Origin of the sequence: Neorhizobium alkalisoli (genome assembly GCF_002968635.1) — a bacterium.
Taxonomy (GTDB): domain Bacteria; phylum Pseudomonadota; class Alphaproteobacteria; order Rhizobiales; family Rhizobiaceae; genus Neorhizobium; species Neorhizobium alkalisoli.
Genome location: NZ_PVBN01000003.1, coordinates 516,348 through 563,349 on the forward strand (window position 1 = coordinate 516,348; position 47,002 = coordinate 563,349).

46 protein-coding genes and 3 pseudogenes (1 of these 49 running past the window's edge) are annotated in these 47,002 nt (G+C 59.1%); 29 read left to right on the forward strand and 20 right to left on the reverse strand.

Going from position 1 to position 47,002, the window contains the following annotated elements; translation table 11 throughout:
* Positions 1 to 68, reverse strand: the start of a protein-coding gene (locus C5L13_RS09780) for a substrate-binding domain-containing protein (protein WP_105383070.1). The gene continues 913 nt to the left of window position 1, outside the view; 68 of the gene's 981 nt are visible here — the first part of the coding sequence; the start codon lies at positions 66 to 68; its stop codon lies off the left edge, out of view.
* A gap of 217 nt (positions 69 to 285) precedes the next feature.
* Here C5L13_RS09780 and C5L13_RS09785 point away from each other — a divergent pair, with 217 nt between their 5' ends.
* The 7 genes from C5L13_RS09785 to C5L13_RS09815 all read left to right on the forward strand — a co-directional run bounded on the left by C5L13_RS09785 (position 286) and on the right by C5L13_RS09815 (position 7,786).
* On the forward strand, positions 286 to 591 hold the full coding sequence (locus C5L13_RS09785) for a hypothetical protein (protein ID WP_105383154.1): 306 nt from the start codon (positions 286 to 288) through the stop codon (positions 589 to 591).
* A 498-nt stretch (positions 592 to 1,089) separates the two neighbouring features.
* Complete coding sequence (locus C5L13_RS09790) at positions 1,090 to 1,431, forward strand: hypothetical protein (protein WP_105383071.1); 342 nt, start codon at positions 1,090 to 1,092, stop codon at positions 1,429 to 1,431.
* 184 nt (positions 1,432 to 1,615) lie between these two features.
* Positions 1,616 to 2,602 (forward strand): Bug family tripartite tricarboxylate transporter substrate binding protein, encoded by a 987-nt coding sequence (locus C5L13_RS09795; RefSeq protein ID WP_105383072.1) that lies wholly within the window; start codon positions 1,616 to 1,618, stop codon positions 2,600 to 2,602.
* Between the two features lie 295 nt (positions 2,603 to 2,897).
* The gene (locus C5L13_RS09800) at positions 2,898 to 4,037 is read left to right on the forward strand and encodes a transporter substrate-binding domain-containing protein (protein WP_245571188.1); all 1,140 of its coding nucleotides are present in this window, start codon (positions 2,898 to 2,900) and stop codon (positions 4,035 to 4,037) included.
* A gap of 259 nt (positions 4,038 to 4,296) precedes the next feature.
* A complete protein-coding gene (locus C5L13_RS09805; RefSeq protein ID WP_105383156.1) occupies positions 4,297 to 4,602 on the forward strand; it encodes a hypothetical protein in 306 nt (101 codons plus the stop codon).
* Positions 4,603 to 4,884: 282 nt separating this feature from the next.
* Positions 4,885 to 5,289 carry a YkgJ family cysteine cluster protein gene (locus C5L13_RS09810; RefSeq protein WP_105383073.1) on the forward strand — a complete coding sequence of 135 codons (405 nt, stop codon included), beginning with the start codon at positions 4,885 to 4,887 and terminating at the stop codon, positions 5,287 to 5,289.
* A 658-nt stretch (positions 5,290 to 5,947) separates the two neighbouring features.
* Positions 5,948 to 7,786, forward strand: a complete 1,839-nt coding sequence (locus C5L13_RS09815) for a PBP1A family penicillin-binding protein (RefSeq protein WP_245571202.1) — start codon at positions 5,948 to 5,950, stop codon at positions 7,784 to 7,786.
* A gap of 182 nt (positions 7,787 to 7,968) precedes the next feature.
* On the opposite strand, the gene C5L13_RS09820 is transcribed toward C5L13_RS09815, so the two are convergent.
* Positions 7,969 to 8,991 carry a LysR family transcriptional regulator gene (locus C5L13_RS09820; RefSeq protein ID WP_105383075.1) on the reverse strand — a complete coding sequence of 341 codons (1,023 nt, stop codon included), beginning with the start codon at positions 8,989 to 8,991 and terminating at the stop codon, positions 7,969 to 7,971.
* 110 nt (positions 8,992 to 9,101) lie between these two features.
* Between C5L13_RS09820 and C5L13_RS09825 the strand changes: the two genes are divergently transcribed.
* The 4 genes from C5L13_RS09825 (at position 9,102) to C5L13_RS09840 (ending at position 12,991) form a co-directional block, all read left to right on the forward strand.
* On the forward strand, positions 9,102 to 10,085 hold the full coding sequence (locus C5L13_RS09825) for an MBL fold metallo-hydrolase (RefSeq protein ID WP_105383076.1): 984 nt from the start codon (positions 9,102 to 9,104) through the stop codon (positions 10,083 to 10,085).
* A 30-nt stretch (positions 10,086 to 10,115) separates the two neighbouring features.
* Positions 10,116 to 11,219, forward strand: coding sequence for an aldo/keto reductase (locus C5L13_RS09830; RefSeq protein WP_105383077.1), 1,104 nt, complete (start codon positions 10,116 to 10,118; stop codon positions 11,217 to 11,219).
* Between the two features lie 28 nt (positions 11,220 to 11,247).
* Entirely contained in the window at positions 11,248 to 11,832 is a 585-nt protein-coding gene (locus tag C5L13_RS09835) for a dioxygenase family protein (protein ID WP_105383078.1), read from the forward strand.
* Between the two features lie 193 nt (positions 11,833 to 12,025).
* Entirely contained in the window at positions 12,026 to 12,991 is a 966-nt protein-coding gene (locus C5L13_RS09840; RefSeq protein ID WP_105383079.1) for a magnesium and cobalt transport protein CorA, read from the forward strand.
* A gap of 65 nt (positions 12,992 to 13,056) precedes the next feature.
* On the opposite strand, the gene C5L13_RS09845 is transcribed toward C5L13_RS09840, so the two are convergent.
* The 3 genes from C5L13_RS09845 to pstS all read right to left on the reverse strand — a co-directional run bounded on the left by C5L13_RS09845 (position 13,057) and on the right by pstS (position 17,115).
* A complete protein-coding gene (locus tag C5L13_RS09845) occupies positions 13,057 to 14,079 on the reverse strand; it encodes a DUF808 domain-containing protein (RefSeq protein WP_105383080.1) in 1,023 nt (340 codons plus the stop codon).
* 116 nt (positions 14,080 to 14,195) lie between these two features.
* On the reverse strand, positions 14,196 to 15,929 hold the full coding sequence (locus C5L13_RS09850) for a Na/Pi cotransporter family protein (protein WP_105383081.1): 1,734 nt from the start codon (positions 15,927 to 15,929) through the stop codon (positions 14,196 to 14,198).
* Between the two features lie 100 nt (positions 15,930 to 16,029).
* Complete coding sequence (gene pstS, locus C5L13_RS09855) at positions 16,030 to 17,115, reverse strand: phosphate ABC transporter substrate-binding protein PstS (RefSeq protein ID WP_105383082.1); 1,086 nt, start codon at positions 17,113 to 17,115, stop codon at positions 16,030 to 16,032.
* A gap of 270 nt (positions 17,116 to 17,385) precedes the next feature.
* Between pstS and C5L13_RS09860 the strand changes: the two genes are divergently transcribed.
* The 7 genes from C5L13_RS09860 (at position 17,386) to C5L13_RS09890 (ending at position 23,697) form a co-directional block, all read left to right on the forward strand.
* Positions 17,386 to 18,027 (forward strand): TetR family transcriptional regulator, encoded by a 642-nt coding sequence (locus C5L13_RS09860; RefSeq protein ID WP_105383083.1) that lies wholly within the window; start codon positions 17,386 to 17,388, stop codon positions 18,025 to 18,027.
* A gap of 123 nt (positions 18,028 to 18,150) precedes the next feature.
* A complete protein-coding gene (locus tag C5L13_RS09865; RefSeq protein WP_105383084.1) occupies positions 18,151 to 18,993 on the forward strand; it encodes a metallophosphoesterase family protein in 843 nt (280 codons plus the stop codon).
* Positions 18,994 to 19,012: 19 nt separating this feature from the next.
* The gene (locus tag C5L13_RS09870; protein ID WP_105383085.1) at positions 19,013 to 20,308 is read left to right on the forward strand and encodes an ABC transporter substrate-binding protein; all 1,296 of its coding nucleotides are present in this window, start codon (positions 19,013 to 19,015) and stop codon (positions 20,306 to 20,308) included.
* Positions 20,309 to 20,381: 73 nt separating this feature from the next.
* Positions 20,382 to 21,332: a carbohydrate ABC transporter permease gene (locus tag C5L13_RS09875; RefSeq protein ID WP_105383086.1), complete on the forward strand. Its 951-nt coding sequence runs from the start codon at positions 20,382 to 20,384 to the stop codon at positions 21,330 to 21,332.
* The gene (locus tag C5L13_RS09880; protein WP_205836822.1) at positions 21,322 to 22,185 is read left to right on the forward strand and encodes a carbohydrate ABC transporter permease; all 864 of its coding nucleotides are present in this window, start codon (positions 21,322 to 21,324) and stop codon (positions 22,183 to 22,185) included. Before C5L13_RS09875 ends, C5L13_RS09880 begins: the two co-directional genes overlap by 11 nt.
* Before the next feature lies 1 nt (position 22,186).
* Positions 22,187 to 22,927: a tyrosine-protein phosphatase gene (locus C5L13_RS09885; RefSeq protein ID WP_105383087.1), complete on the forward strand. Its 741-nt coding sequence runs from the start codon at positions 22,187 to 22,189 to the stop codon at positions 22,925 to 22,927.
* Positions 22,928 to 23,031: 104 nt separating this feature from the next.
* Entirely contained in the window at positions 23,032 to 23,697 is a 666-nt protein-coding gene (locus tag C5L13_RS09890; protein WP_105383088.1) for a GSU2403 family nucleotidyltransferase fold protein, read from the forward strand.
* On the opposite strand, the gene C5L13_RS09895 is transcribed toward C5L13_RS09890, so the two are convergent.
* Positions 23,688 to 25,073 carry a S8 family serine peptidase gene (locus tag C5L13_RS09895; RefSeq protein WP_105383089.1) on the reverse strand — a complete coding sequence of 462 codons (1,386 nt, stop codon included), beginning with the start codon at positions 25,071 to 25,073 and terminating at the stop codon, positions 23,688 to 23,690. The two genes, C5L13_RS09890 and C5L13_RS09895, sit on opposite strands and share 10 nt — an antisense overlap.
* 110 nt (positions 25,074 to 25,183) lie before the next feature.
* On the opposite strand from C5L13_RS09895, the gene C5L13_RS09900 reads away from it, so the two are divergent.
* The 3 genes from C5L13_RS09900 to C5L13_RS09910 all read left to right on the forward strand — a co-directional run bounded on the left by C5L13_RS09900 (position 25,184) and on the right by C5L13_RS09910 (position 27,281).
* Positions 25,184 to 25,726 carry an RNA polymerase sigma factor gene (locus C5L13_RS09900; RefSeq protein WP_105383090.1) on the forward strand — a complete coding sequence of 181 codons (543 nt, stop codon included), beginning with the start codon at positions 25,184 to 25,186 and terminating at the stop codon, positions 25,724 to 25,726.
* On the forward strand, positions 25,723 to 26,493 hold the full coding sequence (locus C5L13_RS09905; protein ID WP_105383091.1) for an anti-sigma factor family protein: 771 nt from the start codon (positions 25,723 to 25,725) through the stop codon (positions 26,491 to 26,493). Before C5L13_RS09900 ends, C5L13_RS09905 begins: the two co-directional genes overlap by 4 nt.
* A gap of 71 nt (positions 26,494 to 26,564) precedes the next feature.
* Complete coding sequence (locus tag C5L13_RS09910; protein WP_105383092.1) at positions 26,565 to 27,281, forward strand: DUF6065 family protein; 717 nt, start codon at positions 26,565 to 26,567, stop codon at positions 27,279 to 27,281.
* Between the two features lie 305 nt (positions 27,282 to 27,586).
* On the opposite strand, the gene C5L13_RS29135 is transcribed toward C5L13_RS09910, so the two are convergent.
* Positions 27,587 to 27,973, reverse strand: coding sequence for a hypothetical protein (locus C5L13_RS29135; RefSeq protein WP_205836823.1), 387 nt, complete (start codon positions 27,971 to 27,973; stop codon positions 27,587 to 27,589).
* 150 nt (positions 27,974 to 28,123) lie between these two features.
* Here C5L13_RS29135 and C5L13_RS09920 point away from each other — a divergent pair, with 150 nt between their 5' ends.
* Positions 28,124 to 28,342, forward strand: a complete 219-nt coding sequence (locus tag C5L13_RS09920) for a hypothetical protein (RefSeq protein ID WP_158693428.1) — start codon at positions 28,124 to 28,126, stop codon at positions 28,340 to 28,342.
* Positions 28,343 to 28,443: 101 nt separating this feature from the next.
* A complete protein-coding gene (locus tag C5L13_RS09925) occupies positions 28,444 to 28,734 on the forward strand; it encodes a Rap1a/Tai family immunity protein (RefSeq protein WP_158693429.1) in 291 nt (96 codons plus the stop codon).
* A 469-nt stretch (positions 28,735 to 29,203) separates the two neighbouring features.
* Here the strand turns inward: C5L13_RS09925 and C5L13_RS09930 are convergent, their stop codons facing one another.
* The 5 genes from C5L13_RS09930 to C5L13_RS09960 form a co-directional block, all read right to left on the reverse strand.
* Positions 29,204 to 29,566 carry a hypothetical protein gene (locus C5L13_RS09930; RefSeq protein ID WP_105383160.1) on the reverse strand — a complete coding sequence of 121 codons (363 nt, stop codon included), beginning with the start codon at positions 29,564 to 29,566 and terminating at the stop codon, positions 29,204 to 29,206.
* An 841-nt stretch (positions 29,567 to 30,407) separates the two neighbouring features.
* Positions 30,408 to 30,626 carry a DUF982 domain-containing protein gene (locus C5L13_RS09945; protein ID WP_105383095.1) on the reverse strand — a complete coding sequence of 73 codons (219 nt, stop codon included), beginning with the start codon at positions 30,624 to 30,626 and terminating at the stop codon, positions 30,408 to 30,410.
* 208 nt (positions 30,627 to 30,834) lie between these two features.
* Complete coding sequence (locus C5L13_RS09950) at positions 30,835 to 31,149, reverse strand: hypothetical protein (RefSeq protein ID WP_105383096.1); 315 nt, start codon at positions 31,147 to 31,149, stop codon at positions 30,835 to 30,837.
* A gap of 81 nt (positions 31,150 to 31,230) precedes the next feature.
* Positions 31,231 to 31,905, reverse strand: coding sequence for an RraA family protein (locus C5L13_RS09955; protein WP_105383097.1), 675 nt, complete (start codon positions 31,903 to 31,905; stop codon positions 31,231 to 31,233).
* A gap of 27 nt (positions 31,906 to 31,932) precedes the next feature.
* Positions 31,933 to 32,946 (reverse strand): hydroxyacid dehydrogenase, encoded by a 1,014-nt coding sequence (locus tag C5L13_RS09960; protein WP_245571190.1) that lies wholly within the window; start codon positions 32,944 to 32,946, stop codon positions 31,933 to 31,935.
* Positions 32,947 to 33,080: 134 nt separating this feature from the next.
* On the opposite strand from C5L13_RS09960, the gene C5L13_RS09965 reads away from it, so the two are divergent.
* The 5 genes from C5L13_RS09965 to C5L13_RS09985 all read left to right on the forward strand — a co-directional run bounded on the left by C5L13_RS09965 (position 33,081) and on the right by C5L13_RS09985 (position 38,034).
* On the forward strand, positions 33,081 to 33,779 hold the full coding sequence (locus tag C5L13_RS09965; protein WP_105383098.1) for an IclR family transcriptional regulator: 699 nt from the start codon (positions 33,081 to 33,083) through the stop codon (positions 33,777 to 33,779).
* Between the two features lie 41 nt (positions 33,780 to 33,820).
* Positions 33,821 to 34,780 carry a tripartite tricarboxylate transporter substrate binding protein gene (locus tag C5L13_RS09970; RefSeq protein WP_105383099.1) on the forward strand — a complete coding sequence of 320 codons (960 nt, stop codon included), beginning with the start codon at positions 33,821 to 33,823 and terminating at the stop codon, positions 34,778 to 34,780.
* Positions 34,780 to 35,238, forward strand: coding sequence for a tripartite tricarboxylate transporter TctB family protein (locus C5L13_RS09975; protein ID WP_105383100.1), 459 nt, complete (start codon positions 34,780 to 34,782; stop codon positions 35,236 to 35,238). Before C5L13_RS09970 ends, C5L13_RS09975 begins: the two co-directional genes overlap by 1 nt.
* A 21-nt stretch (positions 35,239 to 35,259) precedes the next feature.
* Positions 35,260 to 36,768 (forward strand): tripartite tricarboxylate transporter permease, encoded by a 1,509-nt coding sequence (locus C5L13_RS09980; RefSeq protein WP_105383101.1) that lies wholly within the window; start codon positions 35,260 to 35,262, stop codon positions 36,766 to 36,768.
* A 72-nt stretch (positions 36,769 to 36,840) separates the two neighbouring features.
* Entirely contained in the window at positions 36,841 to 38,034 is a 1,194-nt protein-coding gene (locus C5L13_RS09985; protein WP_105383102.1) for an alpha-hydroxy acid oxidase, read from the forward strand.
* 437 nt (positions 38,035 to 38,471) lie between these two features.
* Here the strand turns inward: C5L13_RS09985 and C5L13_RS29595 are convergent.
* The 7 genes and pseudogenes from C5L13_RS29595 to C5L13_RS10020 all read right to left on the reverse strand — a co-directional run bounded on the left by C5L13_RS29595 (position 38,472) and on the right by C5L13_RS10020 (position 45,193).
* Positions 38,472 to 39,633: pseudogene (locus tag C5L13_RS29595) on the reverse strand (CaiB/BaiF CoA transferase family protein).
* Positions 39,531 to 40,454, reverse strand: coding sequence for a branched-chain amino acid ABC transporter permease (locus C5L13_RS09995; RefSeq protein WP_245571206.1), 924 nt, complete (start codon positions 40,452 to 40,454; stop codon positions 39,531 to 39,533). The pseudogene C5L13_RS29595 and the gene C5L13_RS09995 overlap by 103 nt, the downstream one beginning before the upstream one ends.
* A 59-nt stretch (positions 40,455 to 40,513) precedes the next feature.
* Positions 40,514 to 41,401 (reverse strand): annotated as a pseudogene (locus tag C5L13_RS10000) (branched-chain amino acid ABC transporter permease).
* Between the two features lie 3 nt (positions 41,402 to 41,404).
* On the reverse strand, positions 41,405 to 42,151 hold the full coding sequence (locus C5L13_RS10005; protein ID WP_170117233.1) for an ABC transporter ATP-binding protein: 747 nt from the start codon (positions 42,149 to 42,151) through the stop codon (positions 41,405 to 41,407).
* Positions 42,144 to 42,896: an ABC transporter ATP-binding protein gene (locus C5L13_RS10010; protein WP_105383162.1), complete on the reverse strand. Its 753-nt coding sequence runs from the start codon at positions 42,894 to 42,896 to the stop codon at positions 42,144 to 42,146. The genes C5L13_RS10005 and C5L13_RS10010 overlap by 8 nt, the downstream gene beginning before the upstream one ends.
* Before the next feature lie 92 nt (positions 42,897 to 42,988).
* A pseudogene (locus C5L13_RS10015) lies at positions 42,989 to 44,196 on the reverse strand (ABC transporter substrate-binding protein).
* A 52-nt stretch (positions 44,197 to 44,248) separates the two neighbouring features.
* A complete protein-coding gene (locus C5L13_RS10020; RefSeq protein ID WP_105383105.1) occupies positions 44,249 to 45,193 on the reverse strand; it encodes an alpha/beta fold hydrolase in 945 nt (314 codons plus the stop codon).
* Positions 45,194 to 45,325: 132 nt separating this feature from the next.
* Here C5L13_RS10020 and C5L13_RS10025 point away from each other — a divergent pair, with 132 nt between their 5' ends.
* Positions 45,326 to 45,805 carry a MarR family winged helix-turn-helix transcriptional regulator gene (locus C5L13_RS10025; protein ID WP_245571192.1) on the forward strand — a complete coding sequence of 160 codons (480 nt, stop codon included), beginning with the start codon at positions 45,326 to 45,328 and terminating at the stop codon, positions 45,803 to 45,805.
* A gap of 17 nt (positions 45,806 to 45,822) precedes the next feature.
* On the opposite strand, the gene C5L13_RS29545 is transcribed toward C5L13_RS10025, so the two are convergent.
* Entirely contained in the window at positions 45,823 to 46,101 is a 279-nt protein-coding gene (locus C5L13_RS29545; RefSeq protein ID WP_158693430.1) for a beta/alpha barrel domain-containing protein, read from the reverse strand.
* Between the last annotated feature and the right edge of the window lie 901 nt (positions 46,102 to 47,002).

The window sequence follows — 47,002 nt, forward strand, 5'->3', positions numbered from 1 at the left end:
TTGAGCGCTCGGCTTGCGGTCGCCAGCGAGCATCCGGCTCTCATCGCCACCTGCTGCAATGTAGTCATCAGAGAATGTCCTCTTCCGCCTGCCCGACCTCAGCGCCTGCCGGCAGCAGATTTCCTCTCGACATGTAAGAGTTTTATGTCAGCGATGAAGGACTTACTCGGGTCAACCATCGCGATCAGCAGCCCATCGATAGAGGATGGCTCTGCAAAGTTTGGGTTGACCACTTCGGATGGCGAGGCGACAGTTGCAACCTGCAGCGAGGCAGGAGGAAAAATGATGGTCGAGACGGACCGCTGGCGCCACATGGCAAGCGCACCTAAAGACGGTAGTCGGATCTTAGTCACGATCCGTTCGTCCGAACAGGGGCCGGCAGAAGTTGACCTTGCGTATTGGTCGAATGGCGATCAGTTCGGTGGGGAAGGCTGGCGCGCCTCTGATTCCTCGCCCGGACACATTATCGAATACGCTGAGCCGGAACTGAAGTGTTGGATGCCGATGCCCTCAGCCAGCCTCAATCGCCTGTCTATGCCCACACCCTGGGAAGGCAGCGACACCCAGCAGTTCGACGGGTCAGGGATCTAAGACTTCGCGCCGAACAAAAAACGGCTCCGGCCTCCTACAGACGAGAACCAGAGACCCGGCTGGAGCAGAACGAGATCGCCATCCGGGGCAAGCGCGATCGAACGTCTCTGGCAATCAGCACAACAAAAAAGGCCGGGGCGAAATCGCACCGACCTTCCTCATCATCGCCTACTTACCTGTGCCAGTACATCCGTGGTCAAAAGCCAGATGGCGAAGCGGCTTGCGAGCGGCGAATTCATTCCAGCGCTCATCAGCAATGCCGATGGCTGAGTTCTATAGGTCGAATGTGTTCACAACAAGTTGGCGGCGTCGACCGCCCCTATTTGGGGCTGCCTTGACTTCTGAGGTCGTTATCGACCGTCCCATGTGACTACAGCTCTTGGACAGACCGAAGCGAATTAGCAGGAACTTATTCACGGATAACGTTTGGATAATCCGACATTGACTATGGATTGAAGTCTCCTGCGACTTTTCCGGCCGGAATGCGTTTGCTCGGCTATGAATGTCAACAGCTCAGAATACCAGCCGCTTGAGGCGAAGCCTCTCTCCTATCGGCGCATGTACATGTTTGCGGAGCATGCTGCGGCGAACGCCTGCTGGCCGAGGGATGTACGTCGGGCCGCCTCCCGCGTCGTCAGGCTCCTGGGGCCTGTCATCGATCAACCCATAGCTCCGGCCGCCCGTCTTGCGGAATCAAGAAGGCAGTTCGAGAAGCTGGTAACCGTCTTGAGCCGCCATGGCAGAAGCCTGGAAGCCGTTGCAGGCAGACCTGATCTTCCCGTGCGCGGCGGCGCGAAAAGCTCAATCATCATCAAGCCCCGGCGGATCGCCGCGACATGAGAATAATGCGCCAAATACGGGTCCGAGCCGAATCTGTATCCGATTGTCAAAGTAACCAGCATTCGTGCCTCAGCAGTTGGCACCTGCCCTGCCGAGGTCAGATTTGTATTTGACCCGTGCAGCAATCTGCTTAGTTTGAACCGACTGCCGAACCAGGCAGCTTGGACTAATAGGAGGCATTTCCATGCATAGTTTGTTCACAAGGCGGGCGGCCCTTGGCGTCGCAGGGGCGGTATTGTCCCTCATCTCGCTCGGTGCCTCGGCCGTAGCCCAATCCTTCCCTGATCGGACAATCACCCTGGTCGTGCCTTTTGCGGCTGGCGGCTCCACCGACGTCGTCGCACGGGTCATCGCCCAGAAGATGGGGGAAAACCTGAAGCAGCAGGTTGTTGTCGAAAACGTTGCGGGCGCCGGCGGCAATCTCGGTGCAGACCGCGTCGCACGTGCGGAACCGGACGGGTACACGATTCTGATGGGAACAGTGGCAACCCACGCGCTCAATCCCTTGATCTTAAAGAGGAAGCCCTACGATGCAGAGAAGGATTTCTCGCCGGTTTCGCTGCTTGTCGTCGTGCCCAATGTCCTGGTGGTCAATCCGGAACTTCCGGTCAACAATGTCGCCGAGCTGATTGCGCTCCTGAAAAAGGAGCCAGACAAATATTCCTACGCCTCTTCGGGCAACGGCACCCCCCTCCACCTTTCCGGCGAACTGTTTAACAGCATGGCTGGCGTGAAGATGCAGCATGTTCCGTATAAAGGCGCCGGTCCCGCACTGAACGACCTGATCGGCAATCAAATACCGATCATGTTCGACAACCTGCCCTCATCTTCAGGCCACATCAAGTCCGGAACGCTGCGCGCGCTTGGAGTTACCACGGCAAAACGGGCACCGTCGTTTCCGGATGTGCCGACCGTTGCTGAGACGATTCCCGGATATGAGACCTACACCTGGAACGCGCTCTTCGCCCCGGCCCAGACGCCGAATGATGTGGTTGCCAGGCTCAATGAAGCCGCCAACAAAGCCCTGCAGGATCCTGCAGTGATCGCCCGGATGAACGACTTCAGCGCCACGATTGTAGGTTCCACTCCCGAGGAACTTGGCAAGCACGTAAGTGCGGAACTTGCCAAGTGGGGGCCGATCGTCAAGAACGCCAACATTCAGATGGATTGAGCACTTTACTCAAAACACCGGTGCGCCGCTCACCTGGCGCATCTGGAGGCTGAAGAACCCAAAGTGGCTGACCATGGCAGAAGCCGTGCTGCGGCCTTGAAAGTGACTATGAAGGACGGCATCGTTTAGAGAGACGCCATAACCGGGGTATAGTGTGGCTGAGCATCTTCGACATCGGAGACCAAGCGAACCACCAAAATCCGACGGCGACGGAGGGCATCAACCGACTCATTCGCTTGGCGGATCTCATTCCCTCCTCACCCGGAGCAGGAAGCTCACAGCGGTGTGCAAGATCTTGATCAACTCCATCCACCTCTGGCTGATCGGCCCGACGATCATGCGTTTGGTTCGGGCTAGACTTTCCCACCATCTCGTCGTTCTGACCCTGCCGATTGTCATCGTCGGTGCGGCCTACGGTCAAGATATTACGCCCCGCGCACGCGTGAAGGTTGGACTCCTTCAAAGTCCCCCATTCGTGATGCAGCAACAGGGAAAATACTCTGGGATGGCGGTAGATCTTTGGGAGGCGCTGGCCGCAGAGTTACGCGCGGAGTATACCTACGAGGAATTCAACGATGTTCGCCAGCTTATTGACGCCTTGTCCACATCGCGCATCGACGTAGCTGTAACTAATCTGACCATCACGGAGAGCCGCGCTGAGAAGATCGACTTCACTCATCCCTGGTTCGATTCGGGACTGCGGGTGATGGTAAACGATCATGACACAGCCGGATTCTGGAGCCTTCTGACGGGTTTGAAGGACTCAGGCCACCTGCGCGCCTACGGCTGGCTGGCCTTTATCCTGCTGCTAGGCACACTCGTCGTCACCATATTCAACCGCCGTTTCGACAGCAATTATCCCAGGAGATGGCGCGATGGCCTTGCAGAGGGCTTCTACTCCGTGATGTCCATCGCGGCATCCGGCAGAGCGCCCGTGAACAAGAACTATTTCGGCTGGTTGGGACGCATCGGCCAAGGGTTCTGGCTGGTGGTCGGAATTGCGGTGGTCGCGTATGTGACGTCTTCGGTCACAAGCGTAATGACGACCCTCTCCTTGGCCAATCAGATCAGCGGGGTCGCCGATCTACCAGGGCGACCTGTGGGGATATTGCAGGGAAGCAGCGCGGAAGACGTTGTGAGGGAGCTTCAAATCTCTCCCGTGCCTTTTCCGAGTATGGATTCGATGATCGATGCGTTGAGGAATGGAGAAGTCGATGCCGTGGTGGGCGACACCCCTGTTCTTGAATATTACACGCATACCCACGCTGGCTCTCGACTGATTGTCGTTGGAGCGATCTTTCACACCGAGAAATACGGTTTCGGCCTGCCATTAAGCAGCCCGTTGACGCGCCCTCTGTCCGTGGCCGTTATAGGCGCTCACGAAGACGGTGTCATCGAGGAGATCAGGGCACGCCACTTCGGCGACAATCCCTGACGAGGATATCTGACCCTGGCGAACTCAGACTTCTTCGGTCGAGTATGCGGACAGTCTCAAAATAGCGTTCGACACTGCGGGGGGCTGATCGACGGACCGCCAGGCTCCTTGATGGTAAGTGGTCGCCAGGGCGCAGTCATAAGCTGAGAATCCACAACCTTGACGTTCCGTCCCCAATTTAGGGAGCAGCTCGCACTCCTTCTTGACAGGCAACAGCCTCGGAGGATGATGCTCATCGGCACAATCGATGGAGGGCGCGATGCGCAACTTTCTTGTCGCCAAACTATGCCTGACACTGATCCTGATGACTTTTGCCTCCCAGCCCGCATTCGCCCAATCGGTGAATGTCGATATCCGCATAGGGACAAGTCTCAACAATGGCAGGTCGATCACCTGCTCCCAAGGCGAGAGGCTGCTCCGCCTTAGGGGCTTCCGTGATATCAGGCGCGTCGATTGCCGGGGGCGCTTCTACCTCTACCGCGCCAATCTCGGCATCAGGCGATTTGAGGTCGCATTGAACTCGCGCGATGGCCGGGTCGTGGATATGCGACGGATCAGAAGATAGCAGCTTCCCACGGACCGCTGGCTGCGGCCTTGCCTGATCGCCATCGAGGTAAAGAGGCTATGCGATCAGACATGTCGAGCGGTCGTATGCCAGTAGGCGTTACGAGGCGGCTCGGCGTCGACGGGCTGCCCTAACTGATGATGATCGGTACCGAGCTGGGCAGCTGGGCGTATGGCCGACGAGGGGGAAACCGAGTTGGTATTTTTAGCCTCTGCTCATCGCGCTTGCTGCGTGCCTTGGTAAGAGTGGGAGCTTCGGCGGGAAAGCGTGATACGGTTAGGCATGGATTTGAGCTTTCTCGCGGTCAACAGCCGCACCTGCGGAACTTGCACACTTTGTTGCCGGTTGCCCGATATCGATTATTTTGAAAAACCAGCGGATGAGTGGTGCAAGCACTGTTTAGCCGGCCAAGGCTGTTCGATTTACCCAGCTCGCCCAGAAGTGTGCCGGGAATTCGTCTGCCTTTGGCTGGCAAGTGAAGCGCTTGGCGATGAGTGGGAGCCGTCAAGATCGAACATGATGGTATACCGGCAGGGCGGGCAAATCACAGTCCTTGCCGATCCCGATTTTTCCGATCAATGGCGCCATGAGCCATACATGTCTCAACTTCAGGCGTGGGCAGCGGAGGCCGCGCCGTCAGGAGGATACGTGGTCGTATTTTGGCGCGATCAGGTGATCAAGATCTGACGGCCTTTCCGCCTCTTCGCCAGTCGAACTCCGTCGCCTGGCTCTTCCCTTTCCTCCGATCGATCGCCATCGAGAGTTTTCGAACGATCTGCGGGGCTAGTTGAGAGGAAGTATGCCGACGAAATTGAAAATCGCGCCTTTTCCGGGATCAGCAAAGCGCTATGTTTTGTCGAGGTACTGAACCGGACGACTGCCCATTTCTGAAGAGAACTCCAACGGACCTGATCATCACGACGCTCGTGGCTCTGCCCGCTCGAGCGCGGAGCCCCACTTAGGGGAACCGGCCCATCCGGCTGCCCGCAACGAAGAACCGACGTCAGGTCGCAGCCAAGGCTTTTCGCAAAGTCAGAGAGCGCTTTCGGCTCTGATCACCGCGTTTGGGCAGGACGTTGCAAGTGCTGCCGCAAGTGCATCGTCTTCGGCCCGCACCTTCATGAGTACGATCAGGGCGAAATACCTTCGCAAAGCTCCAGGCGCTCGCGATCAACAGAAAACAGAACTTCCGCCTGACCACGGGCGCGGGGGGCTCTGGGCGACAGCGGCAGCATTTTTCCATGGGGTGAGCCGGCGTGCGGGGTCGATCCGGTTGCCCGCACTGCGCTCTATCCGAGGCGTGCTTGGCCTGACCGGATTTACCGGCTTGGTGGCGGTTTCAGCCATGTTCATATGGGCTTTGAAAGACGTGCCATGGCGGGAAATCGCTGCCGGCTCTTTGAAGCCGGTTGTCGTTCTGGAATCAGCAAATGGCGCGCCGCTCGTACGCCAGGGGCCCTATCAGGGCCCCTATGCCGGCTATGACCAATTTCCCCCTCACCTCCTCGAGGCCGTACTTTCCATCGAAGACCGACGCTTCATGGATCATGTGGGGATCGACCTTCAAGGCATTACCAGAGCGCTCCTCCGAAATATCCAGGCGGGATCGGTGGTGCAGGGCGGCAGTACGATCACACAACAACTCATCAAGCTGCAGTACCTCGATAGCGACCGCACATTAAAGCGAAAGATCCAGGAACTGGTCATCGCATTTTGGTTGGAATGGAAGCTCGGCAAGCAGGAAATTTTCACCCGATACCTCAACAGCGCCTATCTGGGTGCCGGCGCGACCGGGATGCCAGCGGCAGCCCGGATTTATTTCAACAAGGAGATCGGCGAACTGAACTTGCCTGAAGCGGCCATGTTGGCTGGGCTGTTGCGAGCTCCCAGCCAATGGAACCCGATCAGCAATGCAGATGGGGCTCGGCAACGTACGACAGTGGTGCTCGACGCCATGGTTGCAAACGGCAAGATCACGGCCTCGGAAGCGGAAGCGGCAAAGGGAAGCTTCGCGAAACTTCAACCAACGACGCCCACGCCTCGCTCGGGAAGCTGGTTTGCCGACTGGATCTCCCCGCAGGCGAGCGAAGTCGCCGGTTCCTCGCCTGGATCCACCACGGTCCGCACCACTTTGGTCCCTCGACTGCAAAAGATCGCCGAAAGGGTGGTGAGCGAGGCTCTTGATCGGCAGGGGAAAGCGTCGGGAGCGTCGCAGGCAGCGTTGGTGGCGATGACGCCAGAGGGAGCAGTTGTCGCGATGGTCGGTGGGCGTGACTATAAGGCGAGCCAGTTCAATCGAGCGGTCACCGCAATGCGCCAGCCCGGCTCCACCTTCAAGCTCTTCGTATTCTATGCGGCACTGAAGAGAGGGCTGACATTGTCAGATCGGGTTCTGGATGCACCGGTCGATATCAATGGCTGGTCGCCGGAAAACTCCGGCGGAGATTATCGCGGCTGGGTCACGCTCGCCGAGGCTTTCGCCCGATCGCTGAACGCCGCGACGGTGGCACTCGCCCAGGAAATAGGGTTGGACAATGTGATTGCCGCCGCGCGTGAACTCGGGATCGACGCGGCGCTTGCAAATACCCCATCTTTGGCGCTCGGTACCTCCGAGGTAAACCTCCTCGATCTCACCGCGGCCTATGCATCTGTCCATCTCGGCAAGGCGCCGGTCGAGCCCTGGGGCATCATCGATTTCCAGGCGGCAGGGCAACCGAATGTATTTCGTGTTGGCCCGCAATCGAGGCCCGCCACCGACCTTTCTCTCTATCAGTCAGACCTGCTTGGCCTGCTGCAGCTCGTTGTGGAGCGCGGTACTGGGCGTGGCGCCGATCCCGGCACTTTTGCAGCGGGAAAAACCGGCACCAGCCAGAACAACCGCGATGCCTGGTTCGTCGGCTTCACCGAGCCACTCGTAGCGGGCGTCTGGGTTGGCAACGATGACGATGCGCCGATGAACGGAGTTACGGGCGGCGCACTGCCCGCGCGAATCTGGCGGGATTTCATGAAAGAGGCGCTTGCCGAGCCGACGCCCAATGTTACGGCTTCGGGGGAAGAGATCACGGGCCAAAGTTCAGCCCAATCTTGTAACATCACCGCCTGTTCTCGCAGCTACCGTTCATTCCGCCCCTCGGACTGCACCTATCAGCCCTATTCCGGCGAGCGGCGGCTTTGCGAGAAATGATTTCTTCGTTCGATCTTGAGCTCGTTTGCAGTTGATCGTGAGAAATCGCCCGTCGGCTAATCGACAATTCTGCCTACTCCCGCGAGAACTCCAGCTCCGCCAAAAACTCGCCTCGATCAAAGAGACATTTTTTTCAGCCAGTTAAGCCGGTGGTCAGCTGATCACTGGCCGGATCAAGTTGTTCATTGGCTACCAGCATCCTTCGAACTCGGCGCACCAGCGGGATGAATTGGGTGGGTGGATGCGTGCCATTTGTAGCTCTTCACATGATCCAGAAACGCTCGCATGGCGGCGCTTGGAAGGCGGCGATTGGGATAATAGAGAAACCAGCTGGGCAATATCGGGCTCCAATCGGGAAGCACCTCAACCAATCGACCCGCATTGATAAAAGGCCGCGCATACTCCTCAAAGACATGCGCGATCCCCCTTCCCGCCAAAGCCGCTTGGAGCTCGTTGTGCGCCGAACTGAGTGTCAGCCGCCCCTCCGGGTTGATATCCAACTCATCACGTCCGTTGCGGAACTTCCATGAAACCAGTGTCCCACCTGGAAATCTGCGGCGTATGCAGTCGTGATGGACCAGATCATGGGGCGTCATCGGCCACCCATGCCGTGTTAGATAGTTCGGTGAAGCCACGATCGCATATCGGAGCGGCAGCCCCAGGGGAGCCGCGATCATGTCTTTTGCCAACTGCTTCCCGAAGCGGACACCGGCGTCGAAACCCTGCTCAACGATATCGATCACCGCAGCGTCACTAACGAGTTCAATTTTGACCGCCGGATAGGCTTCCATGAAGTCGAACGCGAGCGGACAGAGGAGATGATCAACGGCGGGAGCTGGCGCATTTATGCGCAAGGTCCCCGAGGGATTTTCTCTCAGCTCATCAATCTCCGCTATAGCGAGCTGGATATCGCTCAGAGCTGGACTAAGACGATCGAGGAGACGCTGACCCGCCTCCGTCGGCGACACGCTCCGCGTCGTTCGATTGAGGAGTCGGATACCGAGAGCCTCTTCCAGAGCGTTAATCGTTTGGCTCAACGCCGATGATGAGACGCCCCGCTCGAGCGCCGCGGCGCGAAAGCCGCCACAGCGGACGATCGAGGCGAACACATCGAAACTATCCAGACGAGGTGGATTCATTGCGAAGCTGACCTTATCAAGCTGAGCACGTTTGCATGGCTTATCAGAGCGAAGACGCCGTGTCATGCTCAATCCAGTCAATCGTCGAACTCTGATCGCCATGCTGTTTGGCCGCCTTCACGACCCCTCGGCTGGGCGTGGCGACTTGGCGGCTCATCATCACGAAGGGAATACCAATGAATGTGTTCACTCTGAAGAGACGCGCCGTCATGCTCTCCGCCGTCGTCGGCGCATCGAGCATGTTCGTGGCGGCCGGTGGCGGTATCGCGAATGCCCAGGCGACGCTGACATCCGGAAACGCGGGCCACTACCGCTTCCGTATCGGCGAGATCAGTGCAACCGTTCTGAGCGATGGCGTTATCGGCGGCCCGCCCAAGGTTTATGCGAGCGACGCGCCTGAGGCGGAGCTTCAGGAAGTACTGCGGCAGGCATTCCTGCCGACTGATCACATGAAGCTCAACCTGAATACCCTTCTGATCGAAACCGGCGGCCGGAGGATTCTCATCGAGGCCGGTGCGGGCGGCACGATGGGTCCGAACGGCGGCCGTATCTTCCACAATCTGGCGGCGATTGGGCTCGGCCCCGAAGACATCGATGCCGTGGTGATCTCACACACTCATCCCGACCATGTTGGAAACCTGCGAACCGCAGACGGAAGCAAGGCTTTTCCCCGCGCCACCGTTTTCCTGCCAAAGGCGGATTGGGACTTCTTCGTCCGCAACGATCCGGATCTTTCCTATATGCCCGTGCCGGAGGATTTTCGCGTGCGTTTCGGCGCAGCAATCAAGCGCAGCCTTGAACCCGTCACCAAGGATGTCGAGCTGTACCAAGCCGGCGCCGAGATCGTGCCGGGCCTCACGACGATCGTCGCATCCGGCCACACGCCCGGCATGGCGACCTTCCTCGTTCATTCCGGAAATGATCAGTTGTTGCTGACAGCGGACCTTGCCTACCATCCGGTCGTCAATGTCGACAATCCCTGGCGTCCCGGACCGGATCGCGACAAGGAGACCGCACTCGCCTCTCGCCACCGTATCTTCGACAGGGCGGCTGCCGATCGTATTCCGGTGCTTGGGTTCCATTATCCGTTTCCGGGCCTCGGGCGGATGCTCAAGACCGATGGCGGCTACGCTTGGGTTCCTGCCGGCTGGCAGTTCTGAAATCGACAACAGCGACACAGGAGACATCTCATGGACCAGTCGAGGATAAACCGACGCGGTTTTCTCGGAACGGTGGGGGCGGCCGCAACGGGGCTGGCTTTAGCCGTCCCCACCACCGTACAGGCCCAGGATAGGAATACAGCTTCGCCCACGTCGGGATCGAACCCGGACGTGCTGACCCGCACGTTGCCGCGTACCGGTGAAAGGCTGACGGCCCTTGGTCTAGGCACGTTTTTGACCTTCGACAGGAAGCCGGGTGACCGTCGTGATGATCTTCGGCAAGTCTTCGAGAGGTATATCGCTGCTGGAGGTCGCGTGGTGGACACATCGCCCCTTTACGGTTCAGCCGAGGTCAGCGTCGGACAGTTCATGGGAGAGTTTCCTGGACCAGATCAGCTCTTCCTTGCCAATAAGGTGTGGTCGACGGGAGAATATCTCGGCGATGAAAGCCACGCGCAGGAGAGCTTCCGGCAGTCGCGACTGCGCACCTGGCGAGAAACCATCGACCTCATGCAGTGCCACAGCATCACCAATGCCCAGGTGGTCATTCCGCTTTTGAAGGCGTGGAAAAAGGAAGGACAGATACGCAATGTCGGCGTGACCCATCACGAGTCGGCGGCGCACGAGCAGCTGACGGCAATCGTGGAGCGCGACGACGTCGACTTCGTTCAGACGAACTACTCGATCTTCAATCGTGACGCCGATCGGCGTTTGCTTCCTGCCGCTGCCGACAAAGGTGTCGGCGTACTCATCAATCTGCCACTCGAAAAGGCACGGCTTATGAAAGTGGTCGAGGGACATCCTCTTCCGGGGTTCGCAGAGGAGTTCGGCGCGACGAGTTGGGCGCAATTCTTCCTGAAGTGGGTCATGGCGCATCCTGCCGTGACGAGCGTCCTCTGCGGCACGTCCAATCCCGATCATATGAGCGATAACATTCAGGCGATGACAGGCCCGCTTCCGAACGAACGCACGCGCAGACGCATGGTCGCGCATATGGAAACGATCCCCGCTTTCGGATCCATCGGATCCATGCCATGGTATCCGGGCAAGGAAAAGATGTATTCCGGTCTCATCCGGGAAGCGCAGGCAAACGCGGCAAGGCGGCTGCAATTCAACCGCGGCCGCTCTCCGTAGCAACGTCTCAAAGACCGGGAGAAATACCTTGCCCTCGACCCGACGCTCTCTTCTGACAGCTTTTCTGTCGCTGCCTCTCATTGATGCCGCCAACGTGAAGGCGTTCGCGCAAGCCGTACCGGAACTGCCCCTGACCCGGGCATGCGATGATGGTGACGGACTTACTCTCGAACGGGAAGCCGGTCCCTTCTTCAAGCCGAACTCGCCGCTCAATCGCGATCTCTATCCCGGTTCGCCTGGCGGTGAACGGATAACCGTTGCGGGGTATGTCTTCGATAATCGCTGCCGGCCGTTGCCTAGCAGCCTCGTGGAGATTTGGCACGCGGACAAAAATGGCGAATACGACCGGGAAGGCTTTCGCCTGCGCGGACACCAGTTTACCGACGCGCAGGGGCGCTGGTGGTTCAATACGATCGTGCCGGCGCTTTATCCTGGCCGAACCCGTCATTTCCACTTTAAAGTTCAACGCTCCGGCGGAAGTGTCCTGACCACCCAACTTTTCTTCCCCAACGAGCCGGAGAACGCCGATGATCGGATCTTCCACGAATCTCTGCTTCTTACCGTAAACGGAACCGATGACGGTCGGTTCGGACGCTTCGACTTCGTCATTTGAGTGCAGTGATTTTACGCTGGACCAGGAAATGTCTGGAGACAAAGCGTCGGCCGCTGCGCCGGATCGATACATGTCTGTCGATGAACTTTGGACCAGCATAGTCACAAAAGCGTCGTGACATTGCGGGTATCACATCGTAGCCATGAACCTGCGAGGGGGCGTCTCATGGATCGTGAAAACCCGGGAAGCCTGCATGAGCGTTGCCGCATCCTACCTCTATCGCGACGGACGGCGGGTTGAGGCGGTACCATTCGAGGCTGTATCAATTCCGGCGGCGGACAACGAATTCATCTGGATAGGACTGCACAAGCCCAGTCGGGAAGAACTCCTTCTGCTGCAAAGCCGTTTTGGTCTTCACGAACTCTCGGTCGCTGATGCCCTCAGTTCTCTGCAAATGCCGAAGCTCAGCGTTTATGACGACCAATTGTTCGTCATCGCAAAGACGGCACAGCTTGAGGCCGATCACATCACCTATGGCGAAACAGCAATTTTCGTCGGCAAGCGCTATATCATAACCGTCCGCAATGGATCGGAGCGGGGGCATGGAGAACTGCGCGGCAGGCTGGAAACATCGCCGCAGACGCTCTGCCATGGCACCGACTACATCCTGCATGCCCTTCTTGATTTCATCATCGACGGCTATCTTCCCATTGTGCGCACGATCGAGGATTCCGTTCTCGACATGGAAAGAAAGATGCTCGACGCTTTTCTTGATCGCAACCAGATCAAGCGCATTTTCAAGCTGCGACGTGAAGTCATCCTGTTTCAGCGGGTGCTGGACGCTATGCTCGACCTTTGCGGAAAACTCTACCATCTCGACCTCCCGTCGCTCGACAAGGAAGCCAAGCCCTATTTTCGCGACGCGCTTCAACACATGCACCGCGTCGAAACCATGGTTGCAAGCTTGCGCGACGTGATCACCTCGGTTTTCGAGGCGAGCAATCTGCTTGAGCAGCAAAGACAGGGCACAATCACCAGGCAGCTCGCGGCGTGGGCCGCCATTCTCGCGGTTCCGACAGCAATCGCCGGCATCTACGGCATGAATTTCGACAACATGCCGGAGTTGAAAACCAGCTACGGCTATTTTGTCGTCTTGGGGGTTATTGCCGTTTTGTGCATTGCACTTTTCATCCGCTTCAAACGGGCCCGCTGGATATGACGCGTGGCTTGACGCCGTGGACTGTCGAACTACTCAAGATCGCGTCGCATCTATGGCCGCAGGGTTCACTTCTCACCGTTCGCCAGCACCTCTTTTCGCCGGCGGCGAGGCAGCAGCGATTTAAATTTGCGCCACATCGGTGAGATGCCGTAGCCGACGATCGGAATTGCCATCAAACCGGCAACGATACCCACTATACCCGCTCCGGCTGCCTCGACGATCCATCTCAGTACGGACGCCAGGGCAGGAACGGCATGCGCGGTCGCCTCCCCGGCGTCGTGGATCACATGCGCAAGGCCGCTGGCGCCATAGCTTTCAAGACCATGAACGATGATGCCGCCACCGACCCAGATCATCGCGGCTGTTCCCACAATGCCGAGCGCCTTCAAAAAATAGGGCATGCCTGAGACAAGCCCTCTGCCGATCGCACGCAGCACGGCGCCCACCGGTGCCGCCATCTGCACGCGCGCCAGCATCAGACCCAGATCATCGGCCTTAACGATAAGCGCTACGCCGCCATAAACCAGGACTGTTATGCCCAATCCGACCGCAGCAAGGATGAGCGCCTGCGTGTAGATGCTGCCTGTCGGCAGGGCGCCGAGCGTAATCGCCATGATTTCAGCCGACAGGATGAAATCCGTCTTGATGGCGCCCGCAACTTTCTCATCTTCGAGCGATTGGGCGTCGAAACTAGACGTCTCGAGCGTCGATTCATGGGCGTGGGCTGCATGCGGCAGCACCAGCGCGTAGACTTTTTCCGCACCCTCGTAACAGAGAAAGAGACCGCCGATCATTAACAACGGCGTGATCGCCTGCGGCGCAACAATGCTCAGGATGAGCGCAGCGGGAAGAAGGACCAGCAACTTGTTCTTCAGCGAACCTAGCGCGATCTTGCCGATGATCGGCAATTCGCGTGCGGCCGAAAACCCGGTGACGTAGCGGGGCGTGACCGCCGCATCGTCGATGACGACACCTGCCGCTTTCGCGCCAGCCTTGGCAGCCTGGCCGGCAATATCGTCGAGTGAGGCCGCAGCCACCTTCGCCAATGCCGCGATATCATCAAGAAGGGCGATCAGGCCGACGCTCATTCGAGCCTCCCTCGGTAGGAGAGATTGCACAGCGGCAACGGGCAGCCCGTCCCTCAAAGCAGACGTGGCATCGTCCACCGGAAGATGCCACGCACAGGTCCTGGCGGCAATGGCCGTTATTCGGCCGGCATCGGACTCAACCCGCCCTCGTTTAGAGGAGGACGAGTCTGCTGTTCCCGTTTCGGCGAAACCTTCGAGAGGACACTCTGCCGGTTGACGGACTTGCGCTCTGCATGGATACGATGGATCAGGATTTCCGCACGCTCGATAGAGCCGAGGAGCGCGAGGATCGTTCCGCGTTCAGCAGCGCCCGCATTTGGGCCGAGTGCCAGGGTACGAGCACGCAATTCCTCGACATCTGGAAAGCTGACGTGGCCGGCAGGCATGTCGGGGCGAACAACGCCGTGATCGGGCATGATTTCCTGCAACGCAGCATCGAGCTTGTTCAGTGCGACGTCCACGATCGCACGGGCCGGATCGCTGAATTTCTCCCGCTTCACCCGTCGGGCCACCTGATGCATCGATTCTGTCAGGGCAGCGGTGAAGTCTGCCTCCTCGATCAGGCTGGCCACCAGATCGAGCTGCTCATAGGGCAGATCTTCCTTCATCAGCGATGCGGTATAGTCACGAATATCTCGGCTGAGGATATCGGTCGCAAGATAGTGCTCGCCCGGATCGGATGGGGCCGACTTGGCGGAGCGGGCGATATCCAGGAACATCGCGCCAGCCTGCAGATGGCGCGCGGTCTCCTGCTGGACGGCCGGGACAGCGCGTGCGAAATCGCCGGTGAGCTTACGGTCGAGGAATTTTGGTGTCGAATAGTCTTCCGCATCCTCGGCATCCGTTCGGCCAATACGCGACAGAACCCGGTCGAACACTCCGACAAAGGGAAACAGAAGCGCCGTGTTGAAGACGTTGAAGAAAGTGGAATAAAGACCGACAGCCACCGGAACCAAGGGAAACGTCTCCTTGCCCTCGATCACGACGGGAACGCCTGGATCGCCGCCGAACCATTGCATCGCCCATGCCAACACGTCGATCGAAACGAAGAACAACGGTACGGTGATGCAGACGCCGATAATGTTGAAGGACATATGCGCGTAGGCCGCACGTTTGGCGTTCTTCGAGAGGTTGAGGGAGGCAATCCACGACGTGATCGTGGTCCCGAGATCAGCACCCAGCGAGAAGGCAACCGCCGTCGTCCAATCGAGGACGCCAGCCGCGCCGAGACCCATGACGATCCCGATCGTCGCAGACGACGAGTGGATCATCGCGGTAACGCCGGCAGCGATCAGCACGCATTTGATCAGGTTGTAGTAAGAGTCCGCCGTCAGCGTCGACAGAACGGCCATGACCTCCGGTATGTTGCGCAGCGGCCGAAGGCCGCCGGTCATCAGATTGAGGCCGTAGAAGATCAGCGCAAAGCCCATACAGGCCAGCGCGATGTTGCGCACCTTCTCGCTCTTGGCAAAGCAATAGACCAGCGAAAATACACCGGCGAAGATCAGACCAAGGGGGCCAAGCGGCAGGGCGATCAACCCGTTTCCGAGCGTCGTGCCGATATTGGCGCCCATGATGACGCTGATGGCCGGCCGCAAGCCGACGACACCCGCATTGACGAGACCGACGACCATGACGGTCATGGCCGTGGAAGATTGGATGACGCCGGTGATGACCGTACCGGCAACTACCCCCTTGATCGGCGTACCTGCGGCCTTGGCGAGGAATGCCCGCATCTTGTTGACGGAGAGCGCCTGGATGCCATTCGACATAAACTCCAGGCCAAGCATGAAAATACCAAGGCCGCCGATAACCGGGACCAGGATGTCCTTAAAGATGTCGATGTTCATTACGCCTTACCCCCTTTGCGCCTTCGAGGCGCGATGCAACGAGGCCCTTCGCTACCGGTCTAGGGCGCCTGAGCGAGAGCTCGCCTACAAAAGCCCCAGCTTACTGGCTGGCGGCAGTGTCGTTCTTCAGCCAGTACTTCACGACCTGGCTGACCACTTGCGGCGTCACGGGCACGTAGCCGAGCGCTTCAGCGTCCTTGCTGCCGTTTTCGAATGCCAGGCGGAAGAAGTCCCGAACCCGCCCGACCCTGTTCGATCCGATTTTCGTGGAAACGATTGCGAAAGTTGCGCCGCTGATCGGATAGGCGCCCTCACCCGGTTGATCGGTCAACGACATGGCGAAATCCTTGGCCTCATCCCAGACGGTGGCGCTAGCGGCGGCCCGCACACCTTCCGGCCCCGGCTTCACGAACTTACCCGCCTTGTTGCCGATGGCTGCGAAAGGCAGATTTGCCCGTTCCACCTGGCCGAAATCGGCATAGGCGATCGCGCCCTTGGTCGCCTGTACGGCGCGTATCAGGTCCCGCGTACCCTCGACCCCTCGGCCCACCGGCCAGGCGATCAGAGTGTCAAACCCATGGGTCGCCTTCCATTCCGGGCTGGTAGACGACAGATATTCCGTGAACATAAAGGTGGTGCCCGAGCCATCCTTGCGGGTGATGGGGCTGATCGCGAGGTCAGGGAACGCGATATCCGGGTTGACGGTCTTGATCGCAGGGTCAGCCCAGGATTTGATCTTTCCCAGATAAATGTCGGCAAGGATCGGTCCCGTGAGATTGATCCCGCCCTTTTCGATCCCATCGAGGTTGACGGCGATAGCCACGCTGCCGAGCACGATCGGAAACTGCTGGCGACCACGCTTGGCCAGTTCCTCATGTGAAACGGGCACGTCTGATGCAGCGAAGTCGAGTTCGGGCTGGTCAAGGCGCATCAAGCCGGCCAGGGAACCTACCGGCTCGTAATCTACGGTCCAGTCCGGCGAACTGAAATCGCCGTCGTCCATACGGGCCTGCTCGTAGTTCTCGGCCCATTTGGCGATGATTGGCGCAGCGAAGGTCGACCCAGCCCCGCGTATCGGGTCTGCCATTGTCGCCGATGCCGAAAGCAGCAGACTGGCAAGGATGACGCCGCCACGACGAGCGGTGGCCGCGTTCGGTCCCTGCATCTGTCGAAAGAAACGTTCCATCGGGTACCCCTTGTGGCCGTTATTTGCGTCCGATCAGATGCTCCGGACCGGCGGCAAAATTATCCCGCGACAGGTCTCCTCCGATCGGGACCGGGCATGATCCGAAAAGAAATCCTGACAATTTAAGTATTTTCCTTTGTTAACATCTTGATGACGGTGCGCTGCCCACAGGATCGATGCTTTTACCGCCGGAGAATATTTTCCCAGGAGACCGGTGTCATCTACGCTACACGAACCGAGCATAAGACCGTGCTGTTCGGGGAGTGAAGTATGCACGGTCGCACCAATCTCACCGCCATGAGGCTGATGGATGCTTGCGAGCATCTGCTCTGCGAATCCGCGGCGCTGGAGGACCTGACGGCGCGACGCATTGCCGTCGAGGCTCATGCTACGCCCTCAGCGATCGCCTATCATTTTGGATGCCAGGAGGCGCTGGTGGCGGCGGTGGCCGAACGGGTCTATCGCAGGCTGAACGCCGAACGCCTAAGTCTGCTGCGCAGGGCCGTCGACCGGCGGGCGCCTGAACCGCCCGATCTCGAAGAGGTGATCGCCGCGCTTGTGGGGCCATCAATCCGCTGGAGTCTCGATCCGACCTCCAGCTACCCGGTCCTTTCGCATTTCACCGCAATGGCGAAGGTCCACCGCGAAGAGGCGTCGTACTATCGTAGGATCATCGACGATATCGAACACCATCGGGCCTTCATAGCTCCTTTGAAGCGAGTTGCTCCATGGCTCGACGAAGTGGATATCGGCTGGCGGCTCAACTGCGCGCTCGGCATCCGTTCGCAGGTCACCCGAAGTCGCTCTCGTACCGAAGTGCTCACCAACAACCGCATGGACCTCAATGATCCCGAACTCATCATTGCCCGAATGGTCGAAGTGATTGCCCCGATGTTCCGGCGGATGGCCTGAGCCACTTCCGCTCACTGGCCGATCCCCTCGCGCAATTCAAACAGCATTCGAAATCCGTCACTCCTGCGAAACAAAGGCCTTCTATCGATCCTCCAGACGAACCGTCATCCATGGAGGCATCCGGTGCGACGCGAAACGACTTTCATCCATCTTACCGACCTGCATATCGGCAGCGCCGACGATGACCATCTGCACAGCGACACAACTGAAACGCTGAACCAAATCCTTGATCTCGTCGTCACCGTGACGCCGAAACCGCAATTCGTGATCGCCAGCGGCGACCTGACCAATCGCGGCGATGCGGAAAGCTTTCGCCGCCTGAAGGCGATCATGGATGCAAAACTCGATATTCCGGTCGTCTACGCGCTCGGCAACCACGACACCCGCCCGGGCTTCTACGAGGGTATGGACATCGAGACCCATGATCCGGATGCGCCTTACGACCACGACACCGTCATCGACGGCATCCACATCGTCACAATCGATTCCTCGACCCCCGGCCTGATTGGCGGCACGATCGATCCGAAACAGTTCGACTGGCTCGCATCCACGCTCGAGATCCATCCGGACCTGCCGAAGCTGATCGTTGTCCATCATCCACCGGCCCTGGGCGAAGAACCCGATGCGGCGCACTGGCGGACGATCCACTTCCCGCAGTCGGAACGCTTCCGTGAACTGCTGAGGGGTCGCAATATCATCGGCATCCTGAGCGGCCATATCCATCACGACCGTGTCTCGGTCTGGCATGGCATTCCGGTTGTCGTGGGCACCGGCCAGCATGCCGCGACCGATATTCTGCGCACCGACATTCTCCGCATGGTGCGCGGCGCCTCCTTCGGCATCGGCACCATCCGCCCGTCCGGCCTTACTATGGCATTCGTGCCACTGCCGTCCGACCGTGCCGAGCTCAACACCTATCCGCTTGAACTTCTGATGGCACGGGCAATGCCCGTCGCCGCTGAATAACTTGCCCAGGAGACCGCGAATGCTGCGCAGAACCACGCTCAAACTCATGGCGACGCTCACCGCCGCCTCTATGCTGCCCTTCGGCGCGCTTGCCGAAATGCCTGCGACCGTCGAAAAGCCGGTGACGATCAGTTTCTATAATTACAATCTCGCCTCCGCGAGCGCCGGTGCCGACGCGACCAGGGAACTGCTGGCGGCTTTCGAGAAGAAGTTCCCGAACGTCAAGGTCGAGACGGTCGCCGTTCCGTCGAACGAGATCATCAACCGCGTCCAGGCCGATATCGTCGCCGGCAAGCAGCCCGACGTCGCCCAGCTGACCTTCCGTGACCTGATCTTCATCGCCAACGACCTCGGCGGCAACCCGCTCGAAGACATGGTGAAACCGGACGAATTGAAGGCGCACCTTAGGGGTATGTTCGCCAAGGGCCTCGAACTCGGCAAGGTGGACGGCAAGACCTATGGACTTGCCTACACCTTCTCGACGCCGATCCTCTATTACAATGCGGACCTCTTCAAGCAGGCCGGCCTCGACCCCGAGAACCCGCCAAAGACCTGGGCCGACATCGACATTGCCGGCAAGGCGATCAAGGAAAAGACCGGCAGGAACGGATTCTTCCCCGGCGCCTACGGCCCAAGCGACGGCACCTTCGTCTATCAGGCGATCGTCATGTCGAACGGCGGCAGGGTGCGCGAAGGCAACAAGCTGACCTTCGCCGACCAGAATGCAGCCGAAGCGGTCAAGGCCATGCGCGACATGGTTGGCAGCGGCGCCCATGCCAAGATCGATCCGGCCAGCGCGACGGATACCTTTGCGGCCGGCAATCTCGGCATGTTCCTTTACACGACCGCGACGCTGAGCAGCTTCAAGAAGGCGGCGGCCGGCAAGTTCGATCTTCGCCTCGCCCCGATGCCGTCCTTCGGCGAAAAGCCGACGGCGCCGACCAATTCCGGCAGCGCACTTTTCGTCTTCAGCAAAGACCCGGCCAAGCAGCGCGCTTCCTACGAACTCCTGAAGTTCCTGACCAGCAAGGAAGCCTACACGGTCATCACCACCAAGATCGGCTACCTGCCGCTGCGGCTCGATATCGTCGACGACCCGAACTACCTCGGCGCCTGGGTCAAGGATAATCCGATGTTCCGCGCCAATCTTGAGCAGCTGAACCGCCTGACGCCGAATGTCGCCTTCCCGGGGCCGAACTACCGCCAGGTCGAAAAGATGATGATGGACTCGGTCCGCGAAGCCGTCTTCGGCAGCGGCGATCCGGTGGCCACGCTGAAGGCCGCCCAGGTCCAGGGCCAGGATCTCATGCCCTAACGAAATCCCGAGGAGATGCCGGGCGGGTCTCGCTTTCCCGCCCCGCGTCGGTTTCTTCGATCCAGGTGGCTTCATGACAGATATTCAGGCCGATCTTGCCAGGCCGCTCACCCTTGCCCGCGCCACCCCGGCAGCACGAGAGCGCGGCACGTTCACCGTCCTGCCATGGCTCTATCTCACGCCGGCACTCGTCCTGCTGATGGTCTGGACCTATATTCCCCTGGTCGAAGCATTCCAGCTCTCCTTCTACCAGTGGAACATGCTGCCGACCGCGCCGCAACGCTTCGTCGGACTCCGCAATTACCAGCGCCTCATGGCGCTTCCGGAGATGCGCAACGCTCTCTGGAATACCCTCTACTATATTCTCGGCCTGTTCCCGATGTCAGTGATCATCCCGCTCTTCGTGGCGATCTGGACGCAGGATCTTACCGGCCGTGCCAGAATGATTTATCGCGCGCTGATCTTCGTTCCGATGATCGTGGCACCCGTGGTTGCTGCAATCCTCTGGCGCTGGCTACTCAACGAAGATCAGGGCCTGATCACGCTCGGTCTCGAGGGGCTAGGGCTCGGCCGCATCGGCTTCCTGACCGATCCGAAATATGCGCTGGCGACGCTCACCTGGATCACCGGTTGGAAATTGATCGGCTTTTCGACGCTACTCTTCTCCGCGGCGAATGCTGGCATCAATCCTTCCTATATCGAGGCCGCCCGCATCGACGGCGCCAGCCGCTGGGGCATTATTCGCGATATCCGCCTGCCGCTGCTCTCGCCGACCATCCTGTTGTTGTCGATGATGACGATCCTGTTCGGGGCGCAATGGAGCTTCGCCTATATCAACGTGCTGACCAATGGCGGCCCACTGAAATCGACCACCAACATCTTCTACCTGCTCTGGGAATACGGTTTCCAGACCATGTCGGCCGGCTGGAGTTCGGCCGCCGGCATGATTGCGTTTGCCGGTTTCGCGGTGATTGCGGCGGGCTGCATGTGGCTCATGAAGAGGTATGCGGTCTATGACAATTAAAGCCTCCGAAACCAGCCGGGCTGCGGGCCTGGTGACGCCGAAAAGCGGCAGGCTTCGCCGCCTTGCCATTCACGCCATGATGATCCTGCTCTCCATCCTGTCAATCTTTCCGATTTACTGGATGATCGTCACGTCGCTGCGGCCGGAAAACGAAACCTTCTCGACCGCGCTTTGGCCTGCGAACCCCACGTTCGAAAACTATGCATTTGTGTTGACCCGCATTCCGATGCTGGAAATGCTCGTCAATACGACGGTTGTGGCTGCAGCAACGGCGGCGCTCCAGGTCGCGACCGGACTTTTCGCGGCTTACTCACTGGTTCGCTGGCGTATCCGGCTCGCGGGCCTCGTCCACGGTCTCATCGCGCTCTCCTGGCTCGTGCCGTTCCAGGTGACTATGATCCCGAATTATGTGCTCGCCTCAAGGCTCGGCCTTCTCGATACGCTGACAGGCCTCGTCGTGCCGAACGCCGTGGCCGCCTTCGCGATCCTGCTGCTGTACCATGCGATGCGCTCCTTTCCCACCGAGATCCTTGAGGCGGCCCGCATCGACGGAGCGAAAAGCTGGCGCATCCTCTGGCAGATCGTCACGCCGAACATGGGCGCTCCGATCGCCTCACTTGCGATCATCGCCTTCATCTCCGCTTGGAACGAATATTTCTGGCCACTGCTGCTGTCGCGAAAGCCGGAAAATTCCGTCGTGCAGATCGGTCTGCAAATGTTCATGACCCAGGAAGGCAATCTCTGGGGTCCGCTGATGGCCGCCGCCGCCCTTGCGAGCCTGCCGATCCTCGTCATCTACCTGATCCTGCAGCGCCACGTCATCGAATCCTTCATGAAATCCGGAATTCGTTGATATGCTTGTCCATGAACGCCTGATTGCGCTGGAGGGCGCCCACAACGTCCGCGACCTCGGCGGTTACAGAACCGCAGACGGCGGCCTGACCCGCTGGCGCTCGATCCTGCGCGGCGACGCATTGCACCGCCTGAGCGACGCTGATATCGACACCTTGTTGGATAAGGGGCTGACCACAGTCATCGACCTGCGCAATGCCCACGAAATCGCCGTCGAAGCCAACCCATTCGTGGGGCGTGCCGAAGTGCGCTACCACAACACGCCGCTGTTTTCCGCATTGGCGCCGGTCGAGATGATGGCAAATGCCGAGGTCAGCTTCGACATGGGGGATCGTTATTGCCAGGCGATCGACGATTGTCAGCCGGCGATTGCCGAAGTCCTGAAGACCATCGCCGACGCGCCTGAAGGGCTTGTGCTTTTCCATTGCAGCGCCGGCAAGGACCGCACCGGCGTAATCTCGGCGCTACTGCTCGCCAATGCCGGCGTCGATGAGACAACCATTATCGAGGATTACGCCCTGACGGCGACGATTTCCGGCCCGCTGATCGCGAGGCTACGGGAACGGGCACTGGGCCGCGGCACGTCGCCGGGCCTGGTCGAAATTGTTCTCGCTTCCGAGCCGCGCAGCATGCGCCAGGCGCTCGACCATATCCGGGACACCTACGGCAGCGTAGGGGACTATCTAATCAGACTTGGCTTAGATGAAGCGAGGATAAAGCGGCTCAGAACCTGCCTGCGCTGAGACAAACATCGGATGTCAGTTTGTCAGCTTCATCCTCGTCCACAGACTCTTCGGTTTCGTTTGAAGATGCGATCAACGTGCTTTTAGCCGGGCTGAGCAAAGCGATGGAGCCGTGCAAGCGCCAGCTGTCGTTTGGCAGCAAACCCGATCCATTCGCGGGCGACGTCACGAAGGCTGTAGCCGACGCCGGATTGTTCCGGCTACGGGCCGTCCTTATCGGATCGGTGGCATTTCAGCACCTATCTAGGGATGCTCGGCGTCCGGCTGCCCTCGGCGTCATGCAGACAGGTGACGCGGCTTTCGCGATCTCTGCGAGCATCCAAGACAACTTGCCGCCGACCCTGGAAATCCTCCAGTCGGTCGATCCCGAATTCCGAGCGGTTCCGCACCAGGCGGACAAAGCCAAGGTGGTCGCCTTCCAGAACGCCAAGAGCTATCGGGTGGAGTTCCTGACGGGCAACCGAGGATCGGACGAATATAGGGGCAAGCCATCGCCCATGCCCGCCCTCGGCGGTGCGTCGGCGGAAAACCTCCGGTTCCTCGATTACCTGATCTACGAGCCCATCCGCACGGTACTTCTCTTCCGCGAAGGCGTGAACCGTGCCGGAGTAGAGATGCGGCCGCCCAATCGATGGAGCATCACATGGTCGCTCTACCGCGCCAACTGGCGATTCATCCACCAAGACGAGCTGACGGACGAAGAGCGGGCTTCGGGCCCTCTTCAAGTCGCTGTCACCGCAAGCCTCCTAAGCGCGCCGCATTACATTTGACACAGCGTTCGGGCATTGAGCAGCCCCCACCCATAGACGGCGTCCTTGCCAGGTATTCCCATGTCGTTGGCCGACCGCATCAGCTCGGTCTCGACCTCGCGTAGGCCCATACCGGGGTTGGCACCCAAAAGTACGGAAACTGCCGCAGTCACGAAAGGTGCGGCAAACGATGTTCCGTTCTTCTTCCGCGCACCGGAAACCGAGGCGGCGGTCCATACTCCCACGCCGGGGGCAGCGATGTCGATATGATCGCCTTGCACTGCGCGCCTGTACGGCTTCCTGAATCTGTCCACCGCCGTCACGGCAATTACGTCCGGATATGCTGCGGGATAAACGGGCTTGGCATTCGGGCCGTCGTTGCCGGCCGCGGCGATGAGGATTGCGCCTTTGCCGATCGAGGCGCGTACTGCCTGTTCGAGCAGCAAGTTGGCTGGACCGGTCAGGCTGAGATTGACCACCTTGATGTCCCGCGCAGCCAAAAGGTCGAGAGCCCGCACCAGATCATACACATTGGCGACGTCGGCCCTGCCCTTGTAAGGCCGGAAGGCATCGACGGCGACCAGTTGTGCGGCCGGAAGCAGGCCCGGAGCCCGACTGCCGGCTGCCCCCACCAGAAGTGCTGCGACCGCGGTACCGTGCTGTTCCCCCGACTGCGGTATCGTTTCATCGCCAAGGCGCAGAACTTCGATGCGGGCATCGGTAAGCGACGCGTGGTTTGCATTGATCGCCGTATCGATCAGACCGATTGGAGGTGGCGTCGTACACGCGCCGGTTTGGATCGGCCAGCCGACAATATGCCGGACAAGGGCGCATCCCCGCTCGCCGCACGCAGAGGTACCCTGCTGTTCTGGCCGATAGAAATGATTGAAGTCCACCGATGCGGATGGAGCTTCGGCCAAAACCGTCTGCCGCGCCTCGTCAAGCCTTACGCCTTGCGGGATCGTCAGCCGCACCAGCTCGCCGCCGGTCAAGGCAACCGGCGTTCGTCCATCAACGCCGAAGCCATTCTGGATGAGATTGGAGATCGACTGCTCGCTAAGCCCGATGGCAACGATCTCGTTTGGCGAGCGATCGGGAACTGAAACCGACCGCCGGGCGGGAGCGCGGTCGACCTGGCGGAATAGCCGGGGAAACAGTGACCGCAAGTCTCCACCCTGCCGATTGTCGTCATCGTCATCGCCGCCCGCGACGCCGCTGAAGCTTCCACCGCCATCATCATCATCCCCTCCGTCGTCATCATCATCGTCGGCAAGGGCAGATACTGTTTCGGGCCATGGCCCGGCCAACTGCAGCACGGGCATCGCGACAATGGCGCCAAACGCAAGAATTGCCGTCAGGGAAAGGCGAGCGAGATATTGTGCGATCGTGCGCGGCATTTCTATCTCCGATTGAAAAATCGACTGTTCCTGAAAAGGAACTGCGAGAATGTTACCCTGAGTAGACGTTTTGCTCGACAGAATATTCCATGTCGTGGCAGACAGGCGGTATGACGAACGAAGCCTCCACTGTGCCCCAAAGGTTGGTGGCCTTCCTGCCCAACCTCCGACGATTTGCGATCTCGCTCTGCCATTCGCGAGAACTCGCCGACGATCTGGTGCAAGCTGCCTGCGAGCGGGCTATTCTCGCCGCCGACAGCTTCGTGCCCGACACGAGGTTCGATGCGTGGATGTTCCGTATTCTTCGCAATCTTTGGATCGACCATTTGCGCCGCGTCCGAACTGCCGGCCCGCAGGAGGACCTGGACGCGGCACGCGATGTTGCCATCCCCTCGGGGGAGACCGCCTCGCATGCCCGCATGGAGCTTCTTGAAGTGTCGGTGGCGCTACAAAGCCTTCCCCACGAGCAGCGTGAAGTGCTGGTGCTGGTTTGCGTTGAAGAGCTGAGCTACCGCGATACCGCGGAGGTACTGTCCATCCCGATCGGCACTGTCATGAGCAGGCTTGCGCGTGCGCGCAAGAATCTTTCCGAGCTGACAGGAATAAGCATGGGGCAGAAACGTTCGTCGGATACGAAAGGCGGCGTTGCATGAGCAGGGAATATTTTGACGACGAGACGCTGATGGCCTTCGCCGACGGCGAACTCGACGCGGCAACGAGTAGCCGCATCGAGAAGGCATTGGAGGAAGACGAGACGCTGGCGGAACGGGTGGCCGGCTTTTCCAATAGCCGTATGGCTGTTGCATCGGCAATGAAGCCGCTGATCGGAGAACCTGTGCCGGCGGCGTTGATGGCCTCTGTTCGCCGCATGGCGGAAGAGGCGGAGCGAGGCGCCAAGGTCACCCACAAGTCCGGGCACCCGCATGACAACGTCGTTCCGTTACGCTCTCGCCAACTTCGTCCCACGCGGGCTCCGCATCCTCCTTGGCTGATGCCGGCTGCAGCTTCTATTCTCGCCGCTGTCGCCGGTATTGGCGGTTTTCTGCTCGGGCGCGGCCTCACCCCTGACCCGGCATTCGATGCGACGATTGCCGCCGCCCTTGACCGACAACCCTCGGGCCGTGACGTTCCGCTCGGGTCCTCGGCCGAGACGCTTCATATCGTTTCCAGCTTTCAGGATGGCAAAGGCGGATTATGCCGCGAGTACGAACTGAGACGGCGGCAGGAAAATACGGTAACCGTTGCCTGCCGACAGGGGGAGACCTGGGTGCCGCGGCTCGCCTTGACGGTTCCGCGCACTGAGGATTACGTTCCCGCTTCCGCACAGGAAACCATTGATGCTTACCTTGCCTCGATACAGGCCGGCGCGCCCCTTTCCGCCGAGCAGGAACAAAGGTTACTTCCAAAACGGGATGACTGATTTTTTCAAGGTGCGGGAATAAGCGTGGACCGGCACCGTTCTTCCTGCAACGTTTTGCGAGGAGAATAATCATGGCGCTTTCCTTCCTGAGCAAGTCGCAACCGCGAATGACCTTTCTCTGCCGCAAGGAGGATGAGGCAGTAATCCCGGCTCCGGTGCGCGCCAAGACAGCGCTGCCTGATTGGTTCCGCAAGCTGCCGCCAGTGACCGAAACCCGCGTATCGCCTGGCGATAATGGCCTGACAGTCAAGCGCTGCATGCCGTTTCTCGATGCCATGGCGACTGGCTGGGTGATCGGTCTTGCCGCCACGGTCCGTATGGAAATCCTGGACAACGGAAAGACCGTCAACTGCGGCTGGGACTTCGACCGCACCATGGTCAGCAATCACGCCAACCACCAGGTCGCCGGAAATCCGCGCGATCCCATGCCACCGTGCAAGTTCCACAACTACTGGACCATCGTTACGCCGCCGGGTTGGAGCTGCCTGTTCGTGCCGCCGCTGAACCGCCGAAACGGCGTTTTCGAGGTCGTCGCCGGCGTCGTGGATACGGATACCTATCGATCCGAGATCCACTTCCCGTTTTTTGCAACCGGCGAAGACGGACTGCATGTGCTGGAACGCGGCACACCAATCGTCCAAGTCATTCCCTTCCGTCGCGACACGACGGACCTGGCCGCAGATATCCGGTCCGAAAGCGGAGACGAAGCGGTCGTCCGCAAGACGATCCTGCGACAGACTACCGCTTCGGACGGATGGTATCGGAAATTTGCCCGCGCCCAGCGCTGAAGCACGTCTGACCCTATCAGCATCTCTTTGCTCCGGACACGCTCCGGACGAAGGCGCGCGCCTTAGCGATTTATATAAGCCATTGAATTTATTTTATTATGACGGGAATAACAGACGTTCGCAGACGTTTCTCCTAGGCAGTCACCAAGACTGCGGCAAACTAGGAGAAACACGATGAAAAAAGTCATTGCCGTACTCAGCACGTTCCTCGCGACAGCCGTTTCGGCGCCTGCCCCGGCCATTGCGGACGATCCCGTGAGCCGCTTCCTCGACAGGTCGATGGGGAGCAGCAAGGTTAGCTACAGTCAATCGCGTCGCGACCGTGACGACGATCGCGGATCACGGTCCAACTCGAACTCCAACAGCTCGTCGAACTCTTCGAACAACTCCAGCTCGAACAGCAACTCGAACTCCTCGAACAATTCGAGTTCGAACAGTTCATCCAATTCGTCGAGCAATTCCAGCTCCAACTCGTCGTCGAATTCGTCCAGCAACTCAAGTTCGAATTCGTCCTCCAACTCCTCGGACGACGATGATTGAGTTATCGGGCAAAACCATGCTTCGCCGTCGATATGGCGGCGAAGCATCGCCCGATATTCCGGCCCTGGACGGAGGTCGTTTTTACTGCCTTGGCGAAAGATCTTTAAAGTGGCTGCGCTACAAGGCTGAACGGATCTAAGGTAAAGCGGCAAGATTCCGTTTTCTGGCACTGCTCAACGCTGGAAAATACTCGCTGGCGGCCCTTTCGGTCGGACATGACGCGGTCGCGGAATCCTAGAGCGTGTTACGCCTGCGTTATACCGCCAGCAAGATCGAATTAACTGGCGCGATAGGTAATGTTTATGCCGATGAAAATTGAAATGACCACGAGAGAAGCGAAGTTCCTGTTCTTGCCGCTTTCAGCTTTCGCTGTAACAGCAGTTTCTTGGCTTGTGGGAGTTTACAGCCTGTATTGGTTTATCAGTCTCGTCGTGCTTTGGGTCGGCTTCCGTTTTTTTATCCGCAACTGCGTTGCCATCACCGATCGAAATGAAAATGGGGAAGGACCTGGCCCAGGATGACTGCAAAGTACCAATTTCGCGCGACTTTTTTTGCTGCGCTGTTGTCGGTAGCCCCAGCTATCAGTGCAGCTCTCGCCGGCGCTCAGGCGCGTGATTGGATAATGAATGGGGCAGAGCTGATCGAGGCGCTGGAAGGCAGATCAGGCGATGGAGTTCCAAAAGGTGAGCGCGACCGCATCCTGTCGGGCGCTCGCGCCAACGCCTACGTCGCCGGGGCAGCAGACGCGACGAGCGGTACGCGATGGTGCGGGGCCGGGGCAGTCCTGCCCCACGAGCTTGCGGATCGCGTCTATACCTATCTTCGCACCCTTGCGCCAGAACGTCTGAAAGGGAGCGCATCATCGCTGGTGGTCGAAGGATTGTCCGAGGCCTTTCCGTGTCGCGCCGATTGATATCCATGCATAGAGCGAGGGCCCTAGATGGAGATTATGACTCGCGCAGCCCTTTTTCAGCCCCTGGAATTCACCCGGAACTCGTAGAGCAACTCCGCCAGTTCGTGGGCAAATGAGCGCCCGAGCCGATCGCAGACTGCCTAGCAGCGCCATCGCGGTAGCAGCCCTTCACTTTGAGGGAAGCACTTCCCGCGGGACGCGAGTGCCACACCATGGCTGACCGCAGTGGTGAAAGCTCTCCAGGCCCCTATCCCATGCATGCGTGCAAGGGCCCCCGAAGCAAACGAGCCCGAAGACTGCGGGTGAAACTGCGCCCGTTCACCTGGCCTGGATAAGTTTTGAGCATAGCCGCACTCCATCGATGTAGGTTCTACTACGAGACGCTGGTGGCTCGACTTCAAGCCTTGTCAGTGGCAGCCATGATGTTTTTTGGCGCCTAACATCCGGGTGTGCCCCCTCTTGTCGCAGCTTACGTCACCACGGGTTCACGCACATCGTCCAGAAGGAAATGCACGACGACGTTCTTTTTGATGGGCTGCTTTACCGGGTCGTCAGCCCCACCTTGTGTTCCGCCGTCTGCCGGGTGCCACTGGTGATAGAGCGGATTGTTGACAATCATGGTGATGGCCTTGCCGGCAAACCTGCCTCCAAGCCGGAACCGTGCGTCTGCAAGCGGCCATATACGCTCATAGTCCTGTTGCAATAACCGAACTTTCAGCGCTTGTCGTCGGGTTGCCGTATTGGTTGAGCCGTCTGCCCCCGGCGTATGGGGAATTTCCAGCGTCACTTCCTCTGCACCATCCAGAATGAAGTTGAACTCGTCGGGCCACATCCGCTTCATGAAACGCTCCTCCAAGCTGGTCCATCAGACACACCCACTGTAGCTCGTTCGAGGCTGGACGCAACGCAAATGCTGTCGCCGACCGAAAGCTATCCCAGCAACACGATCTTTCCGCAAAGCGACCCTTCAGCGGGATCTGCAGGCGGTGACCCGCGCCAGGTGGATATGTGCCACTTCCCATTTAATTTCGAGAATTCCGATTAAACGATATCAGGTCGGAGAGCGGGAAAGGTCGGGGTCAAGCCGCAAGGGCAAGTTTGGCCCGTTTGAGCCGACCATCAATAACCGCTGCTCTAACCTGAAGGACCCGGTGAGCGCCGAACGGCGTCCAGCGCATCTGACCCTTCTTGCTCATGCGGGCATTTACGAGGCTGTCAGTAAGCACTTGCGACGGTCCGATAGCTGGCTGACGCAACAATGAACGGCAGCACTCTCGAAGCCTGGTTTTGAAGCGAGAAAGGGCCTTATGTGATACGGCGGATGATGTCGATGACTACCCTAGTTTCCGTTCTGGAGGCTGTCGCGAGCAGGTGGTTTTCCGCCAACTCAACGATTGCGGACGCCACCTCTTGTTCACCCCAGCCGGCTGCCACTGCGCGATCGACAATGCTTTGAAACACTTCCCGAAGGCTTTCCTGACAGTGGGGGTAACGGTCGGGATGATCAGCGGAGACAACGGGTCGAGAAATGGTGCTCATCGGCCCAGGATGGCGTGGAACGAGCGATTCGGGAATCCGCTCCCTGTTACGTCTTTCGAGGTAGGAATGCCGTGACTCGGGACTCGCAGCGACACATCCCGCGACCTCCACTTTTCGAGAAGTAGCATAGGAAATTAATTCTGGGAGAGACGCACCGCTGCCAGGAATGTTTCGCGGGCAACGTCGGGGGAAACTCGTCCATCCATGGCGGCCGTAAGGGCGCTTTCAGCCGCAGAACGTTGATCTTTGGTGAGATTTCTTTGATGAACTCGCAAAAACGATTGTGCCTGATGCGGTGTAAAAATTAGATGATCGCCGACAACCGCCGGCTCGTCCCAAACATGACCTGCCATCACGCGCCTTTCCGTTAAGAACTAAAAAAGCTAATGTGAAAACGCGAAGTTGCAAGTACCTCATTCGGCTGTGGCATAGCTGAAGCGGGGCACCCCATCATTCGTCTTGGAACAGTGCTAGCCGCCATTGACTTCCATGCCGAGTTTTCGAGCAGCATCGACAAACGCCGCCCGTCCTTCACTTGCTGGCCTAGCACGCCGAAGGACGTCAACAAAGTGCATTTCTCGCAGTGATCGCGGTCGGGCTATCTGTGTCAGACCATGGTTCAAGTACCATCAAAGCGTCTGCCGTTGTCGCGACGGTTATTGAGGTGCCGTCCAGTTCAGGAAATGGCTGCGGAACATTGTGAGCGTTTGGGTTGCCACTCTTGATGACGTTGGTGAGAGAGTTGACCGTTATGCCGCGCATTGCAAAATCCGGATCAGTCCAGGGAAGCTGGTCGAGCCCGCGCGAAGCGTTGAAATGCAAGTTGTCGCGCGCATGCCAGGCACGGTGGAAGCCTTGATCCTTGCCGACAGCCAATGGTCCCAATAATAGCGGTGGCACGAACTGCCCTCGCGAGCTGACGTCCCGAATGAATTCGCCACGCCAGCGCTCCTGACATTAATCAGCTATCTCGCATCCCAGTTTCGCAAGCGTCGCATCGACCCACCCGCGGTCGTTCTTTCCGGCGTGGATGTCTTCCATCTGCTTGGTTTCCGACTGATGCTTCTTGCTGGCTGCGGCGAATACACTCTCGGCGTCGCCGATCGCCACTGAAACCAACCCGTCCGCGTCGCCGCAGATCAGATCACCAGGGTTGATGACCATGCCGTTGATGGCGATAGGTACGTTCACTTCGCCCGGACCGTCTTTATACGGTCCTCGATGCGTTACACCACATGCGAAAACTGGGAACGAACCGGCATTGATTTCGGCGCTATCACGTATCGCACCGTAGATAACAATTCCGCCCAGTCCGCGTTGTTTGGCGTGGGCGACCATCAACTCGCCAATCAGAGAATTTGTCAGGTCACCGCCAGCATCGACAACGACGATATCGCCAGGTTCGGCGATGTCGAGCGCCTTGTGGACCATCAGGTTGTCACCGGGGCGCGTTTTAACAGTGATCGCTGCGCCGGTCATAGTGCCACCCGTGTAATAGGGCCGTAAGGCGGTCCCCCCTGCGACGGTGCGGGCCATGACATCGCTGACGTTGGCAACCGGAAGTTTTCTAAAGGCCTCGGCCCACCGATCCTCGACTTTTCTCTCCCGCTTCAAAACCCGAAATCCGACCACGTGTTTTCTTCCTTTCGTTCGGCTGTTTTAGTTCTGGACAAGGTCCTGGTTGGCGAGCGCGCGCTGTTCGTAACCCTTCCCGCCCAAGACACCGAGGATGTGATTGACGCTCTGAACCGCCATGTTTCGCAGCGCAGAACGACTAGCTCCCCCGACGTGAGGGCTTGCAATCAGGTTGGGCAGCGTCCAAAGCGGGCTATCCTTGGCAGGCGGTTCGTCCTCGAAGCTATCCAGGGCGGCCCCTGCAATGACATGTTCCCGGAGAGCAACGATAAGTGCCGCTTCATCTACAACCGCCCCTCGCGCAGTATTCACCAGGAAAGCGGTCGGCTTCATGAGCCTCAGCCGCGTCTCGTTGATGAGATGGCGTGTCTGCGGCATCAGCGGGCAATGCAGGCTGACCACATCCGCTGCGCGAACGACGTCGTCCAAATCACGGCTCACCGGGATATCGGCTACCCCCGACGCAATCGGGTCATAGGCGATCACTTTCATCCCCAGCCCTTTCGCCAGGGCTGAGGCGCGCTGTCCGATCTCACCGAAACCGATCACTGCGAAGACGGCTCCAGCGAGATCACGTCCGACATATTTCGTTTTGGGCCATTCGCCGCTCTTGACCGCAGCGTTTAAGACCGTGACGTCCTTCATGAGAGCCACGGTATGGGCAATCGCCAACTCTGCGACGGATTGCGCGTTGGCGGCAAGGGCACGCAGCACAGGCACCCTTCGGGCGGTTGCGGCCAAGAGGTCGATGTTGTCGACGCCGCTGCCATGCTTGGCGATGACCTTGAGAGCCGTGGATGCGTTGACGACGGAGGCGTTGATCTGCCCCTGTCGAACGAGAATCGCCTCAACGGTGTTTTCGCGAGCAAGTTTTGCCAAGTCCTCAGACGTGGCGTAGGCGGGTGCATAGATAGCTTCGACATCTGCTTCGGCGAGAATGTCACGAGCCTCCTGAACCAGTTCCGCGCCGGTGATCATCACCTTGAGGCGGCCGCTTGAACGAGCGGGTGCAGTACCGTTGGTGTCGATTTCGTTCACGAATTCATCCTCCGAAAAACACGCTGAACAGGCAGAACCGAGCGCCTGTTGACGAAATCCATTTATCGCGTATTGTACCAAATGAAAAGGTGTTGTACCTAGTACAACATACTTCATCTTTTTGGGAGGACTTCATGCCTGGGAATTCCGCTGGCGTCGCCGCAGTCGAGCGCGCCGCATCGTTGTTGGAAGCGTTCACCGACCGTGACTTCACGTTGTCGCTTGGCGAGCTTGCGCGCCGTGTCGAGCTGGACAAAGCCACGGTGCTTCGGATCGCACGGTCACTGGCAAAGTACGGACTGCTTATCCGCAATGAAGACGCGAGCTGGCGTCTCGGCCCCAAGCTCATGAAGCTTGGAAATATCTATCAATCGACATTTCGAGCATCGGACATCATTGAACCTCTGCTGGCCGATCTAGTGGCGCAGACTGGCGAAAGCGCCGCGGTCTACGTTCGTGAGGGACAAGAACGCCTCTGCCTTTTCCGGCATGATTCGCACCAGTCGATCCGGCACTCTGCGCGCGTCGGAGACACGTTGCCGTTGGATCGTGGTGCACCGGGACGCGTGATCCTTGCTTACAGTGAGCGCTCTGGCACGATTTACGATGAGATCCGCGCGGCTGGTTACCACGCCACATTCGGAGAACGCGACCCTCAGGTTGCAAGCGTTGCCGTCCCGGTTTTCCGAGATGGCCGCAACCTCTTTGGCTCGCTGGCGCTGACGGGACCACCCGCTCGTTTCACCGAGGAAGCAATCAAACGAAATCTCGAAATTCTCATGGCGGCCGCGAGAAGGCTCTCCAGCGCGATGGGTGGAGAACCCGGGACATAAACGCGGGGCCGGGCCTGCATATCTCCAATGGAGGATTGGACATGAAGCATACCAAGATGAAGACGGCTCTTGCCATGACCGCTTTGGCGGCAACCGCGTCTTACGCGCACGCCGAATGGCCTAACGATCGACCAATCCAGATGATCGTGGCATTCGCCCCCGGCGGCAGCACCGACGTCATGGCCCGTGCTCTCGAACCTTTCCTGGAAAAGGAGCTCGGGGCCGATATCGTCATCGAAAACCGTCCTGGTGCATCAGGAGAGATTGCCTACACGGCACTGGCGAAAGCGAAACCCGACGGCTACACCTTCTCGTACATCAACACGCCCGGCTACCTCTCCATGCAGGTGCAGCGAAAGCTTGGTTACGATCCCAAGTCGATCAAGCCTATTGCCCGCATTGTTGATGATCCGAGCGCGATCGTCGTACCGGCCAACTCGCCGATCAAAACCGTAAAGGATTTCGTCGAGGCTGCAAAAGCCAAACCGGGAACCATTTCCTTCGCTTCTTCGGGCGTCGGGACGGACGACCATCTTGCCATCATCCTGCTTGGCGCGGCCACAGGAACGACCTTCACGCACATTCCCTTCAGCGGCGCAGGTGAAACCCGAACCGCTATTCTTGGCTCGCAGGTTTCCGGAGGCGGCCTGAACATCAGCGAGTTTGCAGGCAATGACACATCTGGGCTTCGTATGGTCGCTCATTTTGGCTCAGAACGCTCCCCACAGCTTCCTGACGTCCCGACGGCAAAGGAGCAGGGATTCGAAGTCGAGATGACTTCTGAACGGGGCATTGCTGCTCCGCGCGACGTCTCGGACAAGATTACGCAGAAGTTTTCCGATGCCATGAAGAAGGTCATCGACAATCCCGAATTCCAGAAACAGGCCAAGCAGCTCGCTTTGCCGCTCGCCTACCTTTCTGGACCGGAATGGGAGAAGCAGATGCCAACCCGTCTTGAGCGCTTCCAGAAAATCTGGAACGAAACTCCCTGGGTGCAGTGATGGCAGGCTCCTCCAATCTGAAACGGGATTATCCCGACATCTTGGCGGGAGCGGTAATGATCGGCTTGGGAGCGCTTGGCCTTTGGGCCGGGCGCGACCTCCGCTTCGGTACCGGCGCGGCAATGGGGCCTGGCTTTCTCCCCGACGTCCTCTGCGGCATGCTGATCGCCATCGGTGGCTACGTCCTGCTCAAGGCGTTTGCGAAGCCCAGTGAGGCGATCGGCGAAAGCAACATTAAACCGCTCGTCATCTTGGTGGTCGCGATTGCTGGCTTTGCGTTTTTGGCTGAAGGCTTCGGGTTTGTGGTCTCGACGATCTGGCTCCTGGTGATCGGAAGCCTGGCGGACCAGGATTCGCGCTGGAAGGAGATCGCAATCTCCGCCCTGCTGCTTACCGTCTTCGGCGCGTTCGTCTTCATCTACGGTCTCGGCGTCCAGATGCCGATGCTGCCGTTCTGATCCGCGCAGAGAGGAATAGATATGGCATTCTTCGATGTCCTGATGCTCGGCTTCTCCGAAGCTCTTACGCCCACCAATCTACTATTCTGTTTCATCGGTGCGTTGCTGGGAACTCTGATTGGAGTCCTGCCAGGCATTGGACCAACCGCGACGGTTGCCATCCTTCTGCCGGTGACGTTCTTTCTCCCACCGCTTGGTGCGCTCATCATGCTGGCCGGGATATTCTATGGCGCGCAGTATGGTGGCTCGACGACTGCTATCCTCGTCAACTTGCCTGGGGAGGCCTCTGCAGTCGTCACTGCGATCGATGGATACCAGATGGCACGCAAGGGTCGAGCCGGAGCCGCCTTAGCGATAGCAGCGCTCGGTTCGTTTTTCGCAGGCACGGTTGCAACAATTGGCCTGGCGATTGCGGGTCCGACGTTGTCCTCGTTTGCGTTGTCCTTCGGACCGGCAGAATATGTGTCACTTTGCATCTTCGGCCTGCTTGCCGCGACAATCCTGGCGCATGGCTCTGTGGTGAAGGCCATCGGCATGGTCTGCCTCGGCCTCGTGCTCGGCATGGTCGGTATCGACGTCAACAGCGGTTCAACCCGCCTCACCTTCGGTTCAACCGAACTCTACGACGGTATCGACTTTGTCGTCATCGCGGTCGGCTTGTTTGGTGTCGCGGAAATCGCCAGCAACCTGGAATTTAAGGAAGCGCGAGGTGTTCTGCAGAGCACCATCGGCCGCCTATGGCCTACACGGCAGGAGTTCAAGGAGAGCTGGGCAGCCGTTCTGCGAGGAACCGCTGTCGGAACGATCTTGGGAGTGCTTCCCGGTGGCGGTGCTACACTCAGCGCCTTCAGCGCTTACTCCGTCGAAAAGAAGCTCTCGAAGACCCCTGAAAAGTTCGGTCATGGGGCGATCGCCGGTGTTGCCGGGCCCGAGGCCGCCAACAATGCCGGGGCTCAGTCTTCCTTTATTCCCTTGCTCACACTCGGCATTCCATCCAACTCCATTATGGCGATGATGCTCGGCGCGATGACAATCCACGGCATCACGCCAGGCCCGTCGGTTATTCAAAATCAGCCGGAGCTGTTTTGGGGCCTCGTCGCGTCGATGTGGCTTGGCAACGCGATGCTCTTGGTGATCAACCTGCCGCTCATAGGCATCTGGGTTCGCCTGCTCAAGGTGCCTTATCGCCTGCTGTTTCCTGCCATCCTGCTGTTCTGCTGCATTGGTGTCTACAGCGTCAACAATCGCGGCTTCGACGTTGCTCTTGTTATCCTGTTCGGAGTTCTGGGATACATTCTTCGAAAGGCAAAATGTGAAGCAGGGCCGCTCCTTCTCGGTTTCGTGCTTGGACCACTTCTCGAAACCAACCTAAGGCGTGCACTGCTCCTGTCGCAAGGCGACCCTCTGGTATTCGTGGAGAGACCAATCAGTGCAGCTCTGCTGCTGGTGACTGCGGGAATGATGCTGACCCTAATTCTTCCCACCATACGTCGGGGGCGAAAGGAAGCCTTCGAAGCGAGCGAGGACTAAGGGTCAAAAGGAAATGCGTCGCAGTTTTCCTGCGACGCCGGGACAACGATTACCCGCTCGGGATTCCAAAGCATGACATTTAGAAGCGCAAAGACAGACAACTGGCCTCGATCCCTGCAGTCGATACTTTCTCTCGATGATTTCGAGGTCAGGGCGCGCCGGCATCTCCCGAAACCTCTTTACGGATATATTGCGGGTGCCAGCGAGACCAATGCGTCGTTGCGAAGAAATGAACAGGCCTTTCAAGCCTACTCGTTCCGGCCGCGCGTTTTGCAAGATGTCTCCAAACGGAGCACGGAAACCACGCTGTTTGGCCTTACCTATGCTGCTCCGTTCGGTATTGCACCGATGGGGATAAGCGCGCTGATGGCCTACCGGGGCGACATTGTACTTGCCACGGGTGCGGAACGGTCAGGGATTCCAATGATCATGAGCGGATCCTCGCTTATCCGGCTCGAGGATGTTGTCGCAGCAGCACCTCGAACTTGGTTTCAGGCCTATTTGCCGGGCGAACCCGAGAAGATCGACGCGCTCGTCGACCGTGTCTCGGTAGCCGGATATAACACGCTGGTCCTCACCGTAGACACTGCTACTCTGGCTAACCGAGAAAACAATATCAGGTCTGGCTTCTCGACTCCGTTGCGCCCCAGCTTCCGTCTGGCCTGGCAAGGGATCTCCCATCCGCGATGGACGATTGGCACCTTTCTTCGAACGTTTGCCCGGCATGGCATACCACATTTCGAAAACTCCTACGCGACTAGGGGCGCCCCAATCATCGCCTCGAATGTGATGCGGGATTTCGGCAGAAAAGATCATCTCAATTGGAGCCACCTGCGGAGGATTCGCGATCGATGGAAGGGAAATCTCATCGTCAAAGGAATTCTTCATGCGGATGATGCAGTCCGGGCGGAGGAAATGGGGGCGGACGGCGTGATCGTTTCAAACCATGGCGGCCGCCAGCTTGATGGAGCCATCGCGCCGCTGGACGCGCTGCCGGGTATCGTTGAAAGATTGAGTGACCGCGTCCCGATCATGATCGATGGTGGAATTCGGCGTGGTACGGACATCATCAAAGCGCTGGCTCTGGGGGCGCAGTTCGTTTTTGTCGGACGCCCTTTTCTTTATGCGGCGTCGGTTGCCGGGTTCCCTGGCGTTACCAAGACCGCAGAGATCCTGAAGGCAGAACTCCACCGGAACATGGCGCTGCTTGGTGTCAACTCGGTCGGAGAAATCTCCAGTGCGCGCATTATTCAGAAAACGGGGTAAGGTGCCAAAAATAAACTCGGCCCTGTCACCGAGGCTGAATGACAACTTATGGTTGATGAACCCTTTGCATCGAAGGGAATCGAACCGACGGCCCCCTGGACAGCCGGAATGACCTGCTACGCACGATTGAAGCGCAACCATTTCGCGTGTTGCAGGGAAACCTTGTTCAGCCTAGGGCTGCGGTGAGCGGAACCGAGCGCACGCTGCTCATTTGTCGCACCCGATCCGTGAGGATGACAAACAAGTTCTGCGATGAAGCTTGGATCATCAGCGTGGCCGTTCCACCTCCTTCGACGGACGAAGCGGAGAACCGAGGGCTCCGAGGACTTCGGCGTTGTGTTCTCCGATGCCGGGCGGGTCCGATCTCTTTGGCAAACGCGTGCTGTGCATGGAGATGGGCCGGCCTGGGAGGCGGAGCATCTGACCGTTGTCGGCTCTTATGCCCATGAGACCGTCGGAGGCTTGGAGATGCGATCGTCTAGCAGTTCGAATGGCCGCTGCACCGGCGCGAAAGGCAATCCGATCCGCTTGAGTCGGCTGGCGCATTCCGATAGCGGGATGGCGCGCACGAGTTCGGAGAAGGCCGCACGGATTTCGTCACGGTGTCGGACGCGGTCCGCGTTGGTCCGGAAGCGGTCGTCGTTTGCCCAGTCGTCTCTTCCGAACGCGCGGCATAACGACTGCCACTGGCCGTCGCTGACGACGCCGATGAAGACCTGGTGGTCATCGCTGGTCAGGAACAGGTCGTAGACGGGCCACGGGCGAGGCGTTTCAGACCACGGTCTGGCGGGTTTTCCCGACAGGGCTTCGGTGGCGATGGACTGCGCCACTAGGAAGGCGTTGGTCTCGTAAAGGCCCGAGGTCACTTCCTGACCGAAACCCATGACGACACGTTCCTGCAGCGCGGCGAAGATCGCGATGACTCCGAACATGGCACCCATGATGTCGTTCACGGACGCGCCGGCACGTATTGGCTTGCCGGGCAGGCCCGACAGGTAGGCAAGTCCCCCCATCATCTGCACGACCTCGTCGAGGGCGGTCCGGTTTTCGTACGGGCCGGGAAGGAAGCCTTTCAGCGAGCAGTAAACGAGGCGGGATTGTCTGCTTTCAGGCTGACGTAATCGAGTCCATTCGACGCCATCATGCCGGGCCTGAAGTTCTCGATCAGGATGTCGCTCGACGCGATCAGCTTCTTGACCGCCGCCTGCCCGGCCGCGCTGCCGACGTCGAGAGCAACGCTCTTCTTGTTCCGGTTGAACGTGGGGAAGAACCCCATTCCCATCTCCGGGAGGTCGCGGGTCTTATCGCCCTTGAGCGGTTCTTCACGACCTCAGCGCCCAGGTGTGCCAGGATCAGGCCGCAGCACGGTCCCATGATCATCTGGGAGAATTCGACAACGCTGTAGCCGTTCAGCGGGAGCTTGTTCATGGCGGATTTCCAGTAAGGTGTTTCGGTGGCGCGGGCAGGCCGTGAAGCCCGCATGCCCGCACGTCGATTTAGAGCGGCCGGCGCAAAACCTTGGCGATCAGTCCAACGATACCTTCGCGGAACAGGAGCACGCTGATCACGAAGATGCAGCCCTGGATCACCGTAACCCATGCACCGAGCGAGGCGAGGTAGTTCTGCATCGTCACGATGACCGCAGCGCCGACGACCGGACCGAATACGGTCCCCATTCCGCCGATCAGCGTCATGAGCACCGCTTCGCAGGACATCGACCAGTGGACGTCGGTGAGCGATGCAAGCTGGAAGACGATTGTCTTCGTCGCCCCCGCGAGGCCTGCGAGCGTCGCCGACAGGACAAAGACGATGAGCTTGTAGTGGTTGACCCGGTAGCCGAGCGAAACCGCACGCGCCTCGTTCTCCCGGATAGCCTTCAGGATCTGGCCGAAAGGCGAATGAATGATCCGGTAGATCGCAAGCAGGCCGCCTAGACTGATGGCCAGCACGACGAAGTAGAGCGAGAAATCTGAGCGGAGGCTGAACAGTCCGAACAGGTCGCCACGCGGCACGTTCTGGATGCCGTCCTCGCCGCCCGTGAACGGAAACTGCACAGCGCCAAAGAAGACCATCTGCGCGAAGGCGAGCGTCACCATGGCGAAGTAGATTCCTTGCCGCCGGATCGCGAGCGAGCCGATGGCGAGGCCCAGCACCGTGGCCGACAGCGTACCGAGGAGGATCGCGACCTCCGGCGTCGTTTCCCAGACCTTGGCGACATGCGCCGCCACATAGGCAGAGCCGCCGAAGTAAGCCGCATGGCCGAAGGACATCAGCCCGCCGAAGCCTAGCAGCAGGTTCAAGGCGCGTGCGAACAAGGCGAAACACATCACCTTCATCAGGAACACCGGGTAGACGAGGAAGGGCGCGATCAGCGAGAGCAGGATCAGCAGGAGAAAGATCAAGCGGTGCGTCACCGGCATCGTGCCGCCCGCATGGCTGACGGAAAGGGGGCCATTGGTGGTCTCGACGGCGATCGTCATCAGGCAGTCCTCCCGAACAATCCGGCGGGTTTAACGAGCAGCACGATCGCCATGATGACGAAGATCACCATCGCCGAACCCTCGGGATAGAAGACACGCGTCAGGCCTTCGACGAGGCCGAGGCCGAATCCCGTGACGATCGAACCGAGGATCGAGCCCATCCCGCCGATGACGACGACCGCAAACACCACGATGATGATGTCGGCGCCCATATTCGGATTGACGGAATAGATCGGTGCGGCGAGCACTCCGGCGAAGGCGGCGAGCGCCACACCGAAGCCGTAGGTCAGAGTGATCAAGCGCGGCACGTTTATGCCGAACGCCCCGACCAGCGTCGGGTTCTCGGTGGCGGCGCTCAGATAGGCGCCGAGCCTGGTCTTCTCGATCACGAACCAGGTAGTGAAGCAGGTGATCAACGAGGCGATGACCACCCAGCCGCGATAGTTCGGCAGGAACATGAAGCCGAGATTTTGGCCGCCCGAGAGTTCCGCCGGGATTTTGTACGGCAGGCCCGATATGCCGTAATAGTTGCGCGCCACCCCTTACATGATCAACGCGAGACCGAAGGTCAGCAGCAGGCCGTAGAGATGGTCGAGATGGTCGAGCCGCGAGATCAGCACGCGCTCGAGGATTATTCCGAAGATGCCGACCGTCACGGGTGCAAACAGCGGCGCCCACCAATAAGATACGCCGAGATAGTTCAAGAGCATCCAGGAGGCCAGCGCTCCGAGCATGTACTGCGCGCCATGCGCGAAGTTGATGATGTTGAGCAGGCCGAAGATGATGGCCAGCCCCAGCGACAGCATAGCGTAGAACGCGCCGTTGATCATGCCCAGCAGAAGCTGGCCGAACAGCGCCTGGGCTGAAATTCCTATGAGCTCGAACATGTCTCAGACTCCCAGATAGGCGTGCAGCTTGCCAAGGTTGCCTTCAACGTCGCTGTTCTCGATCATGTCGATGGTCTTGCCCTGTTCGACGATGTAGTGGCGGTCTGCCACTGACGACGCGAAATGAAAGTTCTGCTCCACCAGCACGATCGTAAATCCTTGCCGCTTGAGTTGTGCGATCGTGCGGCCGATCTGCTGGACGATGACCGGGGCAAGCCCCTCGGTCGGCTCGTCCAGGAGAAGCAGGTCGGCTCCCGTCCGCAGGATCCGGCCGATGGCGAGCATCTGCTGCTCCCCGCCCGAAAGCTTGGTTCCCTGGCTCGAAAGCCGTTCCTTGAGGTTCGGAAACAGCGCGAAGATCTGGTCGACCGACAGGCTGCCGGCCTGCACTTTGGGCGGCAGCATCAGGTTCTCCCGGACCGACAGGGAGGAGAAGATGCCGCGCTCCTCGGGACAGAGAGCGATGCCCGCCCGCGCAATCCAGCGGGCCGGAAGATGCATGAGTTCCTTGCCGTCGAAGACGACCGAGCCCTTGCGCTTGGACAGGATTCCCATGATCGATTTCAGGGTCGTCGTCTTCCCGGCGCCGTTGCGCCCGAGAAGGGTAACGACCTCGCCCCGCCGCACATCGACGTCGATGCCGTGCAGGACGTGGCTCTCGCCATACCAGGCCTCGAGGCCACGCACGGCAAGCAGCGGGGCCGAAGGTTCTGCCGATTTGCAAGCAGTGATCAGCGGTTCTTCAGCCATGTCCGGATCCGATATAGGCTTCGACGACGCGCGGGTCCTTGGAAACGATCGCATAATCGCCTTCCGCCAGGACCTTGCCACGCGCCAGGACGGTGATGGTGTTCGAAAGCGAAGCGACGACGGAGAGGTTGTGTTCGACCATCAGGATCGTGCGGTTCGCCGAGATGCGCTTGATCAGGGCCGATATGCGTTCGATATCGGCCTGGGCCATGCCGGCCATCGGTTCGTCCAGCAGCAGCATTTCAGGATCGAGTGCCAGCGTCGTGGCTATCTCCAATGCACGCTTGCGCCCGTAGGACAGTTCGCTCGCTTCGGTATTGGCGAATTCCGACAGACCGACTTCGTCCAGCAGCGAATGCGCCGCGTCGTTGTATTGGAAGACGACCTTCTGGGAGCGCCAGAAGTCGAAGCTGGTACCGCGCTTGCGCTGCAGGGCAACGCGCACGTTCTCCGCCGCGGTCAAATGCGGAAAAACTGCGGAAATCTGGAATGAGCGGACCAGCCCAAGGCGCGCAATATCGGCAGGCGCAAGCGAAGTAATGTCCTTCCCGGCAAAGGTAATGGTGCCCTTGGTCGGCCGCAGGAATTTGGTCAGGAGGTTAAAGCAGGTTGTCTTGCCTGCGCCATTCGGGCCGATCAGGGCGTGGATCTGGCCTCGGCGGATCTTGAGGTTCACGCCGTCGACCGCCACGAAATCCTTGAATTCCTTGGTCAGGTTCGCGGCTGCTAGGATCACGTCATTCATTGGTACGATCTCGGCTCCGCACTGGTCATTTTCGGATGCCTCGCGCGGCCGGTGGGCCGACATGGAGGCATCCGAACGCCTTGGGAGGCTGATTATTTTTTCACGAGCGGGCAGGTTGACTTGTCGAGCGGCCAGACCGTGTCTGCCGCGGGGATCTTCGAGACGATCTCGAAATAGTCCCACTCGCCCTTCGACGCCGTCGGGTCCTTCACGCGGGCGAGATACATGTCGCGCAACACGCGACCGTCCTCGTGGACGCGTGCGTCGTGTGTGAACGCGTCGTTGATGGGCAGTTCCCGGATAGCGGCGGTGACTTTGTCGGCATCGTCGGTCCCGGCCTTTTCGACCGCCTTGAGATAATGCAGCACGGAGCCGTACACTCCCGCATGGAGCATTGACGGCATCATTCCCGTGCGGCTCTTGAACTTCTCGGACCACGCACGCGACTGGTCGTCGATGCCCCAGTAGGACGCGGTGGTCAGATATGTGCCTTTCGCCAAGTCCAGTCCGAGGCTGTGAACGTCCTGGAGGAAGAGAATGAGGGCCGCCAGGCTCTGCCCCTGTTCGACGATGCCTAACTCTCCGGCTTGCTTGATGGCGTTTACCGTGTCAGCTCCGGCATTGGCGATGCCGATGACCTTCGCTCCCGAACTCTGGGCCTGCAGCAGGAAGGACGAGAAGTCAGGCTCCGAGCGGGTGACGGACTTCGCCTAAAACCTTGCCGCCGTTTGCCTTGACGACGTCGCCCGCGTCTTTCGCGAGCTGATGGCCAAAGGCGTAATCGGATGCCAGCATGAACCAGGACGTGCCCCCGGCCTTGACGACGGCGGACACCGTACCGTGCGAGACGCTGTACGTGTCGTAGGTCCAGTGGAAGCCGTACGGAGAGCATTGATCGTTCGTGAGCGCTGTCGTGCCGGCACCGGAGAAGAGCACGATCCGCTTCTTTTCACGTGTCAGGTTCTGGATCGCGAGCGCGACCGCCGAATTCGGGACGTCAGCAATCGCGTCCACCTTCTCTGCGTCGAGCCACTTGCGGGCGATCGACGCGCCAATATCCGCCTTGTGCTGAATGGTCGGCCGAGATGATCTGGACCGGTTTGCCGAGGACGGTGCTGCCGAATTCCTCGACGGCCATCTCGGTGGCCACGACCGAACCCTTGCCAGTGATGTCGGCCGTTACTCCGGCCATGTCCGTGAGAACGCCGATTTTGACGACGTCGTCACTGATTTGGGCATGAGCCGGCAACACAGAGGCTGCAGTTGCAAGCGCTCCTGCAATGATGATCTTGTAGGGCATAAAGTCCTCCTCCCAGGACGTGAAAACTCAGTTCGACAGGTATCTGATCCCTTCAGAGCCCGTTTTTCTTAAGCCAGCGAATGACCTGCTCCGCGACGTCGGCGTTATTGTTCTCGATCATCGGCATGTGCCCATTCCCGACGATTCCCTGATCGGGGAGCCAGATGAAGTCTGCCCCGACATAGCGGGCCGTCGCTTCGTCCATCTCGCGCGGGTGGCGCGGGTCGCAGTCGCCGGTGAATATCGCCTTGGGGATCCGTGCAATGTTCGCGGGATCCGAAATGTGAAGCCCGCGGCCGCCGATATTGAACCTCTCGTTGAAGAGGCGGGCGCTCTCGGGGACGATCGAAAGGCGATACTGAACGAAGGCTTCACGTGGAAAACGCGGCGCGTTCGCCCAGTAGCTCCTCATGAACTCCTCATCGACGACGACGGGTTCGTGCTCCGGAAGCATGACGGGGCATCCCAGCGACTCGTCGTTACTCAACGCCTTGATGGCTTCCGGGTCTTCAGGCAGCACGCGAAGGATATTCGCCGGCGCGCCTGGAGCTATTCCCACGATGGCGGCAACAGAATCCGGAGCCTGCTCTGCGATCCACCATGCCATGGGTCCAGATGCCGAATGCGCCATAACAACCGCAGGCCCTACCGAGCGGATCAAGGCAAGAATCGCGGAGGCCATCTCGTGCGTAGACAGCGTCGCGAGATCATTGCGGACCGGAGATCGCCCATGTCCGGGCCAGTCGACGACGAACACATCGTATCCCGCTCGTGCGAAGATCTGCGCCCACCCCTCCCGTCCGTCAGGCGTGCCGAGATAGCAGGATCCAGTGTGGCAACCGCCGTGCATCATGACAACAGGGGTAGAAGGAGAAAATGAAGTCGGACAGACCCGGTCCACATAGATGATGCATTCGGGCGTGCCGGAATAGAACGGTGCACCCCGCCGCAGCGTGGTCTCACCGTCATCCGGCGCCGCCAGCGCCGTGACAGACATTTCTGATTTTCCCCCCGGAAGACTGGCTAAACCCATTCTTCACCGTTCAGAATATGTTATCAGGCAATGAGCGTATTGGCAACAAAAAAGTCTCATATGAGACTAAATGAATCCTTGAGGAGCATCGCCGCCGTGAAGGAACAGGACGGACTCAAGCACATTCTCGACGGGACCGCGATCCCGACGGCCTACAAGATCGGTTATGTACTCAACTTCTTCAGGGAGCCGTCGTTCCGGGCCATCGAGGCGGAACTGGGACTGACCCGGCCCGAAATCGTCCTGCTGATCGCCCTCAATTTCCGCGAAGGGATCACCGCCGCGGAATTCTGCGAGTTCTCCGGTCATCTGAAGGCAGGCGTCAGCAGAGCCGTCATCCAGCTGGAAAAGAAAGGCTGCATCACCCGGTCGCCCGACCCGTCGGATAACCGTCGCCAGCGCCTTCACCTCACCGAAAATGGGAAGGCTCTTTACGAGAGCTACATTCCGCGCCTGCAGCTCAGAGAACAGGCGATGCTCTCATGCCTGAGCAAGCCTGAACGCGCCCAGTTGAACAAGCTCCTGCAGAAGCTCGCCGACCACGTGCCGCGCTGGTCCTCTGCTTCTGAGCTTTGACGGGACGCGGGGACTGCCTAGCCTGAGGGGTCGGCGCTCATTCCGATTGGCCACCCGGCGTCGGTGAGTTGACCGCTCAACTTCATTTCCAGCTTATCCTTCAACCATCCCGCCACCTCGGCCAGGGCCGCATGATGCAAGCCGGTGGGGATGCCCTCGCGGTTAAGAAGATAGTCCAGATCTTCGGTGGCGATGTTTCCTGTCGCGCGTAGGGCGAAGGGACAGCCGCCAAGACCGCCGATGGAACTGTCGAGGACGGTCGCGCCGAGCGCTATCAAAACCGGAAGCAATTGCAATTGAAGGTCTCAAATGAGACCATTTTCACAGCTAGTTATCTGTGCTGCTTCCAGCCCGCGCCGCGCTCGCAAAGCGCCACGAACGATCACGATCTTCGCGCAGGTTGGCAAGATCGACTAGAAAAAATGTTCAGTCTTTCCAGAGGATGGCTCCACCGGCGAAAGCCACGTTCGGGATTGCCGGGAGCTTGCCCAAGCCCTTGTCACGTCGATGTCACGCGGCTTTGGCGAACGAATGCAGTAAGGCTGAACGGAACAGTATCAAAATCAAACATTTATCGGTGATCCAGTTAGATGGTCAAGTTGTACATTTCTCTCGCATTCTCACTTTTGGTCGCAGGGGCTTCATTTGTAACCGCCTTGAGCCAATCACCGCCTCAAGGCCACGCCCTTGGTATAGAGAGATAACCCAACTGACGTGGTGCTCAGGCATTCGCCTGCTTGAGCGCGCCTGTCGCTCTGCCGCTTAGACTTAAATCATCGGCTTTGCGAGTTACTGGTCCTAAATTTCGTTGCCGGCTGATATCAACGATGTCGCCATAAGTATTTGACGCTTGGCAGCACCGGTTGTGTTTTGTTCCGGTGTAAGGAAGGTGGGGGGCATGCCCGTTACGTCGGACTTTGTCCGCGAGTTGTTCGCTGCTGCCAATCAGATCGAGGTGGTGTGAACATCCGAGAGTAGGAGACTTATCGAAAGCCGCATCGACGATCAAGGATCAGCGAGAACGGCTAGCAGCCGTCGGCAGCGTCCTTCCATTGACACAGGATATCACCGCGGATTTGCCGAAATTTCTGAGACATTTCGACGAGGCGCCACCCCAGCTTGTTGCCGCAACATTGATGAAGTGCGCAGACGAAATCCTTCGTCTCGGGCGATTGCTCGGCAATCATGCCCGCTGAA

What these genes read in the sequence shown, in the direction of transcription:
- C5L13_RS09920 (WP_158693428.1), top strand. Translation starts at nt 28,124, where the DNA reads ATGCCGATGAAAATTGAAATGACCACGAGAGAAGCGAAGTTCCTGTTC.
- C5L13_RS09890 (WP_105383088.1), top strand. Translation starts at nt 23,032, where the DNA reads ATGGAGCCGTGCAAGCGCCAGCTGTCGTTTGGCAGCAAACCCGATCCA.
- C5L13_RS09925 (WP_158693429.1), top strand. Translation starts at nt 28,444, where the DNA reads ATGAATGGGGCAGAGCTGATCGAGGCGCTGGAAGGCAGATCAGGCGAT.
- C5L13_RS09945 (WP_105383095.1), bottom strand. Translation starts at nt 30,626, where the DNA reads ATGGCAGGTCATGTTTGGGACGAGCCGGCGGTTGTCGGCGATCATCTA.
- C5L13_RS09905 (WP_105383091.1), top strand. Translation starts at nt 25,723, where the DNA reads ATGAGCAGGGAATATTTTGACGACGAGACGCTGATGGCCTTCGCCGAC.
- C5L13_RS09795 (WP_105383072.1), top strand. Translation starts at nt 1,616, where the DNA reads ATGCATAGTTTGTTCACAAGGCGGGCGGCCCTTGGCGTCGCAGGGGCG.
- C5L13_RS09880 (WP_205836822.1), top strand. Translation starts at nt 21,322, where the DNA reads ATGACAATTAAAGCCTCCGAAACCAGCCGGGCTGCGGGCCTGGTGACG.
- C5L13_RS09930 (WP_105383160.1), bottom strand. Translation starts at nt 29,566, where the DNA reads ATGTGGCCCGACGAGTTCAACTTCATTCTGGATGGTGCAGAGGAAGTG.
- C5L13_RS09850 (WP_105383081.1), bottom strand. Translation starts at nt 15,929, where the DNA reads ATGAACATCGACATCTTTAAGGACATCCTGGTCCCGGTTATCGGCGGC.
- C5L13_RS09805 (WP_105383156.1), top strand. Translation starts at nt 4,297, where the DNA reads ATGCGCAACTTTCTTGTCGCCAAACTATGCCTGACACTGATCCTGATG.
- C5L13_RS09820 (WP_105383075.1), bottom strand. Translation starts at nt 8,991, where the DNA reads ATGACACGGCGTCTTCGCTCTGATAAGCCATGCAAACGTGCTCAGCTT.
- C5L13_RS09895 (WP_105383089.1), bottom strand. Translation starts at nt 25,073, where the DNA reads ATGCCGCGCACGATCGCACAATATCTCGCTCGCCTTTCCCTGACGGCA.
- C5L13_RS09790 (WP_105383071.1), top strand. Translation starts at nt 1,090, where the DNA reads ATGAATGTCAACAGCTCAGAATACCAGCCGCTTGAGGCGAAGCCTCTC.
- C5L13_RS09985 (WP_105383102.1), top strand. Translation starts at nt 36,841, where the DNA reads ATGACATTTAGAAGCGCAAAGACAGACAACTGGCCTCGATCCCTGCAG.
- C5L13_RS09965 (WP_105383098.1), top strand. Translation starts at nt 33,081, where the DNA reads ATGCCTGGGAATTCCGCTGGCGTCGCCGCAGTCGAGCGCGCCGCATCG.
- C5L13_RS10010 (WP_105383162.1), bottom strand. Translation starts at nt 42,896, where the DNA reads ATGAATGACGTGATCCTAGCAGCCGCGAACCTGACCAAGGAATTCAAG.
- C5L13_RS09970 (WP_105383099.1), top strand. Translation starts at nt 33,821, where the DNA reads ATGAAGCATACCAAGATGAAGACGGCTCTTGCCATGACCGCTTTGGCG.
- C5L13_RS09845 (WP_105383080.1), bottom strand. Translation starts at nt 14,079, where the DNA reads ATGAGCGTCGGCCTGATCGCCCTTCTTGATGATATCGCGGCATTGGCG.
- C5L13_RS09900 (WP_105383090.1), top strand. Translation starts at nt 25,184, where the DNA reads ATGACGAACGAAGCCTCCACTGTGCCCCAAAGGTTGGTGGCCTTCCTG.
- pstS (WP_105383082.1), bottom strand. Translation starts at nt 17,115, where the DNA reads ATGGAACGTTTCTTTCGACAGATGCAGGGACCGAACGCGGCCACCGCT.
- C5L13_RS10020 (WP_105383105.1), bottom strand. Translation starts at nt 45,193, where the DNA reads ATGTCTGTCACGGCGCTGGCGGCGCCGGATGACGGTGAGACCACGCTG.
- C5L13_RS09870 (WP_105383085.1), top strand. Translation starts at nt 19,013, where the DNA reads ATGCTGCGCAGAACCACGCTCAAACTCATGGCGACGCTCACCGCCGCC.
- C5L13_RS09785 (WP_105383154.1), top strand. Translation starts at nt 286, where the DNA reads ATGGTCGAGACGGACCGCTGGCGCCACATGGCAAGCGCACCTAAAGAC.
- C5L13_RS09875 (WP_105383086.1), top strand. Translation starts at nt 20,382, where the DNA reads ATGACAGATATTCAGGCCGATCTTGCCAGGCCGCTCACCCTTGCCCGC.
- C5L13_RS09815 (WP_245571202.1), top strand. Translation starts at nt 5,948, where the DNA reads ATGTTCATATGGGCTTTGAAAGACGTGCCATGGCGGGAAATCGCTGCC.
- C5L13_RS10005 (WP_170117233.1), bottom strand. Translation starts at nt 42,151, where the DNA reads ATGGCTGAAGAACCGCTGATCACTGCTTGCAAATCGGCAGAACCTTCG.
- C5L13_RS09830 (WP_105383077.1), top strand. Translation starts at nt 10,116, where the DNA reads ATGGACCAGTCGAGGATAAACCGACGCGGTTTTCTCGGAACGGTGGGG.
- C5L13_RS09840 (WP_105383079.1), top strand. Translation starts at nt 12,026, where the DNA reads ATGAGCGTTGCCGCATCCTACCTCTATCGCGACGGACGGCGGGTTGAG.
- C5L13_RS09825 (WP_105383076.1), top strand. Translation starts at nt 9,102, where the DNA reads ATGAATGTGTTCACTCTGAAGAGACGCGCCGTCATGCTCTCCGCCGTC.
- C5L13_RS09995 (WP_245571206.1), bottom strand. Translation starts at nt 40,454, where the DNA reads ATGCCGGTGACGCACCGCTTGATCTTTCTCCTGCTGATCCTGCTCTCG.
- C5L13_RS09885 (WP_105383087.1), top strand. Translation starts at nt 22,187, where the DNA reads ATGCTTGTCCATGAACGCCTGATTGCGCTGGAGGGCGCCCACAACGTC.
- C5L13_RS09810 (WP_105383073.1), top strand. Translation starts at nt 4,885, where the DNA reads ATGGATTTGAGCTTTCTCGCGGTCAACAGCCGCACCTGCGGAACTTGC.
- C5L13_RS09860 (WP_105383083.1), top strand. Translation starts at nt 17,386, where the DNA reads ATGCACGGTCGCACCAATCTCACCGCCATGAGGCTGATGGATGCTTGC.
- C5L13_RS09910 (WP_105383092.1), top strand. Translation starts at nt 26,565, where the DNA reads ATGGCGCTTTCCTTCCTGAGCAAGTCGCAACCGCGAATGACCTTTCTC.
- C5L13_RS09980 (WP_105383101.1), top strand. Translation starts at nt 35,260, where the DNA reads ATGGCATTCTTCGATGTCCTGATGCTCGGCTTCTCCGAAGCTCTTACG.
- C5L13_RS09975 (WP_105383100.1), top strand. Translation starts at nt 34,780, where the DNA reads ATGGCAGGCTCCTCCAATCTGAAACGGGATTATCCCGACATCTTGGCG.